General features: G+C 71.3%; 43 protein-coding genes and 1 tRNA gene (1 of these 44 running past the window's edge). 15 read left to right on the forward strand and 29 right to left on the reverse strand.

Annotated elements, in window-relative coordinates; translation table 11 throughout:
• The 3 genes from ACFY1P_RS24680 to ACFY1P_RS24690 all read right to left on the reverse strand — a co-directional run.
• Positions 1–329, reverse strand: partial view of a phosphoribosyltransferase gene (locus ACFY1P_RS24680; RefSeq protein ID WP_390751891.1) — the 5' portion only. 169 nt of this gene lie to the left of the window's left edge; the window shows 329 of its 498 coding nt (coding positions 1–329); its start codon is at positions 327–329; its stop codon lies off the left edge, out of view.
• Positions 330–370: 41 nt separating this feature from the next.
• Positions 371–946: a dCTP deaminase gene (gene dcd, locus ACFY1P_RS24685; RefSeq protein WP_030366976.1), complete on the reverse strand. Its 576-nt coding sequence runs from the start codon at positions 944–946 to the stop codon at positions 371–373.
• A gap of 110 nt (positions 947–1,056) precedes the next feature.
• The gene (locus tag ACFY1P_RS24690) at positions 1,057–1,251 is read right to left on the reverse strand and encodes a hypothetical protein (protein ID WP_390751892.1); all 195 of its coding nucleotides are present in this window, start codon (positions 1,249–1,251) and stop codon (positions 1,057–1,059) included.
• A gap of 255 nt (positions 1,252–1,506) precedes the next feature.
• On the opposite strand from ACFY1P_RS24690, the gene ACFY1P_RS24695 reads away from it, so the two are divergent.
• From ACFY1P_RS24695 to ACFY1P_RS24710, 4 genes are all read left to right on the forward strand, one after another.
• Positions 1,507–1,580, forward strand: a tRNA-Gly gene (locus tag ACFY1P_RS24695).
• 70 nt (positions 1,581–1,650) lie between these two features.
• Entirely contained in the window at positions 1,651–1,791 is a 141-nt protein-coding gene (locus ACFY1P_RS24700) for a hypothetical protein (RefSeq protein WP_361521317.1), read from the forward strand.
• Positions 1,792–2,634 carry a hypothetical protein gene (locus tag ACFY1P_RS24705; RefSeq protein WP_390751893.1) on the forward strand — a complete coding sequence of 281 codons (843 nt, stop codon included), beginning with the start codon at positions 1,792–1,794 and terminating at the stop codon, positions 2,632–2,634.
• Entirely contained in the window at positions 2,627–3,499 is an 873-nt protein-coding gene (locus tag ACFY1P_RS24710; RefSeq protein ID WP_390751894.1) for a hypothetical protein, read from the forward strand. The genes ACFY1P_RS24705 and ACFY1P_RS24710 overlap by 8 nt, the downstream gene beginning before the upstream one ends.
• Before the next feature lie 55 nt (positions 3,500–3,554).
• Here the strand turns inward: ACFY1P_RS24710 and ACFY1P_RS24715 are convergent, their stop codons facing one another.
• The 14 genes from ACFY1P_RS24715 to ACFY1P_RS24780 form a co-directional block, all read right to left on the reverse strand.
• A complete protein-coding gene (locus ACFY1P_RS24715) occupies positions 3,555–4,274 on the reverse strand; it encodes a hypothetical protein (RefSeq protein WP_390751895.1) in 720 nt (239 codons plus the stop codon).
• 58 nt (positions 4,275–4,332) lie between these two features.
• Complete coding sequence (locus ACFY1P_RS24720; protein ID WP_390751896.1) at positions 4,333–5,559, reverse strand: peptidase M23; 1,227 nt, start codon at positions 5,557–5,559, stop codon at positions 4,333–4,335.
• Positions 5,560–5,563: 4 nt separating this feature from the next.
• Complete coding sequence (locus ACFY1P_RS24725) at positions 5,564–6,340, reverse strand: hypothetical protein (protein ID WP_361521303.1); 777 nt, start codon at positions 6,338–6,340, stop codon at positions 5,564–5,566.
• A complete protein-coding gene (locus ACFY1P_RS24730) occupies positions 6,337–8,397 on the reverse strand; it encodes a hypothetical protein (protein WP_390751897.1) in 2,061 nt (686 codons plus the stop codon). Before ACFY1P_RS24730 ends, ACFY1P_RS24725 begins: the two co-directional genes overlap by 4 nt.
• Positions 8,398–8,405: 8 nt before the next feature.
• Entirely contained in the window at positions 8,406–8,942 is a 537-nt protein-coding gene (locus ACFY1P_RS24735) for a hypothetical protein (protein WP_361521299.1), read from the reverse strand.
• Positions 8,939–11,503 (reverse strand): ATP-binding protein, encoded by a 2,565-nt coding sequence (locus ACFY1P_RS24740; protein ID WP_390751898.1) that lies wholly within the window; start codon positions 11,501–11,503, stop codon positions 8,939–8,941. Before ACFY1P_RS24740 ends, ACFY1P_RS24735 begins: the two co-directional genes overlap by 4 nt.
• Before the next feature lie 12 nt (positions 11,504–11,515).
• Positions 11,516–12,166 carry a hypothetical protein gene (locus tag ACFY1P_RS24745; protein WP_361521295.1) on the reverse strand — a complete coding sequence of 217 codons (651 nt, stop codon included), beginning with the start codon at positions 12,164–12,166 and terminating at the stop codon, positions 11,516–11,518.
• Positions 12,163–12,396, reverse strand: coding sequence for a hypothetical protein (locus ACFY1P_RS24750; protein WP_361521293.1), 234 nt, complete (start codon positions 12,394–12,396; stop codon positions 12,163–12,165). The genes ACFY1P_RS24745 and ACFY1P_RS24750 overlap by 4 nt, the downstream gene beginning before the upstream one ends.
• 99 nt (positions 12,397–12,495) lie before the next feature.
• The gene (locus ACFY1P_RS24755; RefSeq protein WP_390751899.1) at positions 12,496–13,701 is read right to left on the reverse strand and encodes a conjugal transfer protein; all 1,206 of its coding nucleotides are present in this window, start codon (positions 13,699–13,701) and stop codon (positions 12,496–12,498) included.
• Between the two features lie 225 nt (positions 13,702–13,926).
• On the reverse strand, positions 13,927–14,898 hold the full coding sequence (locus ACFY1P_RS24760; protein ID WP_390751900.1) for a hypothetical protein: 972 nt from the start codon (positions 14,896–14,898) through the stop codon (positions 13,927–13,929).
• Positions 14,895–15,377 carry a hypothetical protein gene (locus tag ACFY1P_RS24765; RefSeq protein WP_390751901.1) on the reverse strand — a complete coding sequence of 161 codons (483 nt, stop codon included), beginning with the start codon at positions 15,375–15,377 and terminating at the stop codon, positions 14,895–14,897. The genes ACFY1P_RS24760 and ACFY1P_RS24765 overlap by 4 nt, the downstream gene beginning before the upstream one ends.
• A complete protein-coding gene (locus ACFY1P_RS24770; RefSeq protein ID WP_390751902.1) occupies positions 15,377–16,048 on the reverse strand; it encodes a hypothetical protein in 672 nt (223 codons plus the stop codon). The genes ACFY1P_RS24765 and ACFY1P_RS24770 overlap by 1 nt, the downstream gene beginning before the upstream one ends.
• Positions 16,045–17,076, reverse strand: a complete 1,032-nt coding sequence (locus ACFY1P_RS24775; protein WP_390751903.1) for a hypothetical protein — start codon at positions 17,074–17,076, stop codon at positions 16,045–16,047. The genes ACFY1P_RS24770 and ACFY1P_RS24775 overlap by 4 nt, the downstream gene beginning before the upstream one ends.
• A 10-nt stretch (positions 17,077–17,086) precedes the next feature.
• Complete coding sequence (locus ACFY1P_RS24780; RefSeq protein WP_390751904.1) at positions 17,087–18,919, reverse strand: type IV secretory system conjugative DNA transfer family protein; 1,833 nt, start codon at positions 18,917–18,919, stop codon at positions 17,087–17,089.
• 346 nt (positions 18,920–19,265) lie between these two features.
• Between ACFY1P_RS24780 and ACFY1P_RS24785 the strand changes: the two genes are divergently transcribed.
• Complete coding sequence (locus tag ACFY1P_RS24785; protein ID WP_390751905.1) at positions 19,266–20,891, forward strand: translation initiation factor 2; 1,626 nt, start codon at positions 19,266–19,268, stop codon at positions 20,889–20,891.
• Here ACFY1P_RS24785 and ACFY1P_RS24790 read toward each other — a convergent pair.
• A complete protein-coding gene (locus ACFY1P_RS24790; protein WP_390751906.1) occupies positions 20,879–22,969 on the reverse strand; it encodes an NB-ARC domain-containing protein in 2,091 nt (696 codons plus the stop codon). The two genes, ACFY1P_RS24785 and ACFY1P_RS24790, sit on opposite strands and share 13 nt — an antisense overlap.
• A 121-nt stretch (positions 22,970–23,090) precedes the next feature.
• Between ACFY1P_RS24790 and ACFY1P_RS24795 the strand changes: the two genes are divergently transcribed.
• A complete protein-coding gene (locus tag ACFY1P_RS24795) occupies positions 23,091–23,513 on the forward strand; it encodes a hypothetical protein (protein ID WP_390751907.1) in 423 nt (140 codons plus the stop codon).
• A 46-nt stretch (positions 23,514–23,559) separates the two neighbouring features.
• On the opposite strand, the gene ACFY1P_RS24800 is transcribed toward ACFY1P_RS24795, so the two are convergent.
• The 6 genes from ACFY1P_RS24800 to ACFY1P_RS24825 all read right to left on the reverse strand — a co-directional run bounded on the left by ACFY1P_RS24800 (position 23,560) and on the right by ACFY1P_RS24825 (position 27,573).
• Positions 23,560–24,429: a methyltransferase domain-containing protein gene (locus tag ACFY1P_RS24800; protein ID WP_390751908.1), complete on the reverse strand. Its 870-nt coding sequence runs from the start codon at positions 24,427–24,429 to the stop codon at positions 23,560–23,562.
• A 158-nt stretch (positions 24,430–24,587) separates the two neighbouring features.
• On the reverse strand, positions 24,588–25,283 hold the full coding sequence (locus ACFY1P_RS24805) for a hypothetical protein (RefSeq protein ID WP_390751909.1): 696 nt from the start codon (positions 25,281–25,283) through the stop codon (positions 24,588–24,590).
• 117 nt (positions 25,284–25,400) lie between these two features.
• The gene (locus tag ACFY1P_RS24810; RefSeq protein WP_361521254.1) at positions 25,401–25,850 is read right to left on the reverse strand and encodes a rodlin; all 450 of its coding nucleotides are present in this window, start codon (positions 25,848–25,850) and stop codon (positions 25,401–25,403) included.
• A 224-nt stretch (positions 25,851–26,074) separates the two neighbouring features.
• Positions 26,075–26,473: a rodlin gene (locus ACFY1P_RS24815; protein ID WP_361521251.1), complete on the reverse strand. Its 399-nt coding sequence runs from the start codon at positions 26,471–26,473 to the stop codon at positions 26,075–26,077.
• A gap of 168 nt (positions 26,474–26,641) precedes the next feature.
• Positions 26,642–26,887 carry a hypothetical protein gene (locus ACFY1P_RS24820; RefSeq protein WP_390751910.1) on the reverse strand — a complete coding sequence of 82 codons (246 nt, stop codon included), beginning with the start codon at positions 26,885–26,887 and terminating at the stop codon, positions 26,642–26,644.
• Positions 26,887–27,573, reverse strand: a complete 687-nt coding sequence (locus ACFY1P_RS24825; RefSeq protein WP_361521246.1) for a DsbA family protein — start codon at positions 27,571–27,573, stop codon at positions 26,887–26,889. The genes ACFY1P_RS24820 and ACFY1P_RS24825 overlap by 1 nt, the downstream gene beginning before the upstream one ends.
• Positions 27,574–28,111: 538 nt before the next feature.
• Between ACFY1P_RS24825 and ACFY1P_RS24830 the strand changes: the two genes are divergently transcribed.
• Positions 28,112–28,681 carry a TetR/AcrR family transcriptional regulator gene (locus ACFY1P_RS24830; RefSeq protein ID WP_361521243.1) on the forward strand — a complete coding sequence of 190 codons (570 nt, stop codon included), beginning with the start codon at positions 28,112–28,114 and terminating at the stop codon, positions 28,679–28,681.
• Positions 28,682–28,686: 5 nt separating this feature from the next.
• Here the strand turns inward: ACFY1P_RS24830 and ACFY1P_RS24835 are convergent, their stop codons facing one another.
• Positions 28,687–29,361 carry a ScbR family autoregulator-binding transcription factor gene (locus ACFY1P_RS24835; RefSeq protein WP_361521240.1) on the reverse strand — a complete coding sequence of 225 codons (675 nt, stop codon included), beginning with the start codon at positions 29,359–29,361 and terminating at the stop codon, positions 28,687–28,689.
• 245 nt (positions 29,362–29,606) lie between these two features.
• Between ACFY1P_RS24835 and ACFY1P_RS24840 the strand changes: the two genes are divergently transcribed.
• Entirely contained in the window at positions 29,607–30,668 is a 1,062-nt protein-coding gene (locus ACFY1P_RS24840) for an alpha/beta hydrolase-fold protein (RefSeq protein ID WP_361521237.1), read from the forward strand.
• A 7-nt stretch (positions 30,669–30,675) separates the two neighbouring features.
• Here ACFY1P_RS24840 and ACFY1P_RS24845 read toward each other — a convergent pair whose 3' ends face one another.
• Positions 30,676–31,851, reverse strand: coding sequence for an alpha/beta hydrolase-fold protein (locus ACFY1P_RS24845; RefSeq protein WP_361521234.1), 1,176 nt, complete (start codon positions 31,849–31,851; stop codon positions 30,676–30,678).
• 214 nt (positions 31,852–32,065) lie between these two features.
• On the opposite strand from ACFY1P_RS24845, the gene ACFY1P_RS24850 reads away from it, so the two are divergent.
• The 3 genes from ACFY1P_RS24850 (at position 32,066) to ACFY1P_RS24860 (ending at position 35,679) form a co-directional block, all read left to right on the forward strand.
• Positions 32,066–32,614 (forward strand): GNAT family N-acetyltransferase, encoded by a 549-nt coding sequence (locus tag ACFY1P_RS24850; protein WP_361521231.1) that lies wholly within the window; start codon positions 32,066–32,068, stop codon positions 32,612–32,614.
• 120 nt (positions 32,615–32,734) lie between these two features.
• Positions 32,735–34,087 (forward strand): carotenoid oxygenase family protein, encoded by a 1,353-nt coding sequence (locus ACFY1P_RS24855; protein WP_361521228.1) that lies wholly within the window; start codon positions 32,735–32,737, stop codon positions 34,085–34,087.
• Between the two features lie 254 nt (positions 34,088–34,341).
• A complete protein-coding gene (locus ACFY1P_RS24860) occupies positions 34,342–35,679 on the forward strand; it encodes a VWA domain-containing protein (protein ID WP_390751911.1) in 1,338 nt (445 codons plus the stop codon).
• Positions 35,680–35,732: 53 nt separating this feature from the next.
• On the opposite strand, the gene ACFY1P_RS24865 is transcribed toward ACFY1P_RS24860, so the two are convergent.
• The 3 genes from ACFY1P_RS24865 to ACFY1P_RS24875 all read right to left on the reverse strand — a co-directional run bounded on the left by ACFY1P_RS24865 (position 35,733) and on the right by ACFY1P_RS24875 (position 39,201).
• Complete coding sequence (locus ACFY1P_RS24865) at positions 35,733–36,899, reverse strand: HAMP domain-containing sensor histidine kinase (RefSeq protein WP_361521221.1); 1,167 nt, start codon at positions 36,897–36,899, stop codon at positions 35,733–35,735.
• A complete protein-coding gene (locus ACFY1P_RS24870; RefSeq protein ID WP_361521375.1) occupies positions 36,896–37,549 on the reverse strand; it encodes a response regulator transcription factor in 654 nt (217 codons plus the stop codon). Before ACFY1P_RS24870 ends, ACFY1P_RS24865 begins: the two co-directional genes overlap by 4 nt.
• Positions 37,550–37,995: 446 nt before the next feature.
• Complete coding sequence (locus ACFY1P_RS24875; protein ID WP_361521218.1) at positions 37,996–39,201, reverse strand: RICIN domain-containing protein; 1,206 nt, start codon at positions 39,199–39,201, stop codon at positions 37,996–37,998.
• Between the two features lie 233 nt (positions 39,202–39,434).
• On the opposite strand from ACFY1P_RS24875, the gene ACFY1P_RS24880 reads away from it, so the two are divergent.
• The 4 genes from ACFY1P_RS24880 to ACFY1P_RS24895 all read left to right on the forward strand — a co-directional run bounded on the left by ACFY1P_RS24880 (position 39,435) and on the right by ACFY1P_RS24895 (position 42,242).
• Positions 39,435–39,620: a hypothetical protein gene (locus ACFY1P_RS24880; protein WP_361521384.1), complete on the forward strand. Its 186-nt coding sequence runs from the start codon at positions 39,435–39,437 to the stop codon at positions 39,618–39,620.
• Positions 39,608–39,877, forward strand: coding sequence for a hypothetical protein (locus tag ACFY1P_RS24885; RefSeq protein WP_361521215.1), 270 nt, complete (start codon positions 39,608–39,610; stop codon positions 39,875–39,877). Before ACFY1P_RS24880 ends, ACFY1P_RS24885 begins: the two co-directional genes overlap by 13 nt.
• A 124-nt stretch (positions 39,878–40,001) precedes the next feature.
• Positions 40,002–41,717: a methionine--tRNA ligase gene (gene metG, locus ACFY1P_RS24890; RefSeq protein WP_361521212.1), complete on the forward strand. Its 1,716-nt coding sequence runs from the start codon at positions 40,002–40,004 to the stop codon at positions 41,715–41,717.
• Positions 41,718–41,873: 156 nt separating this feature from the next.
• Positions 41,874–42,242, forward strand: a complete 369-nt coding sequence (locus ACFY1P_RS24895; protein WP_361521209.1) for a DNA-binding response regulator — start codon at positions 41,874–41,876, stop codon at positions 42,240–42,242.
• Positions 42,243–42,514 lie beyond the last annotated feature (272 nt).

Here is a 42,514-nt window from a genome sequence, read left to right on the forward strand (position 1 = left end):
TCGTGGACGAGCTTGAGCGTCTTGCCCGTGTCGGCGACGTCGTCGACGATCAGGACCTTCTTCTGCGAGAAGTCGATCGCGTTGGGCACCGGAGCGAGCATCACCGGCATCTCCAGCGTGGTGCCCACGCCGGTGTAGAACTCCACGTTGACCAGGTGGATGTTCTTGCAGTCCAGCGCGTACGCCAGGCCACCCGCGACGAAGACGCCGCCGCGTGCGATGGAGAGGATGATGTCCGGCTCGTAGCCGTCGTCCGCGACGGTCTGCGCCAGCTCACGGATGGCCTGCCCGAAGAGGGGGTAGGTCAGATTCTCGCGCTTGTCACTCACTGTTGCTGTTCGCCTTGTCCCTGCTCAGACCGTGTGCGGTCTCAGACCTGTGTGCGGTGAAAGTTCTGGAAGGACCGCGAGGGCGTCGGCCCGCGCTGGCCCTGATAGCGGGAGCCGTGCTTCGCGGACCCGTAAGGATGCTCGACGGGTGAGGTCAGCCGGAACATGCACAGCTGCCCGATCTTCATCCCCGGCCACAGCTTGATCGGCAGCGTGGCCATGTTCGACAGCTCCAGCGTCACATGCCCCGAGAAGCCGGGGTCGATGAAGCCGGCCGTCGAGTGCGTCAGCAGGCCGAGCCGGCCGAGGCTGGACTTGCCCTCCAGACGGGAGGCCACGTCGTCGGGGAGCGTGATGACCTCGTACGTCGAGGCGAGCACGAACTCACCGGGGTGCAGGATGAACGCCTCGTCGCCCTCCGGCACCACCTCACGGGTGAGGTCCGCCTGCTCGACCGCCGGGTCGATGTGCGGGTACCGGTGGTTCTCGAACACCCGGAAGTAGCGGTCCAGCCGCACATCGATGCTCGAGGGCTGCACCATCGATTCGTCGAACGGGTCGATGCGCACCCGTCCGGCGTCGATCTCGGTCCGGATGTCCTTGTCTGAGAGAAGCACGGGTCGAGGATACGCGGAGAAGACGGACAACGCGGGCCCGGTCCGAATGGACCGGGCCCGCGAGGTGCTCAGCACTCCTTGATCACCGCTTTGGGATCACTGCTTCGGGATCACCGCTTCTGGACCGCCACCGGCACGGAATGCCGCAGCCTGGCACAGCGCGGGCAGCGGAGCAGCCGTCCCGGGCCGAGCCGGCCGGGACCGAGGTTCTGCATCGGGAACGAAGCGGTGCTGAACACGTGCCCTTCGGCACAACGAACGACGGTGCGCTCCATCGAGCTCCCTTTCCCCATGGTGTTGCTCATGCGTGCCTCCGGCACGACATGAAAGACAAAAGCCACATTAGGGGATGCATCCCAGCGACCCGCACCCGGCACTCCCGGCCGCCCCCGCCGACTTGTCGTCCCCCACCGTACGCCCCAACTCCCGCACACCGAGGCCGTGTCCCCACCGCCTTCACCAACCCCGCCAAAGCGGGGAAGACCCACACGGCACGTGCGCCGGGGGTCTTCGATGGGGTAGAGTGTGCGACGATACGACGCTCCGGAACGGGCGTCCGCGCGGGTGTAGTTTAATGGTAGAACATGAGCTTCCCAAGCTCAGAGCGCGAGTTCGATTCTCGTCACCCGCTCCACGAGAAAGCCCCAGGCCATCGGCCCGGGGCTTCTTTGTTTACCCCGTCCTGCGGGCCCTCGCTCGACGACGTGCCGGAGCCGCACGAGGCCACGGTGATCGCCCTGACCGGCAACGGCGGCACGAAGTCGTGGTTCCACTATTCCGTCGGGAACTCGTGTGGCCACAAGTGGATTTACCTCCGCGTCCACGGGACGAAGGCCGCAGGCTGAATGCCACCCGAGGAACCCTCACCAGCGCCCGAAGCTCAGCCTCCGGCCGGTGAGGCCCCGGAGCCGACCGCGGCGGTCGACGATGCTCCGGAGGCGGCAACCGAGTGGGAGGCCGATGCGGCCGAGAGTGCAGCCGAAAAGTACGGCAACAGCGCGCTGCGCGACGGCCCCAGCTACCAGGTGGAGCTCGACGACCAGCTGGGGACACGCGGCCTGGACCACTCCGAGCATGACAAGCTCCGGCTCACCCGGACCAACGAGCTGAGCGAGGCGCAGGCCCGCGAGGTCGTCGGGGTCCGTGACGCGATCAAGCTCGACGAGGGTCGCATGGTGACCAAGGTGATCACGCCCGAGCGCGCGGAACGCTACCTGGAGAACTTCACACCGCTCGACGAGAACGACAAATTCAGACCCGTCGAGTTCGGCGGCTCCATCGCGCGCGGCTGTGACACCGCCGACCTGCGCAGTATGGACCAACTGCGCGATGGGCTCGCTCTTGACGATGGCGGCGTGGGCTGGTCGCCTGTCCCACCGGGCGCGTCCGAGGCGTACCAGCTGCGCTTCCCGGCACCGCACGACATGCGTGCCGAGCCGTCCCTCGGCGCCGTCGGCGACAAGGAGTGGGCCAACCACGTCGCCGGCATGGCCGGCCAGAGCGAGGGATTGGCCTGGGAAGACCCGTTCCTCGGCACCGGCTACACCGGCGGGGGTGTCCCGGAGTGGATCGCCGAGCCCACCAGCTTCCCTCACCATGCTGAGATCTGGCTCATGCATGCCGACGGCACCGAAGAGGCCATCGGCTTCTTCGACAAGAACGAAAGGCTGTGGAATTACTATGGCTGACCCAGTGGGCCCCCCCTCCCCGGTCAAGGGCGAGGTCGCCGTCTTCCACGATGAGCCCTACCGGGCCCGTGGCGCCGTGGGCCTGTGGCCGTGCGTCGAGCTGCTGCCCGAGCCCGGGCGCCCCACACCCGAAGGGGTCGCGCCGCGCGAGTCCGCCGACGGGTCGGTGGGATACCCGGTTCCGCTGGAGAGTCTGGAAGCCTGGTACGCCGTGACGTGGACGTTCCGCTGGCGCGGCGAGCTCTTCGAGTGCACCGCCGCCACGCCCGCCACGCTCTCGGGCAATTACCTGGGCTCCGACGAACACTTCGCCAAGGAGCACCTCAAGCGCCGGGTCATCGGCTACCGCGGGGTCTTTCCGCGCGACGAGGTCACTGAGCTGGAGCAGCACCGCAAGGATCTCCTCCAGCCCCGGCACGCTCTGGTGCGGCGTCTGGACGAGGTCGACCATTTCCGCCCCAAGGCATATGCGGTTCACCACGGCCGGACGTATCCGGCCGCTGCCGAGGCCGACGCGTCGGGCCTCATCGCTCTGACCACCGGGGATGAGCGGCCTGAGGATCTCATCGCCGATCCCCGGGACCCGAGCGGCGAGCGCTTCCTGGCCGCCCCGGAGCAGTTGGACGCCTGGTACCGGATCCACTGGACCTTCCGCTGGCGGGGCGGCCCCTTCGACGCCGTCGGGACGGTGGACGGCAGGGTCAAGGGCGTCTACACAGGCGGCAGCTGGGGCTTCGCGGACAGCTTTCAACTTGACCCGGAGACGGGCCCCGACGGGGTGCACACCCAGTACACGGTCCAGGCGGGACTCAAAGGCGTCACCGACCTCGAGCAGCACCGCACCGATCTGCTGACCAAGCAGTAGCCAAGGCGCGGCGTGAACCTGTGAGGCCCAAGGCAGCCCCCGGGGCTCCCGCCGGTCATGCCGTCAGGTGCGCGACCCGGCCGAGCTCCGGGCGGAGGGTCTCCGCTGCCGCCGGGTCGGTCGCGCGCAACAGGGCCCAGGCCGCATGGGCGTTGCGGGCCGCGCGGCGGGTCTCCACGTCCGGGGCCCCGGCCTGGCGGCGGCGCTCGGCGGCGAGCACGTGCAGCCGGGTGGCGGCGGCCCAGTCGTCGCGCAGCAGCAGGGACAGCCAGGCGCGGGTGGCCAGCGCGCCGAGAGTGTGGGGGTGGAGCGGGCCGAGTTCCGCGGTCAGCACCGTCTCCAGGTCCGCGGCCGCGGCCGCCGCGCCCGCCAGGTCGCCGCGCAGCTCGGCGGTGACGACCCGGCCGAGCAGGGGGGCGTGCCGGGGTTCGAGCGGTCCGGCGGCCCGCTCCGTGAGGGCCGGGACCGCGACGGCCGGTGCCGGCGGGGGCGTCGCCACCGGGGTGGGGTGCGGAGCGTCCAGCGGCGTCACCGCGCCGTCGTGGTCGACTATCAGGGGCCAGACCGAACCGTCCGGCTCCTTGGCGTTGACCCGCACCGGGTGCCCGCGACGGGCGGCCCGGACGCGGATGTCGGCCAAGGCGGACGTGCGCGCGTCCTGCCCGGGCAGATTCTCGACCGGCTCCCCGTCGACGGTGGTTTCTCCCGTGGCGCTGATCACGATCGTGTACACGGGTGTCAGAGGGACCGCGTCGACGTCCGTCACTACAGGCATGGCCAATCCTTACTTCCCGCCGGTCCCCTTCGGTTCGGCCGCACCATCATCACCCGGGTCATCCCGGGTTGGGGTAATAGGGGGGTGACCAGCCCAGGTACTTCGCACCCCACTTCGTCTCGATCTCGGTGGCGGGGACGATGGATATCTCGCCCGGCGTCACGATGTCGTTGGAGGCGATCTTGCCGTCCCCGACGTAGATCGCGACGTGCCCGGCGCGATGCCCGGTGTCCCAGAACATCAGCGCGCCCGGCGGCGGGTTGCGGTCGCCGTCGTGACGCATGTCCTTGGGCATGACGTCCGTGTAGTGGTCGATGGCGTAATTGGTGCCGGAGGAGTTCCAGCCGTACGCGATCGAGGTGAAGGCCAGACACTTCTGGTACCAGTCCGAACGGTGGCTGTCCGCCTCGGCGCGGGCCCACTTGATGGCGTCCTCGGTGGAGCGGCGGTTGACGACCTTGGCGGGCCACCCAGCGGCACCGTCGTGGAACGGCTCGCCGGGCTTGGCAGGGGTGCCCGTGCCGGAATTGCCGCAGCCCTGCGGAGCGGCCGGCTTCTTGTCCCCGTCCTGCGCCGGCTTGCCGTCGGACCCCGTGTCCCCGGACTTCCCCGACTTGCCCGGGTGGTTCTCGCCCGAGCGCTCGAGGTCGATGCCCGCTTCCTTGGCGATGCTGCGGGCCTGGGTCTCCTTCGGGCCGTAGGCGTCGGCGAATCCGGAACGCTGCACCTTCTGGGCGGCGTCGTTCAGCGAGAGGTTCTCCCACGGGACGTCATCGAGACCCGGCGGGTCGCCGCTGTCACCGCCGAAGAAGAACATGTGGGCCGCGTACTTGGGGTCCAGGATCTGATCCCTCGTGCCCCAGCCCGACGACGGCCGCTGCTGGAAGAGACCGAGGGAGTCCCGGTCCCCGTAGTCGATGTTGTCCAGCTGAGACTCCGCGAGCGCCGTCATCAGGGCGATGAGCGTGGCCCGGCCGGGCAGCTTGCCGTCCTTGGCGACCTGATCGATGATCTTCGCGTTCGCCACTTGGCGCGCGCGCAGTTCCTTGCCCGCACCGCCCGTCTCGCTCCCGCTGCTGCCATTGCCCGACGCGCCGTCGTCGGCGGGCTGGCCGGGCTTGCCGCAGCCGGCGGCGGCCGCGCCGCCACCACCGCCGATGCCTGCGAACGCTCCGAGCAGGACCAGGAAGGCCATGAACAAGGCCGCGGTCGGCACGCCCAGCTTGACCATCAGGGCACGTCGGGCTCCCCCCGCCGCCAGGGCGAGGGCCTCACGTCCGTCCAACGACTCAGACCCCCAGGATCCTGCCCACGCGCCAGCCGTCGTCGCCGCGCGTGATCTCGGTCAGCAAGACCTTGGTGTCGGTGTACTTGCGGTAGCCGGCGACCGTGGTGTCCACGGTCACCTTGCGCCACACGCGCGTCGGGGTGTTCGCCTGCTGACGCACGCGGTCGTCGTCGGCCGGGCCGACGGTGACCTTGTCCACCGTGGACACGCCACCGTTGGAGACCAGCTCGTACCAGGCCTTGTCGTCGAACTGCTCCAGGTTCTTCGTCAACGCCTCGGTCATCCACGGCGCCGCCCGGCCCACCGAGGCCGTGTGGTCCTTGTCCACCGGCGGGTTACGCGCCCAGTAGGCACGCGCCCAGCCCTCGGCGGTCTTCTCCGGGGTGCTGCGGTCGGCCTGCGGAGAGGCGGACGGGGACGGCCCGGGGCTGGGGCCCGCGCCCTGCGCGGACTCCGTGACCGGTGCCTGCCCCGCGCCCGCCTGGACCACCTTCGCCGGCGCGCCTGCGTGGTCCGGCCACCAGTGATTGGCGGCCAGTCCGACGGCCAGCAGGCAGACGACCAGCACGACCGCACCACCGGCGGTGACGGGTTCGCGGCGCCGCTCCTGGGCGAGGCGCCGCTTGAGTTCGCCCCGCTGATCCTGTCGGTAGACCTTGCGTGCCCGTCGGCGCAGGGACCGCTTCGGCGCCTGCTCGATCTCCTCGGGGTACTCGTACGGGGTGTTGAGCAACTCCCGCCACTCGGCTGGGTTCCTGGGCCCCTTGTCCTTGCTCACTTGGTCCTCCTGCGGCGGCGGTCGGGGGCACTTGCGGAGGCGTTCCGCCGCACGGTGGCCTTCGCGCTGCTGGGCGGGGCGACGCGCGGCTGCCGGGGCTTGCTGCCGAGCTTCGGCCCCCGGCGGAAGTCGTGGCCGCCCTGGCCGTTACCGGGCTTCGACGACGCCGGGTTCCGGCGGCTGTTCGCACTCTGCGCACGTGCCGCCTGCTCGGAGCCGTTCCGGGCCTTCGGGGTGTTCTGGGCCTTCGGGTTCTTCTGGGCGCCCTGGTCGTTCTGGGTGCGTCCCCGCCCCCGGTGAGCGGCGACCGTCGCCGTCGCGGACTTCGGGTGCACGCTGGCCACGCTGGTGGTACGCCGCTCCGGCAGGTCCACGCTCGTGCCCGCACCCCTGCGGCCCGCGCCCGCCCGGGTCGCCCCACCGGCGGCGCGCGGGCCGTCCGATCCCGTGCTCCGCCCGTCCGCACCCGGCCGGTCCGGTCCGGCCTTGGACTTGGCGCCTCCGCGCACACCGAGCGGGACGGTGGTGTTGGTCGCGGCCCAGGAACTCATGGCCATGGCTTTCCCGACGTGGGAGACCTTCTCGTCGAATGCCTTCGCGCCCTTCCGCGCTCCCGCCGCCGTGAATCTGCCGGCTTGCTTACCGGCCCACCCGGTACCGCGCAGGGCCTTCCCCGCCGTCCAGCCGCCGGCCCGTCCGGCCATCCGCCCGGCTCCTCGCGCGAGGGCCATGCCCGCCGCGGAAGCGCCGGGGCTCATGGCACCGGTGACTCCGACGATGCTCTCCATGACGCCACGGAACTTGAACGCCACAAGCGCGCTGGTGATGCTGATGCCGGCCGCGGCGAACCAGCCGTATTTGCCGATCATGGAAACGCTCGCGGTGTTCAGGACCAGCACACAGCCCAGGACCATCGTGCTGACGAACGACTGGAGCGTGAAGCCCAGCAGCATGTCGAACCAGCGCACACCCCACTGTCTCGGCCGGCCCGGGATGACCCACATGCAGGCGAAGACCACTCCCGCCAGAAGCAGCATCAGCGCGCCGATCAGCGAGGCTAGGGAGGCGAAGGCGAGCGCGATGGCCAGGGCGGCGAAGAGAACCACACAGACGAAGGCCGCGATGGCGACGGGGACGCGACCGGCGTTCTTACCCTGGCGCCAGTCGACAGCCGGCCTTCCTACACAGTCGTCACCGTCGTCAGCGCAGACGTGTTTCGAAAGCCAGCTCTCGCGGCCCTTTGTGTTGTCTCCCTTCGCATCCCACAGGTCCTGCGCGTATTCCTTGCAGACGTTGAGATTGCCGAACTCGGCAACGCACCAGGGCGTCACGACGTACGACCGCCAGATCGCGTCGGAAGACTTGCGCAGCATGTTGTCCTGGGTCGACCCGCCGAAAGAGACATCGCCCTTGATGTCGATGGGTTCTTTCGTCTCGGTGCCCATACCGGCGCTGGCGGCCTCCATGGCAACGGAACTGCCGACGCTGCGCGCGGAATCGATCGCGCCCACCCACGCCTGGGGTGTGGTCAGCAATGACACCGAGAGGATTCCGGACGCCGCCACCCAGCCCAATTGACTGATGGCACTTCCGCCGGCCTTTCTGTGGTTGACCCACGCCACCAGGGCCCCCACCGCCAAGGCCGAGGGAAGCAGGGTCTCGGAGACGGTTCCAGCGGCACCGGAGATGGCGTGGGCGATCGAGTCCTGGAGCTCCTTGACGGAGGTGAACTTGATGGCCCACTGCACCACCACCACAGCCGCCAGACCCACCAGGACCGTCAGACCCATGAAGATGACGGCGATGCCGTTCTGGATCTGATAGCCGATCTCGTCCCAGCCCAGCTGGCTGTCCAGCTGGTAGAGGCCGCTGTTGCTGTAACGCTCGAAGAGCGTCCCCGATTGTCCGGCGGGCAGGGTGCTGGGTGAAGGCAGCAGCGCGCCCATGCCGGCGGGGTCGTACTTCGAGGTGTCCCTCGCGGCGGCGGCACCACCGGTCACCATCAGCGTGGTGAGCGCCCCGACGAGCGGAATGGCGAGGGTACGGAAACGAGGCATCCTCATCCCTACGACCTCATGAGCGCGTCGCGGACGGGGGCCCCGTGCCTCATGTCCGTGTCATAGACATCCGCGTCCTGCTCGACCAGCCACTTGTCGTCCTCCTTGACCATGCGCAGGGCGACTCGGTGAACACTCCGCCCCTCTTCGCCGTTGGACGTCGTGACGACCATGAGTCCGCTTCCGGCGATGTAGTCACCCGACGCAGGAACGGTGACGGGGTTTCCCTCGACCGTCACGGAGGACGGGCTGCCAGGGTGGCTCTCACCGTTGGACGCCGCGCACTCGTCGACCGACTTGCCTCCCCTGTTCTGTCGGGTCTCCAACGCACACATCTGCCGCCAGTCCTGATGAACGGTGGCTTCCCGGAACTTGACCGCCGCGGCCTTCATCGCCGCTTCGTCCTGCCCGAAAGCGTCCGGCGTCCTGGACGCCCCGGAACCCGGCTTCTTGTCGTCCTTCTTGCCGCTGTCCGAAGACGACGAGCACCCCGTCACCACCAGGACCGACGCCACCACGGCGGCCGCCGCTGTCATCCGCTTCACGCGTTCGCCTCCTGAGATCCGGACTTGGTCATCGACATCGGGCCCGGCTGCTCCGCCCCGACGCCCGTCGTCTTCGGCGTCGTACTCAGCAGCTCCAGCACCTCCAGCGACGGCACGTCGAACTGCACCGTCGCGCTGTTGAAGCGGCGGTCGCGCATGATGCAGTGGCCGTGCCGGATCTCCTGGGTCACGTCAACGCCGATGGCCTGGATGAGCTGGCGCGTGTGGTCGCCCTTCGGCAGGTCGAGCAGGGCCGCCATCGCGTCCTGCTGTTCCGGCGTCGTGAGCTGGAAGCCGAAGACGGTCGTCATCTGCTCGACCAGACCGGTGAGACTGGCCAGCGACTCCGGGTCCTGGGTGTCGACGACGAGGGCGGTGTGCAGCGCGCGGCCGACACGGGCGATGTACTGGAGGAACGAACTGCCCTCGCGGGTGGCCGTCAGGACGTGCACCTCCGGCACCGCGACGACCTTGCGCAGGCCGCGCAGGTCCTTCCGGCCGGCCATGCTGATGCCGTACGCCAGCAGCGAGTGGACGAGGGCCACCGAGAGCCGCTGGTGGACCGACCAGTCGTCGCGGTCGTCGTCGGGGGATGGCAGGGTGATGCCAGGGACCTGGACGACCCAGATGCCCGGCGTGGGCGTGAGCAGCGTGGAGCCGTCCGGCCGGCCCATGAAGGGCGCGCCGAGGCCGGTCAGCGACAGCTCGTAGAGCGCGTTGCCCGCCTCGCGTGACAGCTCGTCCTCGGAGCGCCGCAGCCGCTCGATGACCTTCCAGGTCGCCGGGTCGCCCGCGGCGATGGTCTCGTTGACCGCGCTCTGGATCGGTGTCTCCGCGCCGCGCATGCGCAGGTGCTGCGGCAGGGCGATGCCGAGCTGCGCCGGGACCTCGGTCTGCGCGCGCTCGGCGCTCTCGCCGGACAGCAGGGTGAAGAGGTCGGCGACGCCCGCGAACTGCGCCCCGGTCTCGATCAGATGGGCGTTCAGCCCGAAGCGCTGTCCGGCCGACACGAGGCCGCCCATGTCGCCCTTGAAGTCCAGGGCCAGCACGAAGGAACCGCGGAAGCCGGAGTCCAGCAGGGACAGCATCATCGCGGTCGTCTTGCCACGGCCACTGCGCCCGATGAACGCCGTGGTCGTCGCGTCACCGCGCTCGGAACCACCGGTCAGGTCGTTGCGTACGACACCGGGCGTCGAGCCGGTCAGATAGCCGATCGCCGGGCCGGTGTCGTCACCGACCGACGCGCCGCCCCAGAACCAGGAGCCGGCGAAGGCGCCGACGGTGCGCGTGTGCACCAGGTCCGGCACCCGCAGCATGTCGCCGGGCTGGGACTCCAGCCACAGTTCGCGCTGTTCCTCGGCGGCGACGCTGACCTCGATGCCCAGGCCGCCGTAGTAGCCGATGACGGCGTCGCAGCGGGCGCGCAGGTCGTCCAGCGAGATCTCGCTGCTGACGATCAGGCGGGGGTGGTCCTCCATCAGCGTGACGTCCTCGCGCTTCATGTCGCGCGAGAGGCCCGTCATCGTCTCCTCGGTCTCCTCGATCTCCTGCGCGGTCTCGCCGGCGGAGTGCTTGGCGGCGCTCTGCCGCTGCTCCTTGGCGAGCCTGCGCACCTCGTCGATCGCCTTCAGGGCGTCCCGCTTGTGCAGGACCTTGAAGCGGACGGAGGGCTCGGGGTTGACCGGCTTGACCTGGATGTCGGCGTCGTGGTCGTCGTCGGCGTACTCGGGTACGTAGGTGATCTCCGCGACGGCCCGCAGCCACTCCCCCGCGCCCGGCGACTCCATCTCCTCCGGGAAGCCGTCCATGGTGAGGATCGCGGTCCAGGACGTGGTCTCGCCGTGCTGGTCGACGAAGCGCAGGTGGTCGGGGTGGGGCAGGACGCGGCCGCGGGTGAGCTGGGCCAGCTTGGCGCCGGATATGAGGCCGTCGCCGCCCGGCGACGGCAGCACGGTGCCGCGGCGCTGCTCGCGGGCGACCATCCAGGCCAGCATCTCGACCGTGGCCGGCTGCGCCTTCCACGGCGTCGTCTCCAGCTGCCGGCCCAGACGCCGGGTGAGCGCGTCGAGGCGGGCGATCTCCTTCTGGGAGACGGAGGTCGAGCTGATGCCCAGGGCGTCCTGGGCGCCCCTGCTGCCCCGGGCCTTGGCCTGCGTGGAGCGCTCGGAGATGCGCACGCCGAGCAGCAGCAGCCGGGTGGGCAGCTCCAGGTCGTCGAGGCGGTCGACACGGATGTCGGCCCATTCCCCGTAGTTGCCCGCGGAGAAGAGGGTGTCCGCCTCGTTGCGGTACTCGGCGGCGTTCAGCGGCGCCCACAGCACCTTGAGGTGGCAGTCGTAGCCGGAGAGCGTACGGGCCAGCGCGCTGCTCGCCTGGTCGTGCTCGGCGTCCCGGGCGCTCTCCGACATCAGGTCGGTGTTGGAGCCCGAGAGGACGAACCACGCCTCGGCGTGCGTCTCGGTGACGACCAGGCCGTCGGCGAGGGCGACATAGCGGGGCGGCGGGGCGGAACGGTCACCCTCGACGCCGAGAAAACGGGCGATGCCCTTGAACAACTTCAATGTCGGCTACCTTTACGTGCCATTCGGACCGGGCCGGTGCGCCGCACTGCCCGTCCATACCTGCTGGGCCGCGCTCTGCACCTGCTGCTGCGCCGCCTGTTCGGCGGCCTTGCGCTCCTTGCCGGAGAGGCCGCGCATCCGCGCGCGGTAGACGAAGTCGGGGCCGTAGAGCCGGGGCCTGGCGTCGAGCTTCGCCGGGCGGCCGGCCAGCGGCTTGGGCTCCTCGCCCCCGAGGGCACCCTCGAACACGCCCATGCCCGGGAGGGCCAGGAGCTCGTCCGTCCTCTCGCCCAGCCGGGCCCGGAGCGGCAGCCACTCGCTGCGGTCGGCCGCGCGGCGGCCGCCGTTGACGACGGGCCGGTGACCCACCGTCAGATAGCGGATGGCGAGCGCCCACTGCGTGAGGTTCCACCGCCGCTCGTTACGCCGCGAGCGCTGCGCGCCGTAGAACGTGATGAGCGCGGGCGGCGCGAAGTAGAGGGTGAAGAGGAACTTCGACGGGAACCCGAAGACGAGCAGCAGCCCGCCCACCCAGACCGCGTAGATCGCGGCACCCGTCACCAGGACCCGGCGGGAAGGACCCTCTCCGAGGTCCATGCCGAACAGCTCGTGCTGCCGTGTCTCCAGGTCGAAGTGGCGGGTGAACGTGTGGCCCACCCTCATGCGCCGGACACTTTGTTCCAGATCGCGATGAACATGGCCTTCGTGGAATCCGACGCGAAAACGAAGCCGGCCACGACCACACCGGCCATGAAGTGGCCGAGGAGCTCGCCCCATTCACGCTTCGCGTAGTGGCCGATGGCCCTGACCGCGAGGACGATCAGAAAGATGTTTCCAGCGACCAGGAACACCCAGTTCTGGAGTTCGGCGCCAGTGGTCAGTGCAAGTTGCATCGGTATTCCCCCATGGTGAGACGGGCAGCGTTGAAGGGATGAAGAGCCGGCGGACCGGCGGAAAGGAAAGGGTGGTGGCTGGGTGCCAGGCCGGACCGGTTACGGCGTGAGACCGCCGTGGACCTCGGAGACCTGCCAGCGCTCCGCCTGAGCCGATGACACGCGCGTCACCTTGACCCGGTAGGTCTGCTCGATCTCGGCCCCGCCGAGGTTCCAGATGATGCCGGCAGTGCCGATGCGGTCGGTTCCGCTTCCCTCGTCCACGGTCCAGCTGCGGACCGCGCCGAGCGTCATGCCGGACGGCAGGGCCGGAATGGACGCGCCGGGCGCGGCGACCGAATCGGACTCGCCCGTGGCGTATTTGGAGAAGAATTCCCCGACCACGCCACGGGTCTTCTCGCCGAACTCCATGTCGTTGCTCGCACTCCCCGGCGCCGGTACCGACGGGCCGCTGTTCGGCACGCCGACGATTCCGGGCTGGCCGGTGACGACGACGCGGCCGGCGGCCTGGACGACGGGGACTTCCAGGCCCATCCAGCGGGTGGCGGACTTGGCGTCCTTCTTGCCGTCGTCCTTCTTCGTGTCGTCTTTCTTGCCGTCGTCCTTCTTGTCGCCCTTGTCGGCGGGCGCGGCGTCGGGAGTGTTGACGAGGACGTCCACCCGGACGCGGGCACGCTTGTCACCGAGCACGGAGACGGTGCTGGGCTGGACGACAAGCACCTGCTGGCGCCCCTTGGAGTTCCAGCCCGCAGCGGCGTCGGCGCCCCTGGGCAGGTCGCGCGCCAGGGCGTCGGCACGGGCCTGCGGGTCGCCCTCGTCCCAGGTCAGGTACGAGCGCGCGAACCGCGCGGCGACCGCCTGGGCCTCCTCGACCGGATACTGCGGCCCGCTGTCGGCCTTGGCCTGAACGGGCTTCGCCGGTGCGGGCGCCCAGATCCACGACCGGACGCCCGTGATCGCGGCGAGGGCGACGACGCCCCAGAGCACGCCACGGCCGGCCTTCACGGCGAACTTCGCGCCGCTCTTCTCGTCCTCGATCTGCCAGGGCACCTGACTGTCGGAGGCGCCCTGGGCCCCCGCTTCCGGCGGCACCTGCCCGGTCCGCGCGGGACCGGGCATCTGCGCCTGGAGCCGTGCGCCGGCGTCGGTCCACTGCTGAAGACCGGCGGGTACGGAAGCGGTGGGTGCCGCGGGGGCGGCGGCGGCCTTCAAAGGCTTGTCGGCATTGGGAGTTGCCGCGCCCTTATCGCCTTTCGGCTCCGGCAGATTCAGTATCCGCCGCATGACCGTCTTGAACGTGCTCAACCTTGGTGACCCTTCCCCCGTACAAGGCCTGAGTGCCTGGACAGTACGTGGGCCTATTACTGATCGTCAAACAGCTTGATTTGTCCAATGAGTGACCAAGAGTGAGCGAACTCTTACCGGTTCCGCATCGGGAATTCCCGACAAGGCGGGTGTTTCAGGAACACGGCCCCCCGCGATCGCGTGGCGACCGTCACGCCCATTCGGACCGACCCGCCCTTTCACCCCTTACATCAGCGCCGGACCACGGCCCCTGGACTGCGACGGCAGCGGGTCGACAACGGGTGCGGTGGTGCGCGACTGTTGCCTGGGCTCGGTTTTTGTAGCCAATCTGTTGCGTAGGCCGGGGCCTTCCGCCTGCAAGGTCTCACCGAGACCGGTGTCCAGGGAATTCGCCTGTTCCTGTGCCTTGGCCGCGGCCTCGGCGGCGTGGAGCGTCTTCAGGTCCGTCTCCATCTGGCGGACGTGCTCGACGATCTCCGGTTCGACCTCCGGGTTGAGGGTGGCCCGGACCTTGCGGTTGCCCAGCTCTTCCACACCCGAGGGGGTACGGACGTTCTCGTACCGCTCGTTCTGGAGCAGATCCGAGGCTTCCTGGTAGGAGACCGCCCGCGTCGGATCCTCTTTGGTGTTGTACTTCTCGAACTCCCCGGACCGGGCCAATTCGTAGAGTTCGTGGTTTTCCGATTTGGCCTTGAAACTCTCCGGGGTGTGGAACTGGAGCTCGAACTTCTCCTTGGTCCCGGGGTGCTCCCAGGCGGTGTTGACCCCCTTGTAGACCGGGTCCTCCCAGGTGTTCTGCTCCGAAACGGGCTCGAACCCACGCTCCCTGAGCTCGGCATACGTCCGCTGCGTGCCCTGGACGTAGTTGTCCGTGTCGAAGGTCAGCGTGTAGCGGTTGAGGTCGTCGACGTCCTCGCACACCGACTCGGCGTCCACGCCGGGTCGTTCCACCGCGACCGCCGCCTTGCGACGGAACGAGTCGAGCCCCTTGAGGGAATAGTCCAGGCCCTCCAGCTTTCCGCCGTGCTCGACGGATCGTTCCTCGATGCCGCGCATGAGGCCGTCGAGCTGCCCCCGCGCCGCCTTGGCGGACTCCCAGCGAGCGGTCACCACACGGTTCTGCTCGGCCGTCAGCTCAAGGTGGTCTTCACGCTTCTCAGCGGAGCCTCTCCATGCCCCGACCTCTTCGGTGCTCACAGGTCGGTGGCCCCCATCACGCCGAAGAGCTCCTGCAGAAGGCGCTCCGCCCCTTCGGCGGTGAGCTCCTCCAGGTGCGGGGGGTTGCTCTGACGTGCGTCGAAGAATTCGGCGACGGCACTGTCGGCCTTCCACACGCCGCCACGCATGAACGTCTCGTCGTGAATGCGCTCGGGGCTGCTGCGCCGACGCACGACCGTCGTGGCCCCCTGCCCGGCGCGCCACCTGCGCTCACTGGGATAGAAGGCCCAGTACCGCACCCAGCCCTGCCGGTCGGCTTCCAACGCGGCAGCACGCTCGGCGGTCACCGGAAACAGAACTCCCGGCATGGGGGCGCGACTGGTCGTGTGCCATGCCCAGTCGAGCAGGGAAAGGAACTCCCACTCCTCACCCGACCGACGCCAGAGGCTGGAGGGGCGTTCCTCGGTGTACGGAGCCGCCGCCTTGACGAAGTATTCGTAACCGCTCTGATCACCCATCAGTGACCTTCCTTTCCGGACTTCATGCCGTACCGCCCGCTCTGCACCAGCTCGGCCGCCTGCTCGTGCGCTTTCGAGAACTCCGCGCCGTCCGCCGCACCGCGTACCCGGCCGGAGCGGTAGAGATCGTAAAGGAGATGATTCTCCGACTGGACCGAATAACTCGCGTCCGTGTGGAACCGGATCTCGAAGCGCTGCTCTCCGCCCGGCCGCTGCCAGGCCGCCCGGAATCCCTTGTAGAGGGGGTCCTCCCAGGTGTTCCGTTCCGAGCCGGGTACGAGCTCGAAGCCCTGCTCGTGCAGGAAGGCGTACGCCTGCTGGACGCCCGCTGTGTAGTGATCGGTTGCGAGCACGAGGGTGTAGCGATTCAGGTCACTGATCTTGTGGGCGAATGCCCCCACATCGACCCGGAGCCGCTTTCGCGCGGCGGTCTGGCGGCGGAAGGCGAGAAGGCCCTTGAGGCGGTACTGCTTTCCTTCCAGACGGGCGCCGTACGGTTCTCCGAGCCGGGCCGTGAGGGCCTCCAGGACGGCGTCGAGTTCGCCATGGGCCGCGCGCGCCTTTTCCCAGCGGGCCGTGACGAGACGGTTCTCCTCCGCTGTCAGGGCCAAGGGGCGTATGTCGTCGGAGCGGTCGTCCCGCCACGCGCCGACCGGCTTGTCACCGCTCACAGTTCCGTGTCCCCGTTCGCCAGTCGCGCCGCCTCCGCCGCGTCGACCTCGACCAGGTGCGGCGGGTCGGAGGGCCGGGCACTGAGGAAGTCGTGCACGGCTTCGGTCGGTTCCCAGGTGCCGTCCGGGCCGTACGCCTCGTCGAGGATGCGCTCCGGGCTGCGCCGCCGCCGGACCACCGTGGTCGGCGGCGCGCCGGCCCGCCAGTCGGCCTCGTCGGTGAAGTGCGCCCAGTACGTGACCCACGCCTGCCGGTCCGCCGCCAGCTCCAGCGCGCGTTCGGCCGGGAGCGGGTGCAGGATCTCCCGCCGCACCGGCAGCTCCGCCACGGCGTGCCACTCCCAGTCGAGCAGGGAGAGGTACTCCCAGCCGTCGTCGGCGCTGCGCCACAGCCCGTCCGGCCGGTCCGCGGTCCACCCCCGCGGGACCTCGGCGAAGAAGGCGTACCGCGCGTTCTCCAGGCGGCGGCGCTCGGCCTCAGCCTCGGCGACGCGGGCGCTGAGAGCGGCCGTGTCGGTGGGGCGGCCGGGGCGGTCCGGGGAGTGGTCGGTCTCGCACTCGCTGAACATGTAGTTCTGCCGGATGCGCTCGACCGTGGGCCACAGCCACATCTGGTGCCAGTAGGCGAGCTCGGAACCGCTCCGGGTGGGGTCGGCGTCGGCCTCGACGGCCGCGCACCAGGCCGCGCGGAGGGCCGCGAGCTCCTCGACGACGCCGCCGTGCTTCGGCCAGCAGGGCCAGATGCGCAGGTGGAGCTGCGGGGCGTAGTGCCGTCCGAACCAGTCGAGCCAGTCGGCCAGTTCCTGCCACTCCCGCTCCGTGGCCCGCAGCGACCACGGGAGGTGACCGCCGGTGCCGGAGCCGCCGGAGGCGCCGGCCTCCAGGGCGTTCAGACGGTCGAGGATCTCGCCCAGGATCTCCTCGACCTCGCCCTGTTCGCGCTTGACGCCCAGGGCGAACTTCTTGATCTGCTCCTCGAGCCCCGCGCGGTAGGCGGCGAAGTCCGAGACCTTCAGTGCGTCGTCCACGGCGTGCTCCCTACAGCTGCTCGAACGGCGCCGGGCCGATGCGCGCCGCGCGGGTCGCCAGCTCACCGGCGCGCAGCGCCTGCCCGTCGCGGCTCTGGTCCCACGGCTCCAGCTCGACGATGACGCCGGGCGCGCCGCGGAAGAGGAGCAGCGCCTGGCCGTGCGGGAGCTGGCGGATCTCCTCGGGGCGCAGGATGCGGCGCTCGCGCTTGACCTCGGAGGTGCCGTGGCCGAAGAGCCGGGCGGTGTCCCGGGAGGTGGAGAGCTCGGCCAGCTCGGTCTCGCCGATCAGCTCGGAGAAGCGGCGCAGGGCCTCGATGTCCTTGAGGCCGCCCATCACCAGGGACGCGGCGGCGTTGTCGAGGAGGGTGGCCGCCTCCTTGTCGCCCCAGCGCAGACCGGCCTGGGCGAGCGACTGGAGGGCGTAGACGAGGTGGATGCCGTAGCCGCGCGCGTCGGAGGCGAGCGAGGGGAGCTTCGGGAGCGGGGCGACGTTGGCGACCTCGTCCAGCACCAGGCGGAGGAAGGGGTCGAGCCGGCCCGAGGGCGTACGGGGCGCGCGGCGCTTGGCCGCGTCGACGACCTCGCCGAGCAGCATGGTGGTCAGCGGCGAGACGTTGGTCGAGGCGTTGGAGTCGCTGATGAGGACGAGGGTGTCGCGGGAGGCGACGAAGCGGTCCGCGTCGAAGACCGGCACGCCCTCCTGGGGGGTCACGCAGCGCAGCACCTTGCGCAGCGCGAGGGGCTCGATCTGCGCGGCGAGGGTCTGCCGGGTGGAGGCGACGGTCTCGTCGGCGCCCGTCGAGACGGACCGCAGCAGGACGTCCCAGCCGGGCTCGGCGCCCGGGTGGTCGGTGAGGATGGCGCGCGGCTCGCTCGCCTTCTCCAGGTTGGTGGCCCAGCGCAGCACGTGCTCGATGGTGCGGCCCTCCAGCGCGGCCGCGTGCAGCAGGCGGGTCAGCGCCGAGGAGGCCGTCTGCTGGAAGAAGCCGGCGTTGGTGGACGAGCCGTCGTCGGCGCCCATGCCGACGGAGAAGGACAGCGCGCGCGAGGTGGCGGTCTCGCCGTCCTGGCAGCCGGCCACCGGGTCCCACACCATGCGCTCCGGCCAGCCGACCGTGTCGAGCGGGTCGAAGACCCACACCTTGCCCTGCCGGGAGCGCGGCTGGGCGATGACGTCGAGGACGTCGGCGCGCGTCGAGGTGACGACGAGCGGGCCGGGCGCGTCGAGGCAGGCGGGGATGACGACATTGCGGGACTTGCCGCCGCCGGAGGGGGCGATGACCGCGATCGAGTCCTCCGGCGTGGCGACGAGCGGCTGTCCGCTGCCGAGCTGCCGGCCCATCCGCCAGCCGAACTCGCGCAGTTCGGCGCGGGCGGCGGCCTTCGGGTCGTAGCGGCCGTCCTTGCCGGAGAAGCTGGTGGCGCGGGTCTGCGCGGCGGCGGCCCGGGCGCGTGCCTCGCCGAGGTTGTGGCGGGCCTCGGCGGCGGAGGCCAGGCCCTCGCCGCCGGCACCGCGCACGCGCCGCGCGCGAGCGCGTACGGCCAGCGTGATCAGGGCGATGGGCACGGCGATGAAGGCCAGCCAGACGCAGACGGTGACGGCGGGCGAGGCGGCGTGGATGCCGTCCTCGCTCAGGCCGTCCAACGGCCGGTGCAGGGCGAGTGCCTTGACGGTCGCGGCGACGTCGGACACGGCCATGCCGTCGGCGGTGGCCACCAGGGCCAGATGCCATGTCGCGAGGAGCCCCGCCACGAGGCCGACGCCCTTCGCCAGGGCTATTTCGCCCTGGGGACCCGCGCCCTTTTCTCTCTTCCGCCCCGATTCCCGTGCCTTCGCCACGCCCGGCCCCCGTTCTCACCCGCGTTCAAGGTCCCTGACGGTAACACCCTCGATTCACGCGAAACCCCCTGGTCAAAGGTCTGGGCCTGGCGTGCGGGCGCGCACGGCCGGGCGCCTCGGGGAGCCCCTGTTTCCCCGCCGGTACGATCAGCGGCATGCCGCAGGAGGCCCTCGACGACTTCGCCCCGTCCAGCAGGAACAACGCTTCCGTTAGCGGCATTTCGGGTAGAATCCACAGTTTCCGGACAGCCGGACAGCCGGACAGCCGGACAGCCGGACAGCCGGACAGCCGGACAGCCGGACAGCCGGACAGCCGGACAGCCGGACAGCCGGACACGACCCCACCGTGCTCATCGCCGTTCGTTCGGCGGGCGCGCTGCACCGGCTTCTCGACGTGCTCCCCGTCTTCGAGGGTGACGACCGCATCACCGTCCGGTTCACGCTCGTGCCGGGCTCGGAGTTCGACGTGGACGCCCTCGCGGCCCTGGAGCGGCGCGGCGCCCGGACCGTCGCCTGGGAGCAGGCGTGTGCCCGTGAACACGACCTGATACTGACCGCGAGCCCGAAGGGCGCCCTGCGGGTCCTGTCCGGCCCCCGAGTGGTCATGCCGCACGGCGCCGGCTTCAACAAGGCTCTCAAGGAAGAGGGTTCGGCCCACCTCCCGTCCGGCCTCGACCCGCACTACCTCCTCGCCGACGGCGAACCCTGGGCCGACCTGCACGCGCTGGCGCACGGCGAGCAGCTCGACCGGCTCGCCGAACACTGTCCCCCGGCCGCCGCGCGGGCGTCCGTGGTGGGCGATCCGACCCTGGACCGGCTGCTCGGCTCGGCCGCCCACCGGGAGGACTACCGCGCCGCCCTGGGTACGGGCGAACGGCGGCTCATCGTGCTCACGTCCACCTGGGGCCCCGAGTCGCTGCTGGCCCGCCGGCCGGACCTGCCGCGCGAACTCCTCGGCCGGCTGCCGCACGACGCCTACCAGCTCGGTCTGGTCCTCCACCCCAACGAACACAGCCGGACCGGCACCTTCGACCTCTCCCGCCGGCTCGCCCCGGCCCTGGCGGCGGGCCTGATCCTGGCCAGGCCCCACGAGGAGTGGGCCGCGCTCCTCGTCGCGGCCGACGCCGTAATCACCGACCACGGCTCGACGGCCCTCTACGCGGCCGCCCTCGGCCGCCCGGTCGTCGGGGCCTACGACGGCGGGAGCGAGCTGATCCCCGGCAGTCCCATGGCGGACCTGCTGGCGGCGGCGCCCCCGCTCGCGGAGGGCCTGCCGGAAGCCCTGCGGGCAGCGGAAGCGCAGGACACGCGTCGTTTCGCGGACGCCGCCTTCGCCCGGCAGGGTCAGTCCCTGCGACGGCTGCGCGGTGAGCTCTACCGCCTGCTGGGGCTCCGCCCGCCGACGGTCCCCGTGGCCCCGCACCCGCTCCCCCGCCCGGCCACCGTGCCCCGCCGGCCCGCGGCCTTCGCCGTACGGACCCGGGTCCGCGGACACCGGATCGGCGTCGAGCGCCTCCCCCCGGACACCACCGAGGCCGTACGTCATCTGGCCGCCGAACACCCGGAAGCGGACATGCGCCACACGCAGAGCGCGTCGGTGCTGTGGCGCCGGGCCCGGACCGCCGCCGCACCGGCGCCGCACAGCAGCGCGTGGACGGCGGCCGGCTGGACCGCTCGGATCCTGGCCGAGGCCCCCGGGTGCCGGACCGCCGCGGCGGTCCTCACCCCCGAGCGGTGCCTGGTCCGGCACCGCTCGGCCGGCCCGCTCAGTGTCCGCGTCGAACCGTGCCGGGCCGCCGGGCGCGTCCTGCGCGCCGACCCGGCGGCCGTCATATCGGCGGTCCACGCCTGGCTGGGCGAGGCGCCGCCGCGGTGGGCACCGCCGGTGACGCTCGTCTGCGACACCGGCCCGCTCGCGGTCCGGGTGCACGTGTCCCCGGCCGACGAGGCGGACCTCGCCTACGAGCTCTGAGCGCCGTCGGCCAGTCCGCCCGCGCGCTCGGTCAACAGCCGGGCCAGCGCGCGGTGTCCGTCCGCCTCGGCCGCCGCGCCACGCTCGTCCGCGAGACCGGCGAGCTCCTCCAGGACGCGCACCTCGTCGGTGGTGGAGCCGCGTTCGCGGGCGCTCTCCAGTGCCGCATGCGCCAGGGCCGCGGCCTCCGCCGCCCGCCCCGCGCACCGCAGCGCCCGGCCGAGCTCGAACCCGGTGCGGGCGGTCATCCGCTCGCGCTCCTGCTCCCGCGCCATCCGGTGCGCCTCCTCCAGCAGGGCGACCGCCCGGCCGACATCGCCCTGACGCAGCGCGGTGCGGCCCAGCAGGTGCGTCTGGAGGAGCACGCCGTACGCGTTCCCGATCGCCGTATGGATCCGCAGGGATGCCTCGAAGTCCGCGGTGGCGCCCGCCAGGTCCTCCCTGGCGAGCTTCAGCAGGCCGCTGAACTCCACTGCCGAAGCCCGCAGTTTGCGCTCCTGCTCCGACGCGCCCAGCGACTCGGAGGCGCTCAGCGCCTGGCGCAGGTGGGCCGCCGCTTCGTCGTACCGCCGCTGTTCCCACAGCGGCCTGGCCAGCTGGCAGCGCAGCCGGATCATCGCCGGCAGGTGTTCCAGGCGGTCGGCGGCCGCCACCCCGGTCGCGAAGGCGTCCAGGACGTCCGCGTAGTGCGGGTGGTCGAGGAAGTGCGTCCACAGCGGTTCGCACAGGGCCCACGCGTCCTCGTACAGCCCGCTGTCGAAGGCCAGCCGGACGCAGCCGTACAGCGCGAGCCGCTGCGACTCCAGCCATCTGAGCGCTTCCGCCTTGGTGGAGAACTCGATGTCGGGGACCTCGTCGACGGCCTCCGGCGGCTCCGCGAGGGTCATGCGCGGCCCGGCCGCCATCAGGTCCGCCCGCGCGGCCTGGCGGCGGTACCAGCGGATCAACGCGCGCCGGGCCGCTGCCCGTTCCGTTCCCCCGGGGTCGGCCTCGCGCGCGCGGCGGTCGGCGTGGCCGCGCAGCAGGTCGTGCATCCGGCAGCCTTCGGTCCGGTTCTCCAGCAGGCCCGCCGACTCCAGTTCCTCCAGCGCGTCCTCGGCCCGCCGCTCTCCGGCGCCGAGGAGCGCGGCGGCCGCCGGTGCGGTGACGACCGGCGCGGGGTGGAGCGACAGCAGGCGGTAGAGCCGCGCGGCCTCCTCGCCCAGCCCGGCGTACGCGGCGTCCCACACCGCCTCGACCATGGGAATGCCCTTCTCGCGCAGCTCCGCGGCCAGTTCCCCGACAAGCCGGGACAGGCTGCGTCTGCGGTACTTGCGGACCCACTGGCCGGCCACCTTCAGCGCTGCGGGGAGTCCGCCGCAGCCGTGCACGAGCGCGGCCGTCGCGTCCGGCTCGGCGGGGAGCCGGTGGTCGTCGACGATGTGCGCGAGAAGCCGCGCCGCGTCCTCGGCGACAAGGGGGTTCACGGGCACCTCGACCGGCAAGGCGCCGTCGAAGTCGTGGAGCGCGCCGTGGCTGGTCACGATCGCCAGGCTCCCCGCGGACGCCGGAAGCAGCGGTTCGGCCTCGGCGGCGTACCGGGCGTTGTCGACGATCACGATGAGGCGCTTGTCGCGGGTGAGCGACCAATACTGCTTGCTCCGGCCGGCGAAGGGCCGCTCCAGCCATTCCGAGGTGACGCCCAGGCCGGTCAGCAGCTCCGCGACGGCGTCGGCGACCTCCACCACGCCGTCCCGGCGCAGGTCGTCCAAGTCGACGTACAGCACGCCGTCGGGGTAACCGCGGCTGAGCCGGCGGGCCACGTGGAAGCCCAGCGCGGTCTTGCCGATCCCGCCGATGCCGCTCAGGGTGACGACCAGCGGGGAGCCGTCGCCCGCGTGGCTCTCGGCGGCCCGCGCGATGCGCTCCTGCTCGGCCCGCCGGTTCTCGAAGTGCGCGAGCGCGGGCGGCAGCTGGAAGGGCACCGGCCGCTCCGGCGCCACCACGCCGTGCAGGTGCTGGTGCAGCACCCCGATGTCCCGGGCCTGGACCACCACGTCCGCGTGCCCGTCCAGGCTGTTGTGCGTCTCCTCGGCCATTCCCCAACTCTACGGTCCACGCCCTGTGCTGACGGAGTGACGGATCATCCGAACAGCCGCGTCAGGTGCGGCGCACGCTCCTATGGTGGCTACACCAGACGACCACCCAGGGAGCGTATCCATGGACCCGATCACGGCGGCGGCCCTCACCGCACTGGCCGGAGGGCTGGGCGGGGAAGCCGCCCGGCAGGCATGGCAGGGGCTCTCCGCCCTCGTGCGGCGCCCGTTCTCGCGGGGAGGGGCCCTCGACGCGCCTCCCGGTGTGAGCACGGGGGAGCTGGAGCTCGCCTCCCTGGCGGACGCCCCGGCCGATCCGGCGCGGGCCCAGGCACTGGCCACCGCCCTGGGCGTCCGGGCCGCTCTGGACGGCGAGTTCCGCGGACTGCTCGACGAATGGTGGCAGCGGACGCAGGCGGCGCAGACGGCCGGTGACGTGCACAACCACATCAGCGGCGGGACGCAGGCCGAGGTGTTCCAGGGCAGGGACTTCTCCAGCATCACCCTTCACGTGCACCGGGACGCCGGGCCCGCGGACCGGCGCTGAACGCGCCCGAAGGGGCGCCGGTCCGGCGCCCCTTCCACGCCCGGAGCTAAGCGGCCGGCTTGCGGAGCGTCGCCATGAAGAAGCGGGTCTTGCGGACGAGCACCTCCTGCGCACTGCCGAGCCCGGCTATGAGACCGTCCACGAACTCCGCTCCGAACCGCTCCGTGAACTCCGCCCGCCGGGAGTACACCCCCAGCGCGAACACGTTCATCGTCATCGCCAGGTTCGCCGAAAGGTCCTTGAGCGACAGCGTGTGGAATCCCGCACCGCTGACGATGTCGAAGAACTCGCCCAGCCGCGGCGGGACGTTGGCGGCGTAGACGGTCTCGAAGAGGGCGGTCTCCGGCTCGGTGAGCGCCTCGGTGACGACCGACTCCAGCACCATGAGCTCACCGCCGGGCTTCAGGACCCGCCATGCCTCGCCGAGCGCCTTGGCACGGTCCATGTGACAGAGGCTCTCCACCGCCCAGGCGCGATCGAACGACTCGTCCTCGTAGGGCAGTCGCATGGCGTCGGCGACCTCGAAGGTGAGGCGGCCGGACAGACCGTGCTCGCCCGCGAGCCGATTGGCGGCCGCGATCTGCTCCTTGCTGACGGAGACGCCGGTGACCTCGACGCCACGCTGCTGGGCCAGCCGGAGGGCGGTGCGGCCTGTGCCGCAGCCGATGTCCAGGACGCGGTGTCCGTCCTCGGGGCCGAGGGTCTCGATGAGGTAGTCGGTGTACCGGTCCTGCGCCTGCGAGGACATCGCGACCAGGTCCGTGCTCTCCGGAACGGGCGCGTCCGGCGGGAACCACAGGCCGCAGTGCACGCTCTCGCCGAGGGTCAGGTGGTACACCTCGCCGAACTTGTCGTACCAGTCGCCGACCTCGTCGGCCGTGACTTGCTGCTGGGGGGTCCTTGCTTCCTGCGGCACAGTGCGTTCCCTCCGAGTGCGACATCGATGGATCGCCGGGCCGGACACGACGGTGCTCGGTTCCGCGTCACGGCCCTCGCCCGGGAGATCCTTCAGCACCCGCGGGAAGGCGGACAAGGTCGCCTTCCACCGCGAACGGCCGGTTCAGGCCACCGGTCTCACTCGTCCTCGTACGCCGTTTCCTCCATGAGCCGCTCCGCGATGTCGTCGGCCCACGCCTGGGCCCAGCGGCGGAGTTCGCCGACGGCCGCCTCGTCGAGGCCCTGGGCGGTGAACTCGCCGTCGTCGATCCACTCGGCCCCGGCGAGGCGGGCCTGGAGGTCGGTGAGGTCGAAGGCGGCGTCGCGGGCGTGGCGGCGGCCGAGCTCCTCCAGTTCGACGGGGGACCAACGGGCGGCCGCGGCACGCACGTCGACGAGGCTGCGGGCGAGCCCGAGGTCGGCCAGGGCGCGCACCTCCAGGCCCACGACGTCCTCGACGGCGGGCACGGGCCCGTACTCCGTGGGTACGACAGGCCGCCACAGGGTCTCCTTGCGGAGGTCGACGGCACACTCCTCGCCACTTTTGGGGTCGGCCACGGTGAACCGCGCCGCGAGGGGGTCGGCCGAGACCGGCCGCACCCGCCAGCCCCGCTCCTCCAGCCCGGTCCGCAGCGCCGTCGCGACCGCGGCCATGGGCCGGGGCGCGTCGGTGACGAACTCCAGGTCCCGGCCGGGCCGGCCGCCGAGTCCGTGCGCGCGCACAGCGTGGGCCCCGGCGAGCGCGACCGGCGCCGGGGCGCAGGCGGCCACCACATCGGGCGCGAGCCGCCGGTGCAGCCCTTCCGGAAGGGGCGGGGGCATCTCGGGCAGCATGATCGCGATTATGGCGCACGGGCGGCCCGGATCGGCGGTGCCGGCTCCGCACGCCGGTACGCGCCGAAAGCCGCCCCCGGGTCGGCCCGGGGGCGGCTTGTTCAGGTGGGGGTCGCGTCAGTGACCGTGATGACCGCCGTGACCTTCGTGGCCGTGGCCATGGCCTTCGTGGTCCTCATCGTTCCAGGATCCGTTGTCGGACAGGATCGGGATCTCGTCGAGGATGTGCGACAGCGGGTCGTCCCCGTCCTGGATGGTGGAGTTCTCGGTGCACTGCTGCTGCTGCTGCGAGGACAGGATCGGGATGTCCTGGAGGCCGACGTTGAGCAGGCCGATGAGCGACTGGGCGCCGAGCTTGCCGATACCGAGGCAGGGCTTGTTGAGCGAGCCGTTGATCAGACCCATCTGGGGGCTCATATAGCCGCCGGTCCAGGTGTTGCCGTACATCTGGCCCGCGCCGTTCGCGTTGGCGACGCCGTTCCCGTTGCCCACCGCCATCGCCGGGGCGGTGGAGACGCCGGCCGCGGAAGCCACGAGCACCGTGGTGGCCACTACTTTCTTGATCACGCTATTCCTTCGCTCTGGTCGACGACTTGCGGGAGCGCCCTGGCTAACTCGGAATTCCGGCGGAGGTTATTCGGCTTCACTCCTTCAGCCCACCACGTGGCCCGATCAGAATAAAAGCGCGTGGTGCCCCGCACCAGGAATCGCAACGGAAAGCCCCCCTGCCGCGGGGCCCGCACACCCGCGGCAGAGGGGGCTTTTTCCGTGCATCCGGTGTCGTCCGGGACCTACAGGCCGCCGTTGCCGGAGCCGTTGCCCGACAGGACCGGGATCTCGTCGAGGATGTGCGACAGCGGGTCGTCCCCGTCGTTGATCGTGGAGTTGTCGGTGCACTGCTGCTGCTGCTGCGAGGACAGGATCGGCACGTCCTGGACGCCGATGTTGATGAGGGCCAGTACGGACTGGACACCCAGCTTGCCGATGCCCAGGCAGGGCTTGTTGAGCGTGCCCTGGATCAGGCTCATCTGCGGGCTTTCGACGCCCCCGGTCTTGGTGTTCCCATAGCCGGTCTTGGCTGCGTTGCCGTTCGCGACGTCCTGGTCGTTGCCGATCGCCAGCGCGGGGCCGGCGAGGGAGCCGACCGCGGAAACCGTCATCGCGGCCGTGGCCATTACCTTCTTGAGCACGTCTATGCCTTTCGATCGTTTAGCGCCCCCACTGGGAAAGCGTTCTGAATAACTCCGGCCTTTTGGAGAGGTTCCGGGCTTTCACTCATTCGCGCCAGTGGGCTCGCCGCACGTATTACTGACACATCGCGCGGGACATAGGACCGGAATTCTTATGACCGGCCGAGCTCATGACCGGCCGAGCCGGCGGTAGGCCATGATGCTGGTGAGCGTGACATAGCGATAGGGGCCGCAGACCGTCGTCAGCAGCACGCCGCGGTCGATGAGCCGGTCGACGGTCCACGGCGAGAGGCCGAGGAGTCCGGCGGCCGAGCGCACGGGCAGGGTCATGTCCTCGAAGACCTCGGGGAGGGGCCGCCCGGCGGTCGGGGCGACGGGGGCGCCGGCGGGCCGCTCGGCCGTCCGGGTGCCCATCAGCGGCCGGCGCCGACGGGCACGGGCGTCCGCGCGGTGCGGGCGTGGGAGCCGGACAGGGCTTCGTAGAGCACGCGTTCCGTCTGCGGGCCGCAGAGCACGCGGTCACCGATCCGGAAGAGCGGCACCCCGGTGACGCCGTGGCGGCGCAGCCGGTCCAGTTCCTCGCGCAGGGCCTCGGCGTCCGGCCCGTCGTACGGCGTCGTGCCGCCGCCCGGAAACCGACGGAGAAAACCGTCCGGTCCGGATGCACTTCCGTCGGCTTCCAGGCCGCACTCCTCGGCCAGGGAGCGCAGCACGCCGGGGTCGCCAATGTGCAGCCCGTCGGTGAAGTGGGCGCGGAAGAGCCGCTCCACCATCGCCTCGGCGCGGCCCCGCGCCTGCGCGCGGGCGATGAGCAGGTGGGCGGCGAAGGTGTTGCCGACGACCGCCCGGCCGTAGTCCAACTCCAGCCCCTCACGGGCTGCTTGGCCGGTCGCGCGGGCCATCTCGGTCTCCGCGTACGGGCCGAAGAGGCGCTTGAGCACCGGCACCAGCGGCTGTGCCACGTTCGGCGCGGCCGGTGCGAGCTCGTACGGACGGAACGTCAGCTCCACCTCGCGGCCCGCCGCGCGCAGCCGTCCGGCCGCCCGCCGGAGGCGGGTGTAGCCGATATAGGAGTGGACGCAGATGACGTCCAGAACCATATCCGCCTTCACCATCGGAACCCCCAGAGTGCGGATTTACAGACCGTCGAGCCATTGGACAGGAAAGTAAATCAGCAACTTGCCGGGCGTCAAGTATGATTTTCCGGCCGCACGGCCCGGCGCCGGAGGCCGCCGGATCCCTTCCCGGACCCCCTCCCGGAGCCCCGGCGTCCGCGAGCGCCGCACCGCCCACCGGTCCGCCCGCGGCGTCCCGTACGCGCCGCGCCGTGCCCGCACGCACCCGGTCGGCCAAGTCCGGCCTGGCGACAGGGAATTGACGGAAGGGGCGGAGACCACGGAGCTCACGACAATGTACGTATTGCGTGCCGGGGGTGTCGCGGTCACGGTCGCCGCCCCCGTCACGGAGGTTTCCTGCGGCATGATCTCCACGCCCGCTCAGCGCGTGCGACGGCGACCCGGCCCGGTCGGTCATGTGCGGACGGGCACGGCGGGACCGCGAGGACAGGCTGCCTAACTTGCCGGGCGTCAAGTAGGTTCGGCGGAGGGCGGCAGCTTCACGACAACAGCAGGAGAGACCATGGGCAGCACCCCTCAGGCGCGCAGGAGCGACACCCGTGAGCGCATCCAGAAAACGGCCCTGGACCTCTTCGTCTCACGTGGTTACGAGAAGACGTCGCTGCGGGAGATCGCCGAGGAGCTCGGCGTCACCAAGGCGGCGCTGTACTACCACTTCAAGACGAAGGAGGACATCCTCACCGCGATCTCCGAAGACCTCGGCCGCCCGGTCGACGAACTCATCGCCTGGGCCAGGGAACAGCCCCCGACCCTCGATACCCGGCGGGAGCTGATGACCCGCTACAGCGCGGCCCTGAAGTCGGCCATGCCGATCTACCACATCCTCCAGGAGAACCAGGCGACCTTGCGCGACCTGGCCGTCGGGCGCACGCTGCGCGGCCGCGTGGAGGCCATCTCCCAGCTGATGCACACCGGCGACATCGACTTCGACACCCACGTCCGCGTCGCCAGCGCCCTGCTGACCGTCCACTTCGGGGCCTTCACGCTGGACCAGCTCGGCGGTACGGACGAGGAGAAGCGCCAGGCGCTCCTCAAGGTCGCGCTGGAGACCCTGGGCACCCCCACCGATTGACACTTTCAGGCGACCCCGGCCGGGGTGCCCGCGCGCTGCCGCTCCAGCTCCGCCAGCGCACGGGCGCCCCGGCCGGGGGCGATGTCGAGCCGGACGAGCACCGCGGGCACGGCCACGCCGGGCATCAGGTGCTCGTAGAGCACGATGGCCCGCCGCTCCAGGTCGGCACGGCCGCAGACCGTCTGCGAGAGGGCGTTGATGCCGCCGTACGCCGCGACGATCAGCTCGGCGACCTCCGACGGCATCACGTGCGGCAGCACCTCGCCGCGCTCCTTGCCCTCCGTCAGCGTCCGGGTGTGCAGCTGGGTCCAGTCGTCGAACCGGGCGTCGCGGTGCGGTGCCGTCGCGCTGTGCTCGATGGACAGCCGCACACAGCCCCGCAGCACCGGGTCCACCAGCAGCCGGTGGGTGAAGATCAGCCCGATGTCGACCAGCTCCTGCATCTTGGAGGAGCGCGGCAGTTCGGGGCGGAGCGCGGTGACGGACATCCGGGTCTGGACGACGGCGCGGGCCAGGTCCTCCTTGGAGGCGAAGTGGAAGTACAGCGCGCCCTTGGTCACTTCGGCACGGGCGAGGATCTCGCTGATGGTGGCGGCGTCGTAGCCCCGCTCGTCGAACACCACCGCGGCCGCTTCCAGGATGGTCCGCCGCGTTCTTATCGCACGGTCCTGCTTTGCCACGGTACGCCTCCGCATCGCTGAGGGACCCGCGCGCCGCGTCCTGGGCGGCAGTGCGGATCACTGACCGCTGTCGCTGCCGCCGGGTTCCCGCGCGCAGCCGCGGCGTAGAGCGTATGCAGGACACGCGCGTCAAGGGAGGAGAGCGAACCAGCCATCATGTCCGGCGCCCTGGCCCGGAAGGCGGTTGACTAGGGTCGGATGCCACCGGCCGCGGCCGGTCCGACGAGCCGAGGGAGCCCGCAGGGATGAGCCTCACCGGGACCGCGTTCTTCGCTCTGCTCATCGCGGCGACCGCGGTCGCCGTGCTGGCGACGCTGCTGCTGTGGACGAGGATCCCCGGCCCCCGCCCCCTCGCCTGGCTGGCGCGCGTCGTGCTCATCGGGCTGTGCCAGGTGACCGCCATCTGTGTGGTCGCCACCTGGATCAACAGCAGCTACGGGCTCTACGCGTCCTGGGACGACCTGCTGGGGCGGCCCGCCGGCGCGGGCCCGGTGTCGATGCCCGGCCCGCCCCCGGAGCGGGCCCGCTTCATCCGCGGGGACGCCGGCATACAGGAGACGTACGTCCGCGGGCGCGCCTCGTCGCTGTCGGGGCAGGTGATGATCTGGACCCCGCCGCAGTACGACGAGCCGCGCTACCGCAGGACCGCCTTTCCCGTCGTGCTGCTGCTGCACGGTGTCCCCGGGTCGCCGCAGTCGTGGATGGAGCAGGGCCACATGCCCGGTGACTTCCAGAAGCTGCTGCGGGAGGGGGCGAGCCGGCCGTTCATCCTCGCCGTGCCGATCATCAATCCCGGCGGCGTCGACACGGACTGCACGGACACCACCGGGCACAAGGTCGCGACATGGCTCTCCTCGGACGTCCCGGACCTGATCCGGCACCACTTCAGGACGGGCAAGGGCCCGCGTTACTGGGGGCTGCTGGGCATCTCCACGGGCGGCTACTGCGCGGCCAAGCTGCCCTTGCAGTACCCCAAGGTCTTCGGGGCGGGCGCGGCGCTGGACCCGGACCCGCTGACCGGTGACCGGGGCGTCCTGGCGGACGAGCAGCTGCGGCTGCACAACAGCCCCATGTGGCTGGTGGCCCACACCCAGGCCGACGTGGGTCTCTTCCTCGCGACCTCGCGCCAGGACCGGGACAGCCCGCCCTCCTACATCGAGGAGTTCCAGCGGGCGTCGGCCGGCAGCAAGGTCCGGCTGAAGACGATGCTGACGCAGCGGGGCGGGCACAACTACAACACGTGGATCTCGATGTACCCGGCGGCGTTCGACTGGCTGGGCGAGGAGCTGGACAAGGGACCGGCGTAGGGGCCGGTCAGCTGTTGACGTCCTGCGGGAAGACCAGCTGCTTGCTCATCCACTCCAGGCTCGGCGAGATCTCCCGCCGCCAGGTGGTGAAGTTGTGGCTGCCCTCGTCCAGGATCATCTTGGAGGCGAACATCGGCTCCTTGACCGCCTTGAGGAACTTCTCGGTCTCCTTGAGGTTCTTCTCGCCCTTCTTGCTGCTGGTGACGAGCACGGAGACCTTGGGCGCGGGCAGGTTCTCCAGGCGCCAGATCAGGTCGTGCTCGCGCTCCCGCTGCTTGCCCTCGTCGCCGCTGCCGAAGAGGTTCCCGGTGGTCAGGTCGTTCTTGATCTTGTAGTCGGCGGAGAGGGCCGCGGCCGCGGGATAGACGGAGGGCTGGCGCATCGCCAGTTCCAGCGCGCAGGTGCCGCCGGAGGAATAGCCCATGGCGCCCCAGGCGCTCGCCTCGTGCCCGACGCGATAGGCGCTGCGCAGGGCCTCGGGCACGTCCTTGGTGAAGTACGTCTCCGACTGCGGGCCGCCCGGGACGTCCACGCACTCGGTGTCGCGCGGCGGCGCGATCGTCGGCCGGAGCATCACGATCACGGTCGGCTGCATCTTCTTCGCGGCCAGCAGCTCGCTCGCGGTCTTCGGGATCTGGAGGTATTTGGAGAGGTTGTCGATGCCGCCCGGATAGCCGCTGATGGCCACGATCACGGGAAAGCGCTGCCGCTCGTACTGCTTCTGGAAATACTGCGGCGGGAGATACACGAAGGCCGGCTCGACGACATTGGCGCGGCGGCCGACCAGGCGCACCGACTCGACCGTGCCGACCTGGTCCTTGGGGCCTTCCGGCAGGCCCATGCGGTCGCCGCTGTGCGTGCTCGCGGGCCGGATCAGGCCGCCGCCCTTGGCCGTGTCCACCGTGCCGTTGCCGGCGTCGGTGACCGCGGTGACCTGGCCCGGCGACCGGTCGTAGCGGCCGAGCAGCTGGCCCCAGGTGCCGTAGAAGCTGTTGGCGGAGTTCACCGCGAGCAGCACCACGGACATGATCGCCAGCTGGGTCACCAGGATCGAACCGAGCCGCCCCAGCACGGGCAGCGCGCCGCGCCCGGAGAGCCGCGGCCAGAGCCATACGGTGAGGCCGACGCACAGCACGGCGACGAAGACCACCGTGTACAAGAGTGACCGGCTGGTCAGGCCCATGCGTCCCTCATCTCCCTGCCCCCGTGGTGGGTACTCGTGTTCGGTAGAACGATGCTCACCGGTAAAGAGGCCGGATCGGGTGAAGAGGGTTGCCCTGCACCCATTTCTTACCCTTCTCTTGGTCTGCCCGTGTCCTGGACGTACCGCACCGTTACCGCGCCGGAAACCGCCCGCCCGGGGGGTGGGCCGCGGCCCCGCTGGGCAGGAAGGGCGCATGGGCGACGTCTTCTTGCGCAGGTTGAGCCGCTGGCAGTCCGACCAGTACCGCGAGCAGCTCGCGGATGTGCACGCGGCGGCGTACGGGGGCGCGCCCGGCGAGGCCCCCCGCACCCGCTCCCGCTTCCAGGAACGCCTCTCCGAGGACTCCGCGCGGCCCGGCTTCGACCTGGTGATCGCCGAGAACCGCGGGCCGGTCGGCTGCGCGTACGGCTATCCGCTGAGCCGTGACAGCGACCGCTGGCACGGCTTCGACGGGCCCGTCCCCGCGGACCTCGCGGAGCTGACGGCCGCCGGGCGGGTCTTCCTCGTCGCCGAGCTGATGGTCCTGCCGCGCCACCGCCGCCAGGGCATCGGCCGCCGCCTGCACGACCGGCTGCTCTCCGGCAGCGGGGCCGGGCTCGCCGCGATACTCCTCTCCCCGGCGGACGCGCACGGGGACGGCGCGCACGCGGCGCGGCTGTCGTGGGGGTGGACGGCCGCGGGCAAGCTCTCGCCTGGCGGCGGGCCGGTGCTGGAGGTTTTCGTGCGGGCGCTGCGGAGGTGAGTCTCGCCGGTGCGGTGCCCTCGCGGCGGGCGGGCCGCATGTGGCCGGTCCCGGACGGGGTCCGGGCCCCGGTCCCGCACGCCTCTGGTCGGGCGGGGCGTTCCTGAGGATGGTGGGAGCATGACGGAAACCACCGCGAACCCCTACCTCAGCGGACTCTTCGCGCCCGTCCACGAGGAGATCACCGCGATCGACCTCCCGGTCACCGGCCGCCTGCCCGACTCCCTGCGCGGGCGCTATCTGCGCAACGGCCCCAACCCGCTCGGCGCCCCGGACCCGGCCACGTACAACTGGTTCGGCGGCGTCGGCATGGTGCACGGTGTGCGGCTGCGCGACGGGCACGCCGAGTGGTACCGCAACCGCTGGGTGCGCTCCGACGAGGTCGCCGGGCTGCTGGGGGAGAAGCTGCTGCACGGCCCGCGCCACCTGGGCATGGACTTCGCGCCCAACACCCACGTGCAGTGCTTCGCCGGGCACCTCCTCGCGCTGGTCGAGGCCGGCTCGCTGCCGTACGAGCTGGACGAGGACCTGTTCACGATCGGCCCCTTCGACTTCCACGGCACCCTGCCCGGCGGGCTGGCCGCGCACACCGTCATCGACCCGCACAGCGGTGAACTGCACGCCGTCGCGTACTGCCCGGCGCTGCCGTACGTGCAGTACCTCGTCGCCGGGACCGACGGCCGGATCCGCCGCCGTGTCGACATTCCGGTCGAGGGCCGTCCCGTGATGCACGACTTCTCGCTGACCGAGCGGCACGTCCTGCTCTACGACCTGCCGGTGGTGGCAGCCGATCCGGCGGAGCCGGGCGCGGATCCCGTGCGCTGGGACGACGAGCGGCCCGCCCGGCTCGGGGTGCTCCCCCGGGACGGCCGCGCCCGGGACGTCCGCTGGCTGGAAGTCGACCCCTGCTACGTCTTCCACCCCATGAACGCCTATGAGCGCGACGGCGTCGTCACCGTCCACCTCGTCCGTTACGAGCGGCCCTTCGACCGACGGCCGCCGAACGCCGTGCAGCACCCGGCGCTGCTGGAACGCTGGACGGTGGACCTCGCGGCCGGGACCGTACGGCGCGCGCGGCTGGACGACCGCGAGGTGGAGTTCCCCCGGGCGGACCCCCGGCGGCTGACGGTCCGGCACCGCTTCGGCTACGCGATGGCGGAGGCCGCCGCCGGTGACGACCGGCACCGGCTGGGGGTGGGGCTGCTGAAGTACGACCTGGAGCGCGGCACGAGCGAGGAGTTCCGCGTGCCCCCGGGAGGCGACGTCGGCGAGGGCGTGTTCGTCCCCTCCGCCCCGGACGCGGCCGAGGACGACGGGTGGGTGATGGCGTACGCGTACGACCCCGGGCGGGGCGCCTCGGACCTGGTGGTGCTGGCGGCCCGGGACTTCGCGGCGGGGCCGGTGGCGCGGGTGCATCTGCCGGTGCGGGTGCCGGTGGGCTTCCACGGCAACTGGGTCCCTGACGGTATGTGAGGACGCCGCGCGGGTAGGCGTGGTGGGAAGCGCGGCCGCTCACGGGTGCTCAGGAGTGCTTACGGGTGAGCCCAGCTGGCGCAACCGGACGCGGGGGCCGTCCCCCGACGGTGTCGGGCGCGGGCCGGCTTACGAGGGTCTGAGCACGCCGGGAGGGGCGTGACGGCTAGCCTTACGTAGCCATCCGGACCCGGGATATTCCCCGACACTCCGGACATTTCATAGCTCCCGAGACACGTGAAGGACTGCTCCCCATGGGCATTCGGAGTCTGCTGCGGAACGCGTTCGGCCGGTCCAGGACAGCGACAGCCGAGCGCGACGAACCAAGCCTGCCCCAGCAGAACGCGGGACGGCCGGCCGGGACCGACGGCACGGAGCCGGCCGCCGGGGCCACCCCCGCGCCGGAGAAGGAGCCGGCGGCGGTCGTCCCGGGGCCGTCGGCGGAGCCGATGTCCGTGCTCGTGCCGAGCCCTGACGCCGCGTCGGCTTCCGTGCCGGCCCCCGCGCCGGAACCCGCGCCCGCAGCCTCTGTGCCGGCGCCCGCCTCGGAGCCCGCCCCGGCCGAGTCCCTCCGGGCGCCGCTGCCCGCGCAGCCCACCACGGAGCGCGTGCCCGACCGCGTGCCCGACCCCGGACCGCTCGGCCCCACCCCCGGCCCCACGCCCAAGCCGGACCCGCTCCCCCAGCCGGAGCCCGAGCCGACGCCGATGCCCTCCCCCAAGCCCATCCCGGAGCCGGACCCGGTGCCCACGCCGCGCCCCTCCCCGCCGGTGGAGCCCGAGCCGACGCCGCGCCCGGTGCCCAAGCCCGAGCCCGCCCCGGGCCCGTCGCCGGAGCCGCAGCCCGCGATGCCGCCCCGCGACGCGGCGACCGGCGCCGCGGTCAGCCTGGAGAAGGTGGAGCGGACCGCGCCCGCGCTGGTCAGCCTCTACAAGAGCGCGGCGGTCTCGCTGGAGAAGCAGGGGCTCACGGGCCAGCGTGCGGCCGTCTATCTCGTCCTCGACCGCTCGGGGTCGATGCGCGAGTTCTACAAGAACGGCACCGTCCAGCACCTCGCCGAGCAGGCCCTGGGCCTCTCCGCCCACCTCGACGACGACGGCACCGTCCCGGTCGTCTTCTTCTCCACCGACGTCGACGGCACGGCGGAGCTGGACCTCGGCAACTATGAGGGCCGGATCGAGGAACTCCACAGTTCCATGGGCCACATGGGCCGCACCAACTACCACTGGGCCATGGCAGCGGTGATCGAGCACTACGAGAAGTCGGGCGCCACGGACCCCGCGTTCGTCATCTTCCAGACCGACGGCGGCCCCTACAGCAAGCCTGCCGCGGAGCGCGCCCTGTGCGACGCCGCGAAGCTGCCCATCTTCTGGCAGTTCGTGGGCTTCGGCGACCCGGAGAGCAAGGGCTTCGACTTCCTGCGCAAGCTGGACAACCTCGCGGTGCCGGAGAAGCGCGTCATCGACAACGCGGGCTTCTTCCACGCGGGCCGAGACCCGCGCGCGCTCACCGACGCGCGCCTCTACGAGGAGCTGATGGTCGAGTTCCCCGAGTGGCTGACGGAGGCCCGCGCGGCGGGCATCGTGAAGTAGCCGTACAGCGACGGAAGAAGGCCGCCCCCTGCACCGGGGCGGCCTTCTTCCGTCTACGCGCCGAACCGTACGGTCACCCGCAGCCCGCCGCCCCGCCGCGGGACCGCGTCCACCGTGCCGCCGTGTGCCCGCGCGATGGAGCGGACGATCGACAGGCCCAGGCCCGCGCCGCCCCCGAGCCGTTCCCGCCCGGCACCCCGCCGGAAGGGCTCGAAGAGGCCCTCGACCTCCTCCGGCGCCACCTCCGGGCCGGTGTTCGCCACGGTCAACAGGCCGGGCCGCACGCGCACTTCCACGCTCCCGCCGGGACGGTTGTAGCCGACCGCGTTGCGCAGCAGATTGCCGGTCAGCTGCGCGAGCAGGACGCGGTTGCCGGTGAGCGCGGACGGCACGGCGTCCGTGTCGACGCGTACGCCCTCCCGCGCCGCGCGGTCCGCGACGGCAGCGGCCTCCTCCGCCACGACCTCCGCGAGGTCGAGCGGGTCCTGGCGCTCCAGGCCGCGTTCGCTGCGGGCCAGCACGAGCAGGCCGTCGATCAGGTGCTCCGAGCGCCGGTTCGTCTCCAGCAACAGCTCCTTCGTACGCGCCAGTTCCTCGGGGGAGACCTCGCCGTCCAGGCCGACCTGGATGGCGGCGCGCTGGGTGGCGAGCGGGGTGCGCAGTTCGTGGGAGGCGTTGGAGACGAAGCGGCGCTGGCTGTCGAAGGCGCCCTCCAGCCGGCCGAGGAGCGCGTCGATCGTGTCGGCCAGCTCCTTCAGCTCGTCGTGCGGGCCGCGCTGTCCGATGCGCTCGTGCAGATTGCGCGCGGAGATGCGGCGGGCGGTGGCGGTCATGGCGTGGACGGGCCGCAGCACGCGCCCCGCCGTCCACCAGCCGACGCCGACCGCCAGCAGGGCGGTGAGCAGGAGGGCGAGCGCGGACCAGAGCACGAGCTGATGGGAGGCGGCGGCGCTGACGTCCCCGGTGACCTGGTAGATCGTGGACGGGGCCGCCCCCTTGACCTCCTGCCCCCGGAACGGGACGGCCGTCCGGTCCGGCCGCAGCGTCTCCATCGGCAGGGCGGTGCGGGCGATGACGGTGGCCTGCTCGCGCGTGCCGGCGCGGGAGAGGACGTTGACCGTGGCCAGCAGCAGCGCGCCGAGCACGAGGAAGACCGCGCCGTAGGCGGCGGCGATGCGCGTGCGGGCGGTGAGCGCGGGCCTGGGGACGCGGAGCCTCACAGCGCGTATCCCACGCCCTGGACCGTACGGATCAGCGGCGGCTCACCGAGCTTGCCGCGCAGCTTGCTCATGGCCACGCGGACGGCACCGGTGAAGGGGTCGGCGTGCGCGTCCCAGGCGCGCTCCAGCAGCTCCTCCGCGCTGACGACGGCGCCCTCCGCCTCCAGCAGGATCTGGAGGAGGGCGAATTCCTTGGGCGAGAGATCCAGGTCCCGCTCGTCGCGGAACGCGGTGCGGCGCACGGTGTCCAGCCGCAGGCCGTGGCGCTCCAGCACCGGCGGCGCCGGGCGGGCACTGCGGCGGCGCAGCGCCCGTACGCGCGAGACGAGCTCGGGAAACTCGAACGGCTTGGGCAGATAGTCGTCGGCACCCAGGTCCAGCCCGGCGACGCGGTCCTCCATGCTGCCGGCCGCGGTGAGCATCAGGACGCGCGTGCGGGAGCCGGAGGCGACGAGGCGGCGGGTGACGTCGTCGCCGTGCACCCGTGGCAGGTCGCGGTCGAGCACGACGACGTCGTAGTCGTGCAGGTCCAGATAGGCGATCGCGGCGTCGCCGCTGTAGACCGTGTCCACGGCGAACCCGGCCCGGCGCAGGCCGGTGGCGACCAGCTCGGCCAGTATTTCCTCGTCCTCGGCGACCAGCACCCGCATGTCGTTGTCCATCCTTGTCGGCATTCACCCCCTTTCCAGCATGCATGCGGGTCTACCGCACCGGATGTTTCGCGGATGTCTCCGTCGCGCGCCCCCGCACGTCGGCCGCCTCCGCCATGGACCGGAGCGCGCGACTCCGGACCGCATGCCTCGCGCGCCCCGCGATCACCTCCGGGCGCCCCTCCCCGGTGGTGACGCCGGTGCGATCGAGTGACTACCCTTGGTAGTCGTAGGATCACTCTTCGGATCCGTCGGTCATCCCACGGGCTCGGCGAGGCGGCACGGCCGGGACGCGGGCGGGGTCCTGAGGCCTCTGAAAAGCCGCCGACAAGCCCGAGGCAGACCGATGCCGAGCCGACGAAGAGCCGATGAGAGGGGGAGGGGAGCTCGGGTGGCGGGAGAGGGTCGCACCTCCCGCCACCCGGGCAGACGTCTCCCCGGCCGCGCTAGAGCCAGGACCCCAGCAGGAACGGATACGCGTCGAGGATCTCCGAGGGCCCCTGGATCACCTCGCGCAGCGTGAAGACGACGTACTGATCGCCCTTCGTCGCGAAGAAGTGCGTCTCCTCCCCCACACCCGCCGACGTCACCGCGTCCGGCACACCCGTGAACGCCTTCGGCAGGTGCCCCAGTTCGACGTCGTGCACCTCGCGCTCGTACGCCGTCCCCGGCCGGTCGACGATCACGATCCCGCGCTCCCCGAACACCAGATAGGACGAGCCGTCCGGCGCCGCGGACACCGCCTTGAACCGCCGGCCGACCCGCGGCTGGAGCTCCTGGGCGGGGAAGTATTCGTCCGCGGGCAGCAGGTCCTCGCCCTCGCGGTCGGAGAACTCCACGGCGAGGTCGCCCTTCACGCCGAGATAGGGGTGCCGGTGGCCGCGCGGGGTGCGCGTCACGAAGTCGAAGCCGCCGTGGAATTCCTTGGCCAGGTGCGGGAACGCCTCGCTGATCTTCCTGCGCTCGGCCTCCACCCGGTTCCGCTGGGAGAACCGCACGACCTCGTCGTCCCGGAACCCGTCGAAGCGGATGTACGGCGTGCGGTCGGCCCCCGGCACCCACCGGGAGACCGTGCCGAAGACACCGCCGGTCGCCTCCAGCGTCGTCTTGAGCACACTGGTGGCCGTTGAGACGAGGCCCCCGGTGGCGGGCTCGACGAGCAGCCCGGCCAGCGCGTCGAACGCGCGCTTCTCACCGGCCGGTTCGACGGCCTCGAAGTGCCACCGCCGGTCCCCGAGCGGCGCCATCGTGCTCTCCGCCGTCTGCTCGATCGCCGCGCCCTCGGCGGTGGAACCACCGCGCACGGCCAGCCGCAGGTCGCTGCCCACGTTGACGACGGGCGACCCCTTGGCGTCGTCATTCGTGATCCGCCAGGTCTGGCCGCGGTACGCCGGCGCGCTCTCCTCCAGCGGCCCCTGCCCGACGGCGGCGCCCTTGCCGTGGCGGCGGACCTGGAGATACCGGCCGCTGCGCAGATTCCGCACCCGGTAGGTGTCCTTGCCCCCTTGCCCGGCCTCCAGCCGCCACGCCTGCCCCGCCCGCGCCGGCCACTCGCGCAGCCGCTCCTGCACCACCGCCGCGCCCTTCGCCGTCAGATACAGCCCGGTCTCGTCGTTCCTGATCAGGTACGTGGTCTTGGCGCTGACGCTCATGGACCCTCCTGTGAACGGCCGGAATCACTGCCTTGCTCCGGCGCCCCACGTTAGGAGCGCGCGGGAAAGGGTGCGACAGGAAACCCGGCCATCCGCACGGCCGTGGACCAAGCCTCCTTCAAGTGGCCTGATCAGGCTTCCGCATCAGTGGGCATCCTCCATGCGTGAGCAATGAAAATCCCCCCTCGCTCCCTGCCCCCGCACCCCCTCCTCCCGCACCCGTGAGCTATGCCGTGGACACGCGTACCAATCGCCTCGGCCAAGTCATGGACCGGCACGCCGGATACGTGCAGCTACGTCCTCCCCAGGGCGGCGTCGAGTGGGACTGCCCGCCCGAGTACGCCCGGCCCGCCTCGGAGGCGGAGGCGCTGCGCGCCCGCGTGGCCCGGCTGAATGCCGAGAGCCGGTGGGGGCTTTGACCGCCCGCACGGTCTTCCTGTTCGGGAACTGGACCCTCCAGCCCGACCGGGAGCCGGACGCGGAGCCGATCACATACGCGATGCAGTGCGCGGTGTGCGAGGCGTGCTCGGGCGCCGTGGAGGACGTCACGGCCGCCCAGGACTGGACGTTCAGGCACGCGGGCCGCAATCCGTCCCACCACACCTACCGGGAGGTGATCACCAGGCCGTGGCGGGCGTGGATGGCCGAAGCGCCGCCGGCCGCCGGGCCGGCTTGAGGCCCACGGGGGCCGCAGCGCACGGGTGACCCCCGCGGCGGACGCCGAAATCGCCGCGCGGGCACCCCCTGGCGCTCGGATACGCTAAAGGTCTCTGTAAACCGCGACCAGGGAGCAGCCGGAAATGGCTCGACACCTCATCACCAGCGCCCTTCCGTACATCAACGGGATCAAGCACCTGGGCAACATGGTGGGGTCCATGCTCCCGGCGGACGTCTACGCGCGCTTCCTCCGCCAGACCGGCCGCGAGACGCTCTACATCTGCGCCACCGACGAGCACGGCACGCCCGCCGAGCTCGGTGCCAAGGAGCTCGGCCTGCCCGTCGCCGAGTTCTGCGCCCAGCAGCACGACGCCCAGAAGGCCATCTACGACGGCTTCGGGCTCTCCTTCGACTACTTCGGCCGCAGCTCCTCCCCCGAGAACCGCGAGATCACCCAGCACTTCGCGCGGAAGCTCAAGGAGAACGGCTTCATCGAGGAGCGGGCGATCCGCCAGGTCTTCTCGATCACCGACGACCGCTTCCTGCCCGACCGCTACATCGTCGGCACCTGCCCGCACTGCGGCTACGACAAGGCCCGCGGCGACCAGTGCGAGAACTGCACCCGCGTGCTCGACCCGACGGACCTGATCGACGCCCGCTCGGCGATCAGCGGCAGCAGCGACCTCGAGGTGCGCGAGACCAAGCACCTCTTCCTGCTCCAGTCCAAGCTCCAGGGCGAGGTCGAGGCGTGGATCGACGAGCACGGCAAGGACTGGCCGGTGCTGGCCTCCTCCATCGCCCGCAAGTGGCTGACCGAGGGCCTCAACGACCGCGCCATCACCCGTGACCTGGACTGGGGCGTGCCCGTCCCGGCCGACACCTGGCCGGAGCTCGCGGCCGAGGGCAAGGTCTTCTACGTCTGGTTCGACGCGCCCGTCGAATACATCGGCGCCACCAAGGAGTGGGCGGACCAGGACCCGGCCGCCCGCGACTGGAAGTCGTGGTGGTACGAGGCCGACGACGTCCGCTACACCCAGTTCATGGGCAAGGACAACGTCCCCTTCCACACGGTGATGTTCCCGGCCACGCAGCTCGGCACCCGCGAGCCGTGGAAGAAGGTCGACTACGTCAAGGCCTTCAACTGGCTCAACTACTACGGCGGCAAGTTCTCCACCTCCCAGAAGCGCGGCGTCTTCACGCACGACGCCCTGGAGCTGCTGCCCGCCGACTACTGGCGCTATTTCATGATGGCCAACGCCCCCGAGTCGGACGACACGTCCTTCACATGGGAGCTGTTCTCCGCCACCGTGAACAAGGACCTCGCCGACGTCCTCGGCAACTTCGTCAACCGCGTGCTCTCCTTCTCCAAGAAGCGCTTCGGTGACGAGGTCCCCGCGGGCAGCGAGGCCGGCGAGGCGGAGGCGGCGCTGGGCCGCGAGGTCGCGGAACTGCTCGCGGAGTACGAGCGGCACATGGAGGAGCTCCAGTTCCGCAAGGCCGCGCAGGCGCTGCGCGCGCTGTGGAGCGCGGGCAACGCCTATCTGGAGACCAAGGCCCCCTGGCTGGAGATCAAGACCGACCCCGAGGCCGCGGCGCTCACCCTGCGCACGGCGATGAACCTCATCCACCTCTACGCCGTGGTGTCCGAGCCCTTCATCCCGGCGTCCGCCGCCGCGATGCGGTCCGCGTTCGCGCTGACCGACGACAACGCCACGTGGATCACGCCGGACGAGGCCATGTCCCTGTCCTTCGTCCCCGCGGGCACGGCCTTCACCGTGCCGCCGGTGCTCTTCGCGAAGATCACCGAGGACGACCTCGCGGAGTACCGCGAGCGCTTCGGCGGCGGCGAAGAGGCGTAACCCCGCCTCCCCCGCGCACCGCGGCCGGGCCCGGAACCGTAGTGGTTCCGGGCCCGGTTTTCTTCTGCATTGATCGATCGGCAATCGTTCGTTGACAGCGCCCCAGCAGGGTGGGACGCGTAGATACATGGGGGAAGACGAAGACGAGGAAAAGAAGTGTCCGACAAACGCATCACCGTGACCGTGCACGCGACCGACGAGCTCAACCGGGCGAGATTCGTCCGCCGGCTGCGGGAGCTGCCCGAGGTGCGCGTGGTCCGCGAGGACGGGGACGTGTCCTTCGTCCTCATGGGCGCGGACGACGCCCCCGCCGCGGCGGAACTCCGCCGCCGGTCCCGGGACGGCGCCGAACGCGTCGTCCTCGTGGCCGAGGAACTCGGCGAGTCGGAGCTCATGGCTGTGGCGGAATACGGGGTGCGGTCCGTCCTCTACCTGGGCCGCCTCACCGCCTGGCGGCTGGCCCGCGCGGTCCATACGGCCGTCGGCTGCTGCGCGAAGGCTCCGCTGGTGACGGCGCTGGTGTGACGGTTTGCTGTGTCCTCAAGCGCCGGACGGGCTGGACTGTGCGGGCGCGTTGCCGCCTGCGGCGGGGCGGCCGTTTCTGGGTGCGGGTTGTGTGCGCCTGCGGCGGGCGGCCTCAAACGTCGGCCGGGCTTGGGTTGTGGTGGGTGCGCTTTCCGCTGGGTGCGGGTCCGATGTCTTGTGCGGGTTGTGTGCGCCTGCGGCGGGCGGCCTCAATCGCCGGCCGGGCTTGGGTGGTGGTGGGTGCCGGGGGTGGCGCCTCCGGGCTGGGAACC

Source organism: Streptomyces sp. NPDC001407 (assembly GCF_042895325.1).
Taxonomy (GTDB): domain Bacteria; phylum Actinomycetota; class Actinomycetes; order Streptomycetales; family Streptomycetaceae; genus Streptomyces.

Excerpts from the sequence above, each read along its gene's own strand:
- ACFY1P_RS24690 (WP_390751892.1), bottom strand. The coding sequence starts at position 1,251 with ATGAGCAACACCATGGGGAAAGGGAGCTCGATGGAGCGCACCGTCGTT.
- ACFY1P_RS24705 (WP_390751893.1), top strand. The coding sequence starts at position 1,792 with ATGCCACCCGAGGAACCCTCACCAGCGCCCGAAGCTCAGCCTCCGGCC.
- ACFY1P_RS24710 (WP_390751894.1), top strand. The coding sequence starts at position 2,627 with ATGGCTGACCCAGTGGGCCCCCCCTCCCCGGTCAAGGGCGAGGTCGCC.
- ACFY1P_RS24715 (WP_390751895.1), bottom strand. The coding sequence starts at position 4,274 with ATGCCTGTAGTGACGGACGTCGACGCGGTCCCTCTGACACCCGTGTAC.
- ACFY1P_RS24730 (WP_390751897.1), bottom strand. The coding sequence starts at position 8,397 with ATGCCTCGTTTCCGTACCCTCGCCATTCCGCTCGTCGGGGCGCTCACC.
- ACFY1P_RS24745 (WP_361521295.1), bottom strand. The coding sequence starts at position 12,166 with ATGAGGGTGGGCCACACGTTCACCCGCCACTTCGACCTGGAGACACGG.
- ACFY1P_RS24750 (WP_361521293.1), bottom strand. The coding sequence starts at position 12,396 with ATGCAACTTGCACTGACCACTGGCGCCGAACTCCAGAACTGGGTGTTC.
- ACFY1P_RS24765 (WP_390751901.1), bottom strand. The coding sequence starts at position 15,377 with ATGGGTGATCAGAGCGGTTACGAATACTTCGTCAAGGCGGCGGCTCCG.
- ACFY1P_RS24790 (WP_390751906.1), bottom strand. The coding sequence starts at position 22,969 with ATGGCCGAGGAGACGCACAACAGCCTGGACGGGCACGCGGACGTGGTG.
- ACFY1P_RS24795 (WP_390751907.1), top strand. The coding sequence starts at position 23,091 with ATGGACCCGATCACGGCGGCGGCCCTCACCGCACTGGCCGGAGGGCTG.
- ACFY1P_RS24805 (WP_390751909.1), bottom strand. The coding sequence starts at position 25,283 with ATGCTGCCCGAGATGCCCCCGCCCCTTCCGGAAGGGCTGCACCGGCGG.
- ACFY1P_RS24820 (WP_390751910.1), bottom strand. The coding sequence starts at position 26,887 with ATGGGCACCCGGACGGCCGAGCGGCCCGCCGGCGCCCCCGTCGCCCCG.
- ACFY1P_RS24825 (WP_361521246.1), bottom strand. The coding sequence starts at position 27,573 with ATGGTTCTGGACGTCATCTGCGTCCACTCCTATATCGGCTACACCCGC.
- ACFY1P_RS24830 (WP_361521243.1), top strand. The coding sequence starts at position 28,112 with ATGGGCAGCACCCCTCAGGCGCGCAGGAGCGACACCCGTGAGCGCATC.
- ACFY1P_RS24840 (WP_361521237.1), top strand. The coding sequence starts at position 29,607 with ATGAGCCTCACCGGGACCGCGTTCTTCGCTCTGCTCATCGCGGCGACC.
- ACFY1P_RS24845 (WP_361521234.1), bottom strand. The coding sequence starts at position 31,851 with ATGGGCCTGACCAGCCGGTCACTCTTGTACACGGTGGTCTTCGTCGCC.
- ACFY1P_RS24850 (WP_361521231.1), top strand. The coding sequence starts at position 32,066 with ATGGGCGACGTCTTCTTGCGCAGGTTGAGCCGCTGGCAGTCCGACCAG.
- ACFY1P_RS24855 (WP_361521228.1), top strand. The coding sequence starts at position 32,735 with ATGACGGAAACCACCGCGAACCCCTACCTCAGCGGACTCTTCGCGCCC.
- ACFY1P_RS24860 (WP_390751911.1), top strand. The coding sequence starts at position 34,342 with ATGGGCATTCGGAGTCTGCTGCGGAACGCGTTCGGCCGGTCCAGGACA.
- ACFY1P_RS24870 (WP_361521375.1), bottom strand. The coding sequence starts at position 37,549 with ATGCGGGTGCTGGTCGCCGAGGACGAGGAAATACTGGCCGAGCTGGTC.
- ACFY1P_RS24875 (WP_361521218.1), bottom strand. The coding sequence starts at position 39,201 with ATGAGCGTCAGCGCCAAGACCACGTACCTGATCAGGAACGACGAGACC.
- metG (WP_361521212.1), top strand. The coding sequence starts at position 40,002 with ATGGCTCGACACCTCATCACCAGCGCCCTTCCGTACATCAACGGGATC.